We start from the raw sequence: 56672 nt of genomic DNA, 5'->3' as shown, positions 1-56672 counted from the left end.
CCGATGTGAAACCATTTCCGGTCGGGTGTTTTCGCATCGGCGGCAGCTGCCTCGGATATTGTCGACCGCGCATGCAGGGGCGGTTGGTGTTGCTCTGCTGCGCGCCGGATCTCCAGCTCCGGCCAGGCGGATCCGCTGCACAAAGGGAACTGTTCATCGAGGAAAGGATCGTATGTCTCGTACGCGTAGGACCGTGATGATCGGCGCACTGATCGCGCCGTTGGCATTGGGTTCCACAGGGGGAGAGGCCGTAGCGGCCCCGGCGGTGACCCCGTTGCCGATACCGGTGGTGACCGGCCCGGAAATCGGCCCCGGCGCCGTTCCGGGCGGAGTTCTGCAGACGATCTCGGTGGTGGGGACGACAGGCGAACAACCGGGGACGATCACCTTCTCGGTGCCGGTTCCGGCGCCCTACCACTATCAATACAACTACCGCTGGATCACCGTGCACTGGCAGAACCTGAACACCGGGGCCGCGGGCAGCGTCGATCTGCGGCACTGGAACAGCATCGACGTCCCCGGCGATCAGAAGTATGCCGCGGCGCTGCCCACCAGCGCGCCAGTGGTGACCGGGGCGGGCCCCGTGCTGGTTACCGCGACGCACAACCGCGAGCAGTACCAGGCGCCTCCGCAGTCCACCGCGGTGATCCCCGGCGCGGGAGTCGTGCTCGCGGCCTGAGCCGGTTCCGCGCGCGTGGGTGCGGTTGGGCCGGGACCTTCCGCGCCCCCGCGACGAGGCCCGGTGGAAGACCGTCCGGCAACCGCACCCACGCGCGCCTGCGCCCGATCGGCGTGCGCGTCTCCGCCCCCGCACGTGATGCGATCCGATACGAGCCGGGGCGCCCTGTAGCGCAACGGATACCGGCCGTCGAACGAAGAGCCCGCGCTCACGCGGCCGGTACGGCCGAATGTTCCTCCCGGGGCCGTCGCGGGTGCTCGGCGTCGATGACGAATGCGTGCGTGTGCTGGTAGGGGCGTTCGTCGACACGGACGGCGTCGGCCGACCGGACCGGAACAGCGGTGCCGACCTCGTGCAGGTGGATCAGCTCCGCCGGGTCGTTGCGCGGCCACATCCGCAGCGCCACCATGATTCCGGCGACGGCGAGCGCGGCCAGCACCGCCCAGGCCGTGGTGAACCCGGCGGTGGTGCTCAGCCATCCGGTGAGCGGGTAGGTGATCAGCCACGCCAGGTGCGACAGCGAGAACTGGGCGGCGAACAGCGCCGGTCGATCCGCGGCCTGCGACGAGCGCCGCAACACCTGACCGGTCGGCGTCAGCACCGCAGCCGTGCCCACTCCGACGACCGCCCACACCGCGATCGCAGCGCCCCAGCGCCACCCGTTCTCACTCACCGTCGACAGGGCCGTCGCCGACCCCAGCCCGGCGAGCAGGATGACTGCGCCGGTCAGCATCACCGGCCGAGCATCCAGGCGGTCGAGGACCCGCGGCAACACCAGTGCGACGAGCATGGTGCCGAACCCGTTCGCCGCCAACAGCACCGCCACCCCCGACTGCGTCCCGCCCAGGGTGTCACGGACGTAGTTGACGGTATTGACCATGATCACCGAGCCCGCTGCCGCGACCACCAGGTTCAACCCCAGCAGGCCCCGCAGCCGCGGTGTCGCGGCGAAGATCCGCATCCCCACCATGATCCGCTCCCCGAAGCTGCTCGCTGCCCGGCCGGTATCGGTTTCCGGGATGCGGGTGATGACCACCAGCGCGGCCGATAGCACGAACCCGATCGCGGTGCCCACGAACAGCCAGTGGAAGTTGATCACCGCCAGCGCCGCCGCGGCCACCATCGGACTCAGTAGCGTCTCCATCGTCGCGGCCAGCTGGGCGGCCGACAGCGCCTTGGTGTAATCCCGCTCGTCGGGCAGGATATCGGGGATTATCGCCTGGTAGGTGGGAGTGAATGCGGCCGCCGCGGTCTGCAGCACCGCGATCAGCGCGTAGATCTGCCAGATCTGATCGATGAACGGCAACGCCAGCACCACCGCGGCGCGGATCACGTTCAGCCCGACCAAGAACAGCCGGCGGGGGAACCGGTCGGCATAGGCGGCCACGATCGGGGCAACCGTCACATACACCAGCATCTTGATCGTCAACGCGGTACCGAGCACCGCGGCCGCGTCCGCGCCGGCGAGTTCGTAGGCCAGCAAGCCCAGCGCGACAGTGGTCAGGCCGGTGCCGAACAATGCCGACACCTGGGCGGTGAACAGCCGGAGGTAGTCGCGGTGGGAGAGCAATGAGGTGAACATCGATCCGGCCCTTCTATCTAACTTCCTACGTAGTTTAATATCTACGTATGAATGCAGGTAACGAGAAGGTTCGGGCGCCTATTCCCGAGGACGAACTGAACCTGGCGGTCGAAGTCTTCCGGATGCTCGCCGACGCCACCCGCGTCCAAGTGCTCTGGGCGCTGGCCGATGCCGAGTTATCGGTCAACGAACTCGCCGAATACGTCGGCAAACCCGCCGCCTCGGTCTCCCAGCACCTCGCGAAACTACGCATGGCCCATCTCGTCCGCACCCGCCGATCCGGCACCACCGTCTACTACAGCCTCGACAACGACCACGTGCGCCAACTGATCACCGACGCCGTCCACAACGTCGAGCACGCCGGCCCGGAGGTGCCCGCACATCACCGCCGCGACGCCGAAGTTCCCTCGACCAGCCACACCGCTGGGGAAAGCTCCCGCTGAAGTAGGCGTAGTAGCGATCGCGGTCGTCCGTCGGCGCCGGCGAGATCACCTGCAGTTCGCAGCCCGCTTCGGCAGCGCCGCACCATAACCGGTCGATCGGAAGAACATTCTACGAGGCGAGGTTCGGTGCGTGGTTTCGCGTCTCACCGGTCCTGATCACCCCGATACGCTGCCGCGGGGCTGTCGGAATGTGGTCAGCTGTAGAGGGCGCCGATGGCCGGGGCCGAGATGCTACCGGCAGCCGTCCGGTCGGCTTTGCTCGCCGGGACGGAGTACGGCGGCGCGCAGCCCGGCGCGTGCTGACACTGCTGGGGCCCTTCGGTCGGCGGTCGGAGCGTGGTTCCGCTGGAAAGTGTCCTCGAAGGCTGTGTCGTCGAGGTGCGGTTCCGGTCTGATGTGGGGTCGTGACACATAGGCATGAGTTCACCGAGCTCCAGTGGCGCACGGTCGAGCCGTTGATGCCGGTCCAGTATTCCCGTGTTCGGATGTGACCGCCCCGCGGCCGGGCATCTCAATCCCACCGACCCGGTCCGAGGCCGGTGAGCGCGGTGCTGGCCTGCCAGAGCCGAACGGCGGTATCGGGGTCGGTCATATGTGCGTGAGGAGATTCCGGATGCGGGTGCCCACGGAGACCGGCCACCCGCGGCCCCCACAGCTGTCCGCCGGAGACGTCGGAACCGAGGACAGCTCGAACGATCGTTCGTGCACCGGCATGTTTGCCGTGGAGCAGAGCTCGGGCGGGGAGTCCACACAAGCGCTGCGCGCGGGTCGGGACGAACAGCGGCGGCCGCGCCGGGCTCAGGGAATCCAGCGCACCACCCGGGTGGGCGAGGACACTGAGGATATCGGCACCCGCCGCGCGCAGGCGGCGGTCGAGTTCGAATCCGAACAGCATCTGGGCCAGTTTCGACCGCCCATAGGTGCGTTTGGACCGGTAATCCCGCTCGGATTGCAGATCCGGAAGATCCAGGCGCTCGGAGCGGGCCGCGAAGCTGCCGACGGTGACGACCCGGCTACCTGCCGTCGCCGACAACACCGGGGCCAGATGATGGACGAGCGCGAAGTGCCCGAGATGATTTGTCGCGAACATCAACTCGTGGCCCTGTGGGCTGAGATGGCGCCGCGGACCGGTCAGTAGTACTCCCGCGTTGAGCACGACGCCGTCGAGGCGATCGCCGGACAACTCGGCGGCAGCCGCCGGTAGTGATGACAGATCCGCGAGGTCGAGTGGCACCTGCCGGAGGGCGGCCCGGGGCACCCGGGAACGGATCGAAGTCATGGCGAGTTCGGCTCTGGCCCGGTCGCGGCAGCCGAGTACGACCGCGGCGCCGGCGCCCGCCAACTGTTCGGCGACGAAGTACCCGATGCCCGCGCTTGCGCCGGTGACCAGGATTGTTCTGTTCCCGGCCGACGCGAAGAGGTCCGATTCCATGTCACCGACTATCGCCACCGAGACTTGCATCGCTCTTGCACGGCGCTGGCGCCGGGATCCGAGGCATACCGTCGACAGCTTCCGCCACCAGACGAACAGCGATCTCGGCGCCCGGTGTCGCGGCGTCAGCGGATCCGGCGAAGGAACCGGCGGGTTCTGGGATTGCGCGGTTGTCGAAGAACTGATCCGGATCCGCGTCCTCGAAGATTCTTCGATCACTCATGAAGACGATTCGATCGGCTTCGGTCTCGGCGAAGCCCATTTCGGCGAGTCCTGTGATGTGGCGATCCTCCGCAGGAGTTACCGCTAGTTCTTGTGCAGCTCAGTCGATCCCGACGAGCCGGAGCGTCGACCGTGTCGCCCTCCTACCGAGGGCCCTGTGACGCGGACCGCCGAGTCGGCCGTCGAACAGGGCCGATTGCCCTGTTCCATGCCTCGGCTATCGCTGATTCGCCGATTGGGTCCCTCGCGTGGATGGTCACGACCTGCCACGCGGCTGCGCCGCGGCGGTCTCGAGGGCCGGGAAGGTGCTGTGCTCGTCGAGTACGAGTCGTAGAAGAGTCCTGGGTTTCGGGCGCATCCGCGAACACCGCGAGCCCGCGGCTCAGCCCGATGCCGGATTGTTGCCCGACCTCTCGGATTCGGTGTCCTCAGGTCGGCCGCGCCGCTAAACTGGCAAAGAATTCCATTGCGCTGTAATAGTTGTCACACCCTTTGGGGGTCTGCTATGCCAGTTGACATTGCCTTTCTCGACGTCGGTCAGGGCGACTGCACCGTGCTGCACTTCTGGGATCCCGCTCAGCCCGGTGCCGATGTGAGCGTGCTGATCGATTGCGGGTCCACCAAGGGCGGATCGGTCACCGGCTCGCTGGTCGAGAAGCGGGTGCGAGAGTACATTGCCGCGTCGGGCGGGCGGCTGAACCATTTGATCCTCACCCATCCGGATATCGATCACTACAATCTGCTTGCCCAGGTCCTCGGCGACGGCAGTGCGGACGCGAAACTCGATGTCCCCATCGACACCATCCTCTACACCGGGCAGCCCGCCAACTACGGCACCGACTCCGGTGCCGCGCCGAGCCGGTTCGTCTACCGGTTGCTGACCAACTCCCCGAAGATCTCCAAGACCGCGGGGCAGCCCCCGCTTGCCACGGCCCCGGTACGGGCGACGATGCCGGCCAAACTCGGCACCCCGCTGGTCGAGCACGGCGGGGCGAAGCTGTATCTCATCGCGGCTCATGCGGTATCGGGTGGGCCGTCGGATGCGAAACGGGCCAAGACGCTGGGGAAGCGGGCGGCCAAGCGACCCGCCGAGGACCCCAACGCCAACAGTGTCGTGCTGTATCTGGAGGGGAAATCGGCCGGCGGGAAGTGTCAGAAGGTCTTTCTGATGGGCGATGCCACCATCGATACCGAGAAGGCCATCGCCCTGGTCTTCCCACCGGGCGCGCAGGACCCGTTCGCCCGCACCGGCCGGACCTGGCTCAAACTCGGCCATCACGGTAGCGCCACCTCCTCCTCCGATACCTGGATCAAACGTCTGGCACCCGATGGGATCTTCATCAGCTCGGACTGTAAATCCTTCAGCGGCACCGGTACTCCGCGCGCACAGGTGATCCGCGATATCGGCACCTGGGCACCGGAGGTACTGAAGGATCGACTGCCCGAACACGGCTACGTCGCCTTCGAATCCACCAGCGGCGAGCCGAATTTCCGGAAGTTCTTCACAACCAGGACCAAGGCCACGATCTGTACCTCGCTCTACAGCTACAAATACGACTCCGCCAAGAAGCTGGAGAGCTCGGAAGGCTGGTACTGGTACCTGAACCTCGATGCCGACGGCGCCAATACCTTCACCATCGAATCGGCCTGATCGGAGCAGTCAATGACTCTCGATGTCACGGATCTGTGTGCCCTTTTTCCCGCGGAAGGCGGTCAATTCACCATCGCCGCAACCGAACTCGGTATCGATCCGGTGGCCGATCTGTTCACCGGCCATCTGGGCGAACCGCGGCTCGTCGTAGCCGATGCCAGTGCGGACTCCGACACCCTGATGGTGACCGGCTCGGTCGTCACCACCGCCTACGGTGAGCGGCCGGCCTGGATTCGTTTCGACACCGATGAGCGGCGCGAACTGGTTCTGGGCTTCGAACTCGCGATCTCCGTGCCCGGATTCGAGATCGACTCCGGAGCGCTCGAACTCTCGCTGGGGTTTCTGGAACAGGGCTACGGCCTGGCCGGAGTGCATCTGGTGCTGGCAGCGATACCGGAGAACGATGTCGACCCGGCGACTCCACCCGCGGTCGGCGCCGGCGTCGGCGTCGAGCTGGAAAAGTTCGGCTCCACAATCTATTTGAGCGGCCTGGCCCCGGCGCTCGGCGATACCTTCTCCGTCTCCGGGATTTTCGATCCGATCGGGCTGAGCGATCTGCAGGCCATCGCGGAATTCGCGCCCGGACTTCCCGGCTCGGAGTTCACCCTCCCGCAGGAATTCTCCGATCTCGCCGGTGATCCGCGCTTGAGCTGTCTGGCATTGGATTTCGATCCGTACCTGCCGAAGATCGTGGGCGGTTACGCCGAGGTACTGCTCGCCGGGACCTGGCAGCTGGCCCCCGAACTGTTCGAACTCTCCGATATCACCGTCGGTTTCGGCGTGGCCGGTCCCGCCGCGGCCGACGGCCTGGTCCGTGCCACCCTCGGCGCCACCCTGGCTCTCGCGGAGTCCAGCGTCGCTGTGTGGATCTCCCTTCCGGGCGGGGAGGTATCCGGCTCGCTGACCGAGCCGCTGCCGCTGGCCGTGGTGGCGGAGAAATATTTCGGTGCCACCGGCCTGCCCGCGGATCTGCTGATCACCGATCTGACCCTGTCCACCGATACCGCCGCTCCGGCCACGTCCTACGAACTACGACTCGGTCTGGCCGGGAGCTGGGAGCTGCCCGGGGGTATCGCCCTCACCGGCCTCGGTATCGCGCTGCGCGCGGAGGGTACCGCCAAGACCGCGGAGTTGTGGGCGGGCCTGGGGATCGGTGATACCGGTGAGGTGCTGCTGTCGGCGGTTCGAGACACCGGCGGCACCTGGATCTTCGGTGGCGCCGCGACCGCTCTGACCCTCGAGGACGTGCTGTCCACTTTCGGGGTGCCGGGCCTGCCGGATTCGGTGTCGGGGCTGGCCATGGCCGAGCTGACGGTTCAATACGACACCGGCACGAAGCGGTTCGATCTCACCGCGAGCCTCGAGCTGCCGCTCGGCGATGCCGCCGCCACCCTCGATCTGGGAATCGCGCTGACCCCGGCGCCCGCCCCCGGCACCGGCTACGACAAGAATCTGTCCGCGGCCCTGCGGCTGGAACTGCCCTCGGATACCGAGGTTCCGCGGCTCATGGAATTCGTGGTCACCTTGGACGAATCCAGCTGGCTGGTCGCGAGCTGGGAGGACAGCGACGGGCTGTCGGCCGCCGATATCGCCGAGGTGGTCGGCATCGATCTGTCGAGTCTGCCGGCGGCGCTGCTGCCGACGCTGTACGGCCTCACCCTGGTCTACAACTCGGTGGACAAGAGCCAGATGCTCGCCGCCCGCACCGAGCTGACCGGCTGGGCGCTGTACTCCCTGACCCGTGGCACCGGGCAACCCGCGCTCACCGCCGTCACCGCGCGCGGCTACATCGCGGTGAAGGCCAGTGGCCTGCCGATGGTCGGCGAGGCGATCCCGGCCGGTATGGATGTCGAATTCCGTGCAGTCCAGTTCGCACATGTGAAGCAGGAATGGCTGCCCGCCGACATCGCCAAGGCCGCCGCGCTGGCCCGCCGCGCGGACCCGGACAACTCGCTGGACCTGCCGGTCCTGCTCACCGCCGGGCACGGGACGGGTCTGACCGTCTGGGTGGACCTGGTCGTCGACGGTGCCGCCGTGGATCCGGTGGTGCTACCGGTCGGCGCCGGAAATTCCGGTGCCGCAGTGGCTTCGACGGTCGCTCCACAGGAGCCGCGCCGGGAACTGGACCTCGTCTTCGGCCCGGTTCGCTTCAACCGTCTCACCCTCGGCTATGCCGACGGTGGCGCGCTGATCGCCCTGGACGTCACCCTCACCGTCGGCCCGGCGGAACTGGTGCTGCGCGGCCTGGGCCTGATCATCACTCCCGATTTCACCGTCACCCCGCAACTGGCCGGTGCCGGGCTGCTGGTGCGGCGCCCGCCGCTGATGATCTCCGGATCGCTGGAGCGGCGGCTCGATCCGGCCTTCAGCACCCTGGTCGTCGGCATGGCCACCGCCGAATCGAGCTTCTTCGCCCTGCAAGCGGTCGGCGCCTACGCCCGCAGCACCGAGGGCTGGGCGTCGATCTTCGTCTTCGGTGAGGCCGCAGGACCGGCCGGGGTGGCACTGTTCGGTCCGCCCGCCTTCTCGGTGAGCGGGCTGTCGGCCGGATTCGGCGTCAACAGTTCGGTCCGGGTCCCGGAAATGTCGGAGCTGCCGCAATTTCCACTGCTGGGCCGGTTGAGCTCGGCCGAGCCGGCCCCGTCGCCCCAGGAGATGCTGGAGACCCTGATGGGTTCCGGTGGCTGGGTACGCGCCAGGTCCGGCCAGTACTGGGGTGCGGTCGGGGTGCGGTTCACCTCGTTCCGATTCATCGATGCGCAGGCGCTGGCGCTGGTGGAGTTCGGTCAGAGCCTGACGGTGATGCTGCTGGCCCGCACCGCGATCACGCTGCCGCGCAACGCCGCTCCGGGCGCGCGCATCCACGCCTATCTGGGCATCGACCTGCGGCTGGCCTACCGCAGTGCGCTGGGCCTGCTGTCGCTGGATGCGGCGATCGCACCGGGCTCGTTCATTTTCGATCCGGGTGTGCAGTTGCACGGCGGTCTGTCGATCTACCTGTGGACCGGCGGCCCACACCAGGGCGACTTCGTGTACTCGCTCGGCGGCTATCACCCGTCCTTCCGAGAGCCGCGACACTATCCGCATCCGGAGCGGGTCGGGTTCAGCTGGGCGCCCGACGATCGGCTCATGATCCGCGCCCAGGGCTACACCGCCACCACCCCCAGTGCGTTCATGGTGGGCGGGCGGCTCGACGCCACCTATGACGCGGGCCTGTTGTCGGCCTGGTTCAGTGCCTATCTGGACGCGCTGATCCAATGGAAACCGTTCTATGTGGACCTGCGCCTGGGCGTCCGGATCGGCGTCGCGGCCACCGTGAAGATCGCCTTCGTCAAGGTCCGGGTCTCCATCGAAGTCGGTATCGACCTGGCGATCTGGACCCCGCCGTTCGGCGGCCGGGTCGAGGTGAAGGTCTGGTTCATCTCCTTCGGATTCGATATCGGCTCGGGCAGGCAGTCGCCGCCGGGAATCCCGTGGACCGAATTCCGCGGCCAGCTGCCCGAACCACTGACCATCGCCCCGCTCGCCGGGCTCATGGTGGACGTGGACCCGGCCGAACTGGCCGCCCGGGCCGAGCGCGCGGCGCCGACGCTGGTTTCGGCGGACGGATTCGTCTTCGTCAGCGAGGCCGTGGTGCCCGCCACCCATCTGTTCGTCAACGATATCCAGACCGCGTCGACCACCGAGCCGGTGCACATCCGGCCCATGCGGCTCGAGGGGGTGATCAGCGAGCACCGGGTCACGATCCGCCGCAATCAGAGTGAGGACTACTACGATATCGAGGGCAACGGCTGGCAGCTGACCACGGTGCGGGCGGCGGCGGCAACGGCGCTGTGGGGTGCGCCCCTGCACAATCCCGACCAGGCGCTCGATGAGTCGATGCTGCCCGATCGGCTCGCCGGAGTGCGATTTTCGGTCGGCGCACCGGTGCTCGGCATCGGTACCGGCGGTGTCACCGGGGCAGCGTTGAGCGTGGAGCAGCTCGACGACGGAGTGCTGCCGGACGTTTCCGGGACCTCGGGCCCCGTCCCGGCGGCCGCGCCCGACAGTATCCCCACGATCACGAGCACTATCGCCGACCCCGACACCGCGACCCGCCGCGATGAGGTATACGCGGCGCTGTGTGCCCTGGGCCTGGCTCCCGGTGCCAACGGCTCACGCGAGCGTTATGCCGCGCGCGCCGCCGACCTGCTCACCGATCCGCCGATGACCGTCACCGCGTGACCCAGGAGCCGACCGTGTCCACAGATCTGATCATCGACTTCCACGACAATCTGCTGCCACGTGCCACCGCGGGCCGCTACGAGGTCGCCGCGCAGCAGGTGCTGCGCGACAGTGCGGGCGATGCCATAGACAGCGACGAACCGCTGCCCGTCGCGATCCACGAATTCGAGATCCGCGCTGTGCAATTCGTACTGTCGGAGGCGTCGGTGCATGCGCGCTACCCGGCGGCGGGCAGCGCGGGCGACTACCGGCGGGTGCTGCCGCACATCACCCTGGACCGCTCGATCCTGCCCTGGGAGCGGGAACCGAAGTTTTCCCGCGATGTGGCTTACCGGGCCCCGTGGCTGGCGCTGATGGTCTTCGCCGAGGCGGAACTGCCCGATGATCCGGCCGCCCTCGGAGCTACCGTCGCACGCCCGGTGCGCGAGGCCGTCGGCACTCCACATCCGGGCGTGTACGGGCCCGATATCGCGCTGGATCAGTTGCCGCCGGAAACCCCGGACAGCACCTGCCACACCATCGACGTACCGGTGTCGGTGTTCCGCGCGCTCGCGCCGACCGAGGACGAATTGCAGTACCTGGCACATGTGCGCGCGGTACGCCGACGAGGCGCGCTGTCCGACGGTGAGGAGCTCACCGAGGGGAACTTCGGGGTGCTGACCGCGAATCGGCTGCCCACGCTGCCGGGTTCGCACGCGGTGCATCTGGTATCGCTCGAGGGGCACGACGATCGGATCCACGGCGGCATCGAGCCCGATGCGACGGCGCTGCGGCTGGCGGTGCTGCATTCCTGGGTGTTCGTCAACGATCCCGCCGCGGGGTTCGACGCCGAGCACATCCTTGCCGGGCTGGTGGCCCCCGGAAATACCGAACCGGAGAACCTGACCCTGAAATTGGCGTGTCCGGCGGACGCCCCGGACGATCACATCACTGAACGGCTGGCCCTCGGCTATGCGCCGGTCCCGCATCGGGTCATGTCCGGGGAACTGGGATTCGCCTGGTACCGGGGCCCGTGCACGCCGGTGACCGCCCCGGTGGTGCCGCGCCCGCAGGGCCGGTTCACCACCGCCGATCACGCGCTGATATACGAGCCGAGGCGGGGCCTGTTCGACGTCTCCTATGCTGCCGCCTGGACGCTGGGACGTACCATCGCGCTCGCCGACCCCTCCTACACCGCCGACCTGAACCAGGCCCGTCGCGAATTGTCCCGCCACGCCAAGCAGCTCATGTCGATGGCGGCCGATCCGGCCCGCACCCGCGATACCGCGACCGGCCCGAACGCGGACTGGCTCGAGACCCTGGCGCAATCCTGGTCGGCAGTCGCGGCGGCGCTGGCCGGCCCCCGGGTCCGGCTCGACGCGGCAGAACGCGCCGCCATACGTTCCGCACCCGCCGCGCGGCCGGGTGACGTCGAATTACGCGCGGCCCTGGTCGAATCCGCCCGCGCCACCGCCCTGCGCGGTACCGCCGATGAGCGCACCGGCACCATGCCGGGCTGGCTGGATCAGCTGGAACTGCTGAAAGGGGTGCCGTTCGGCTATCTGGTGCCGGATGCGCGGATGCTGCCACCGGAATCGTTGCGGCTGTTCCGCACAGATCCGGCATGGACCGCCGCTCTGGTCGACGGTGCGTGCAGTCTCGGCATCAACACCTCGCTCGATCAGTGGCTGGACGAAACGCTGCGGGCCGCCACGGCGGCGCATCGCGGCGGTGTGGGTGCGCCCGCGGGCATGCTGATCCGGTCCACCCTGGTCTCGGCCTGGCCGGAGATGGAGATCATCGCCGCCGCGCAGGGTGCGCCGCTGGCGGAGCTGCGGCGCGATCTGCCCGCCCCCGACGTGCTGCTGGTGCTGTGGGACGGTGTGCCCGATCGGGTGGAACTGCGTGAACCCGCCCAAGGCATCCACTTCGGTATCGATCGCGGGGACCAGATCAATGTGCGGCAGTTGAAAGCCGGCCAGGAGATCCCGCTCGGGGCCTCGATCGAGGGCCGGTGGTTCCCCGCCGAGGGCACCGTCCTCGATTTCCTGCGCTCCGGCACCGAGGTTCCCGGGGTCCTACATCTGCTCGGTGACGGCGGCTTGATTCCCGCTCTCAACACCGAACTCGCCGATCAGCTGGATGGAAAGCCGCTGAGGATCGGGCAATTCGCGCTGCAGATGGTCAATGCCCCGCTGCTGCAACTCTTGCTGCCCACCACCGAAGGAGCCGATTGACGTGAGCGACGATCTCATTGTGCCCATCCGGCTGCACACCCTGGTGGTCAATCGACTGGTCCGTCTCAGTGAGCCGTTCCAGCTCTGGCAGCTCGACTTCAAGAAGATGATCGACCGCACCGGCCCGGTCGAGAATCCGACCGGACACCAGGTGACGCCGGGGGTGCAGGTGCAGTGGGAACTGCCCGAGGCCCTCGCCGCCGGGCATTACGATCCGCAGACGGGGGAGACGACGTTCCCGCTGGTGCCCAATCGCTGGCTCGTGGTGCGTTACTCCGGGAATTCCGGTACGCCGAGTGTGGCCGGCTGGGTGGTGCACAGCGACTATCTGGAACGGGCCGACGCCGGATACGGCCGGGGTACCAGCCGTTACCTCACCACACGCAGAGCAGACGGGGAAATCGGTGCTCCGGAACGTGATTCGATAGGCCGAAGATACGATCTACGCGACGGCCCGTGGGCCGAACCGCCTGCGCGGGACCTGTTCCTGACCGCCGTCGGCCCCGGCCTGCCGGCCTTCGCCGCCTACGCGAACTACCACAAGAACGTCTTCTGCTTCCACGATCTGCTCGAGGATCTGCCGCAGGGCCCGGACACCTCCGATCCCGAATACCCCGACGATCCACCGACCTGGGCGGCCGATACCGTGCTGAGTTATCAAGTGATCGGCTGGTACTCCGATCGCGGCACCGGGGAATCCGACATTCTGTACGCCGCGCAGCACATCCCCGGCCTGCTCCCGCCGGATACGAGCGGCACCGCGGCCGTCGCCGAAGCCCTGCACTGGGCCGTCCCCGGCGGTATGGAGCCCACCGGCACCGTGTATTCCGGTACCGCCCTGGGAATTGAATGGAAGTGGCAGGGTGCGGCCCCGATCTCGAAGCGGCCGGTCCCGTTACAGATGAAGGTCGGCATCGGGCAGAGCACAGCCGAGGCCGCCGCCGCGCTGGTCGCCGAACAGTCCCGGTCGGCGCGCACCGGGGATCTGGTGCGGGCCCTGTTCGAGGGCACCATCGATACCTACGGCACCCCGGACGGTGACGTGGATCTGGCCGAGGCCACCCGGGAGGCGTGGTTCGAGGGTGTCGACGGCGGCCACCATTGGGAGGTGGTGCCCGAGGGCACCCCCACCGAGCCGCCGCCCACCCCGTCGTGGCTGGCGGGACTGAATGCCGATCAGGCCGAGTACGAGCGGCTCGCAGCCGAACTCGCCCGCGCCCGGGCACATCTGTGGGATATCTGGTGGCTGCGGTACCGGCCGGTGGAATACGACGGGGTCGCGCATCCGGAAGGGTTCGACGAGGCGGCCGCGCTGGCACTGGATCCGGAGGAATCCGGACCGGCCCGGCAGGTCAGCGAATTGCTCACGTGCACGGCCGAGGTGCGGTCACGGATACCGTACGGCCGCACCCCCGAGGAACTCGAGCAGGCCGTCGCCGACTATGTGCGGACTCATCCGCTACCCGAGCACACCCGGTTGCGGCGTAGCGGCCGCCCGCCGTTCCGGCGGCCCGGTGAGCCGGTTGTCGTGGTGGCGGATGCGGGCACCTCGCATCCGCTGACCCGCGATGTCGACGATCCACTGCCCTGCCGGGTCACCGCCGATCTGCTCGCCGGAATCCGGCACAACGGTGACTGGCAGCGGCCACCGGCACGTAACGCCCCCGATCTCACCGGGCTTCCGCCTGCCTGCAAAGCGTTGCTGACCGAATTCGCGCTGCTCGATTGGGCGGTGCGCACTCCGGAGGGGACGGGCAGCGTGCTGTCGGAGGCATTGGCCGCCGAGGATCGCTTCGACGGTCCCGTCGCCGAATACACCGCACCCTGGCAGCAGGCGTGGGTACCCATGTACCTGCAGTGGGAACTGTGGCTGTGCCCGCTGCCCTACCAGTCCGGCGGGGCCCGGCACTGGGAACTGGACGATGCCGACCACCGATGGCTGGGCTCCGGCGCCCCGGCCGGCGGCGGATATCTGGATCTGCGCTGGATGCCTTTCTCCGCCAAAGCATTCCTCGCCCCGACCGCCCCGTATGTGCTGCGTGAGCAGGTCCGCCGCTTCGAGCGCACCTATCCGCGTGCCGATACCGCCGCGCTCGCGGACCTGAGGTCGCAGTACCAGGATATGGACCTGTTGTCGCAGACCCTGGACGGGTTCAACGACTGGTTGCTGGAACAGGCGGGCACCGCCCAGCTCATACCCGAGCTCACCGATCCGAAGCTGTACGGTGATCCGCTCACCGTCCCCGATCCCGGCGCGCCCGGCGGCACCTCCTCCGAGATCGACCGTTTCCAGACAGTGCGGGCCGGGCAGCTGTATTTCCGCGATCTGCGCATCATCGACCGGTTCGGGCGCTCGTGCGAGGTCACCAACGCCACCAACGACAACTATCTGTCCTTCGATCCGGCCCGCGCCACCAGTGTCGTTCCGACCCTCCCGATCGCAGACGGGGTGACCGAACCGGAACGGTTCCTCCAGCTCCCGCCCCGGCTGATGCATCCGGCCCGGGTCCGGTTGGAACCGGTGCCGGATGGTTCCGAGGACCCGGTGGTCGGCTGGCTGCTGCTCAACCATATCGACCGCACCCTGCTGGTCTACGCACCCGACGGAGCCGGGCTCGGGGAATTACGGGTGGTCGGCGGAGGTAGTACCCTCGCGTGGAATGCGCTGCCGCACGCACCTTTCGCCCGGCCGGACGACCGCGATTTCGCCGCACGGTTTCCACAGTTGTCCCGGCTGCTGGTCGCATTGCTCGAGCATTGCCTCGAGCACGGCCCCGCCGATTTCGAGGCGCTGCTCGACCTCGTGGATCAGACCCTGGACACCATCGGTGACGATACCGCTGTCGGTGACGGCCTGCCCCGGCTACTCGGCCGCCCACTGCTGCTGGTCTCGGCCGAACTCGAACTGCAGCTCAGTGGCCCGCCGCTGACCCGGCCCGGCTGGGACCACATTCTGGATCCGCCCGAGGAGGACTATCCGACATTCACCTGGCCGGTGCGATTGGGGGAGCGGGATCGCCTGTCCGACGGACTCATCGGCTACTACGCCGGGGCCGAACCCGGCGATGAGGTGTCCTACTCGGTTCTCAATACCGTGCTGCCACCGGCGGATTCGGGTTATCTGCGGGTGATCGGGAACGGCGACGAGCTGGCGTTACCCGCATGCCTACCGGCGGATCCGGTGCGACGCACGCTCACCCTGCTCGCCGATCCACAGGCGGCGGTCCATGCGATCACCGGCATCCTGCCGACGGTCGCGCTGCGGATGCCCGCCGACCGCATCGAGGCCGCGCTGTCCCGGATCCGCGCCGCCTTCCGGCTCGATCCGCTGTTGGCCCCGGTCCGGACCGAACCACAACGGATCACCTCCTCGTTCACCGTAGGTCCGGACGGCGCCCATCCGGCCTCGGGTGATCCGGAACTGGCCGTACTGTTGGACGGCTCCTTCGGCACCGCCTGGACCAGCGACCGGGCCGCGACCACCGCGGACTGGTTCGAGCTGGATCTGGGTGCCGAACGGCCGCTCCGGATGATCGAGCTGTACGGCGGCGATGTGAGCGGCGAACACCTCTTTCCAGCGGCACGATTGGAGATCTCCACCGATGGTGCGAGCTGGACCGGACTGGCGGTGGTCCCGGCCGGGGAGGAGCTGGTATTCGTCCCCGCCGAGCCGACCGTGGCGCGCCGCGTGCGCCTGATCCCGACGGCCGCATCCGCCGAGCCGGTGGCGTTGCGGCTGTTCCGGGCCGGGACCGGTGACAACGGCGGCGGCATCGTTCTACCCCGCCCTGCCGCCTGGTACGGCGAATGGACCTGGGCCGAACCGTTCGACAGCGCCGGGCCGGTGGCGTCGTGGGCGACCCATCCGATCCTGCCCGCCGACACCCTGGCCCACCCGGACGATCCGCTACCGACCGCCCGCGCCGGATATCTGCAACTGCGCTCCACTTCCGCGGAGGAGACGATATGACCGAGAATGTCGGCGTCGAGGTCACGGTGACCCCGAGCCTCGGCAGCAGACCACCCCATCTGCCCGAACATATGCTCGACGACGACCCGGACACCTACTTCCTCAGCGACGAACCGCTGGAGAAGATGTTCGACACAGTGACTTTCACCTTCGCCGAACCGGCGATCGTCTTCCTGCTACGGGTCGAATTCGGCGATCCCGCGGGCGGTCACCGGCCGCGGGGACGCTGTTTCGTGCGTGGGTATCTGCCGGCGGGCGGCTATCAGGTGCTGTACGACGGCGACACGCCGACGATCCTGGACCTGTCGCTCCAGTCGCCGGCGGCATTCACGCGGATCGAAATACTCTGGATCAATGTGAGCACCGACGATCTGCTCGCGATCCGATCCGCGCAGGTGACAGCACTGCCGCTGCGTGAACTGGAACTATCCGACTTCTCGGCGGATCGCACGGAGATCGGCGACCGGGAGACTGTCACGCTGAGCTGGCGCGGCAGCGATACCGCCTACCGCCTGTACTGGGCCGACACCTTCGAGGATCTGTCGCATATCGCACCGGATGACGACGGGCTGCGCCGCTGGACCAGCCCTGCGCTTCGGGAGCGGACCGCCTTCATGATCCAAGGTTTCGGTCTGGTCGACGGTTCACTCGAATCCCGCTGTCTGACGCTGGCTGTGGCCATCACCTCCGGTGTGGATACGGTCCTGCGCGTTACCGCCGAAACCGCGATGCAGGTGGCCGCCGGTACCAGCGTCACCACCGTCACCACCGAGCGTGCGGATTTCAGCGGCACCTTCACCGCCGCAACCGTCGCGGTCTCGCGGGAATTGATCGTGCACGGCGCGCTCGAGGCCACCGGGAGTACACCGGACAGTCTGACCGCAGGCCGGATCGTCGCGCAGAATCTGACGGTAACCGACCGGATGGAGGTCACCGACGATTCGCCGCTCTCGATCGTCGGGAATTGCGGCACCGTCCAGGGCACCTCGTTCACCGCACCCTGCGACGGATTCTTGCGAATCCAGACCGACGCGTCAGGCGAGGTTACCGTCTACGGTCTGCCCAAATGCGTTCTGGTGCCGAATTCGACCGGGGTGATACCGCTGACGCAGGGCACCGCCATCACTTTCGCCGGCAACGGCATCGAGGTCGGCTGGATCCCGTTCGGGCGACGGTCCTGATGGTGGCATTCCGGACAATCCAGTGTCCCAGCGCTCGTCCTTCGGCCAAGGAGTTCCGGTCATGACCGTTCACCTGCGTATCCCTGACAGCACCGTGACCGCAGCGGTCACGACCGTCCCGGCAGTGCTCACCGCCGACGCCCCCGAACCCGCCGATCTCGTTGTCACCCTCACCACCGCGGACGCGACGGCCGCGGTGCACGGTCTCGAGATCCGGTTCGCCACCGGACCCGGCGCCCTCACCGAGACCGCCGACCCGCCGCAGGCCACAGCCGGGCCGGGGAACTTCTCGATCGATCGGCGCACCGAAGGTGGTGTCGAATCCTTCGACTGCCGGGCCGATCCGGCGATCATCGTGGAACCCGGCGCACCGGTCACGGTGACCGTGCGCGGCATCCGCCTCAGCGGCCGTAGCGGGCATATTCCCGTCGAACTGATCACCGATCTCGGGGATCCGGCAGGTGGGCGGCACCTGCAGCTGACCACCGCCGCCATCGCGAAATTCCCCAAGGGATTCCATTTCGAGGATCTGGCACCCGATTCCATCCAGGTTCCCGACGGGTCGCCGGTCACGCTCAGCTGGATCGGCGCCCCGGCCGCCTACCGCATGTACTGGGACGACCGGTCGGCCGATCTCAGTACCGTCCCGGTCGATGCCGACGGACGGCGGCGCTGGACCTCACCACCGCTGACCGCGGTGACCGCCTTCATGCTGCAGGCCACCATCGCCGAACACGGCGATACGATCACGCATACGCTCAATGCCGTTGTCATCGTGGCCGAAACGGATCTGCACGCCGAGACCCTGGATATCGACGCCTCGGTGCGGGTCGGCAGTACCACGCTCACTCCTGGTCAGGCCGTCTCCGATGCCCAGTTGCGGGCGCAGGACCTCACCGTACGCGAGATGGACGCCGGATATCTCGGCCGGATCGATACGGTCGGGCTCGCCTCCACGACGACCCTGAGCACGGCCGTCCTCAGCGCACCGGGTGCGGCGATCTGGAACGGTACGAACAAGATTCGGATGATGGGCGCGCCCGTGAAGCAGTCGGCCGCCTCGGCCGGGTCCCGGACCTGCGATACCGACGGATTCCTGCTGGTCCTGACCCACTACTACTACGGGCCGGACATCACGATCGACGGCCGGGTCCACCCGGTCGGTACGCGCAGCGCCGCATGCCTGCCCTATCGGGCCGGGAGCGTCGTCTCCTGGACGGCGACCCAGGGGCATCTACTGTTCATCCCCTTCGGACGCTGAGCCGATGTCCGCAGCCGATTTCCTCGCACAGAGAGCCGAGCACATGGCCGAACCGGCATCCGCCGATCCGCTGCTGTCCTTCAGCACCGAGACCGTCCCCGAACCACTCACCGTGAGCTCGGGAAGCAATCCCCTGCTCGCGGCCCTGAGCTTCACCGTCGGCCGCGGCGCCGCCGACAGCTACTGCCAGAAGATCGTGATCCGCATCCCGATCGGCACCGGACCGGACGACCTGATCGCATCCGTCGATGCGGTCGCGAGTATTCGTACCAGTGTCCGGGGCGGCACCGACCCCGACCACGGCGACGGCTGGTCGGCGTCCAAAGCCGACGACGGCGAATACTGCATCGTCACCTTCGAACCGTATTACGAACCGGTTTTCGACAGTACCTGGACCGTCGGGCTCATCCTCTCGAACGTCCAGGTCAACAGTGCCACCGGCACCGTGCCGGTCGAGATCGTCGAATACACCGCACCGACCGCCTCGGGTTACACCGCCAAGACGACAACCGCCGAAATCGTCAAATTTCCTTCGGGTTTCACATTCCGCAATTTCCGTCCGCGCGAACTTTCGGTGGCCAACGGCGCCGGTACCACGCTGACCTGGGAGGGATCTGCGGCCACCTACGAAATGTTCTACGGCTCATCCGGCCAGGGCATCGATGTCAGTTCCGAACGCCGTTGGGAAACCCCGGACCTGACCGACACCACCAGTTTCACCCTGCGCGCCACCGTCTCGAACTCGTCCGGTGAGCTGCGCCTGAGCCGCACCACCATGGTCCTGGTCGGCGATCCGGGCCTGCGCTTCAAAGATCTCGTCGCCGAGGAACGGCTCACGGTCGGCGGCGCCGCACCCGCCCTCACCATCGACAGATCGGGCGCACAGTTCACCGTGCCGGTCACCGCGGGCAGGGTCGTCACCCCGAATGTCTCGCTGAGCGGAGGTGCGACCTATTCGGTCACCACGCTGCGTCTTCCGGACCCGGTCACCCTGCGCGGGACCCTGCGCCTGGCAGCGGGCGGGTCGATTGCCGCCCGATCCGTGCTGGACCTGCGCGAGGTCGATATCCGGGTCGTCGGTGCGGCCGAAACCGCGGCCACGACCGAGTTCACCGCCGAAACCGACGGGATGCTGATGGTCCACAACCGACACTACGAGACACACCTGGAGCTCGTCGGGACCTCGACATATCTGCTGATCCCGAAGGAAGCCACGCTCACCTACCCGCTGCAGCGCGACGCCGTGGTCCGTGTCCGGGGTGGCGACAACACCCTCACCTGGGTTCCGTTCGCTGCTGGGTGAATCGGCCGCGCGCCGGCCGCCGCGGATCTGCGACTCATAACCTCTGCAGGGCGCGGACTTTGCGAAAGCGGTTGAACCTATGCGCCTTTCTGGCTATTTCGGATGATTGCGGTGCTCGGAATCGGTGGGCGGCCTCAGATGAGGGAGCCGCCGGAGACCTCGATGCGCTCGGCGGTGATCCACCGCATATCGTCGGAGGCGAGCGCGGCGATGGCGTCGCCGATCTCGTCGGGTTCACCGACGCGCCCGAGCGCGGTGTGCGCCGCGAGAGTGCTGCGGAGTCCGGGGTCGTCGCGCATGGCACCGCCGTTGAAGTCCGTGGCGCTCGGGCCGGGAGCGACCGCGTTGATGCGGATTCCGCGCGCTCCGAGTTCGACTGCCAGGCTGCGGGTCAGGACTTCGAGAGCTGCCTTCGACGCCGAATAGACCGATGTTCCGGGGCTGGCATGACGCGTCAGCGAGGTCGACACATTGATGATCCGCCCGCCGGCGGGGATATGGGGGATCAGTGCCTGAATGAGGAAGAACGTCCCGCGGAAGTTGGTGTTCACCACGGCGTCGAAATCGGCCGCCGTCACTTCGGTGATCGGGTTGAACAGCCCGATTCCGGCATTGTTGACCAGGACGTCGAGCGTGTCGGTGTGCCATCGGTCGCGGAGCCGTTCGACCAGCTCGGTGCCGAAGGCGTCGAAGGTTTCGATATCGCCGATGTCGAGCGGTATCGACAGCGCGTCGCCGCCGGCTTCCTGGATCATGCGGACAGTGTCGGTGGCGCCCTGGGCGCCTTTCCGGTAGGTCACTACGACCTTGGTTCCGCGGTGCGCGAGCGCGAGGGCGGCGCTGCGTCCGAGTCCGCGGCTCGCGCCGGTGACCAGTGCGATCTTTTCCGATGTCATGCGGGTGTGCCTTCTGTGAATTCGACATGGATGGGCGGGCTTCCGTCCAGCCACTGTGGTAGCGGCTCGACCGGCTGGGGGATACCGGCGGGGTTCCAGGGTTGTTCGAGGTCGGCGATGATCGACCGGAACACCGCCTCTCGCCGGCGTGGATCGTGAACCGGGGTCCCGCGGACGGGTAGATCCGCGCGCACGCCGTGTTCGAGGTGGAACGTGAACGACGGGTTCGCGAGGATGTTGGCGTACCAGCTGCGTCGCGCGGGTTGGGTGGTCAGGTAGATCTGCCGGTCGACGCGGTAGAACCACACTTCGATCCGTCGGCGCGTCCGGTCCGCGCGCCGACGGTCGTGATGTCGATGGTGCGGTCCCGTGCCGGTGAGGCCGGGGTGATGGCGAGAGCGTTCTCGATTGCGGGGTCGATATGGCCTCCGATCGTTCCTTGAAGGTGAGTCGAGTAGCTCACCTCGCTGACGATAGATCGTCCACCTTGGTGAGTCAAGTGACTCGCCTCGCAATATGGGGCATACTTGGGCCATGACTACCGCGCCCTCGACGTATCACCAGCGCGTCGCCGCCGAGAAGCGGACCGCCATCATCGAGGCCGCGACTCGCCTATTTCTCGAATCGGGCTACGACGGCACCCCGCTGTCGCGTATCGCCGAAGCGGCGGCGGTTTCGAAAGCCACTCTGTTCAAACAGTTTCCGACGAAAGCGGCGTTGTTCGAGGCCATCGTCACAGAATCCTGGAACCTCGATATCGGCGAGGATGTGCCACCGCGGCCGGGCGATCTGCGGGCCGGTCTGACCGCTGCCGGACGCCGGTACGCCACCCTGCTGAGCAGGCCGGGTATGGCGTCGCTGTTCCGGATCGTCATTGCCGAACTGCCACGGTTTCCCGAACTCGGCCAGACCCTGTTCCAGACAGGCAAGATGCCCTACTTCGATTCCGTCCGCCGCTACTTGGAAGCCGAGCGCGCCGCCGAAACGGCCGACCTGCACGACAGCGTGACCGCCGCGACCCAGTTTCTCGGAATGATCTCCGACTACGTCTTCTGGCCCCGCATGCTGCTGGTGGACTGGAATCCCGGGCCTGCCGAGATCGAGAATGCCGTGGATCAGGCGGTGCTCACCATGGTGGCACGATACGGCGCAGTGAAGCATCGGGAGGGCGGCGAGTCATCGGAAGGCAGTAGCAGGAAACCGTAGGGGACCTACCCTGGGCATCTGCGGAAAGTCTCCGGTGTCGCGGACGGCGCGGTCGCTGCCGTTCGGCGGTGATCGGTGCGCAGCGCGGCCGCTGTCGGCGACGCATTCGGCGCGAGTGACGGTTGCGGGGGCGTCGTGGGCAGGGTGGGTGTGACTTCGCCGGCTCGTGCGGCCCGGCGTTCGGGGTGCTCGCGATATCGGGGCCTGGAGCGCCGGTCGCTGTCAGCGGGCCGCCTGTGGAGCCCGGGTCTGCACGGTTTGGATCACGTGAACGCACAGTCCCTGCTGTGGGGCGCCTGCATCGGGACGCCTATATCTTGTTCGAGCAGGACGATCCGGTAGCGGCCGCCGCCGCGGTCACCGGTCATATCGTACGGTGGTGCCGGAGCACCCCACTGGACGCGCAGGTCCTGCTCGCGGGTGTCCGCCTCTTCGCTCCCGAGAGCTGGCCCGCCGCCGCGGCCGAGGAGCGCGCCACCGAAACAGCCCGGTGGGCTGCCGCGATCCGGCGGCTGGTCCACTCGTTACGCGACGAAACCGGATTGTCCACGGCGACGATCGTTCTCACCGTCATCGACCTGCCTTACGCCGCGGTGCGGCGGTATCTCACGGCCGACCGGCCGATACCCACAGAACTGGATCTGCAGGTACCGGCCATGGTGCGCACGCTGTTGACCACCCGACCGGAGTCAGTGGACAGCGCTGCGCGGTGATCGGGCTCCGAGACAACCGCCACCCACGGGGCGCGGCGGCCGGCCGACACCCGAACTCAGCGCCGTATCAGGTCGCGCAACGCGGTGGCGATATCGGACGGGGCTTCCTCGGCCATGAAATGGCCCGCGGTGACGGTGCGGTGGTCCAGGTCGGGCGCCCAGCTCGACCACAATGCGGTGGCCTCATAGCCCAGCGCCGCGCCCCAGTCCTGCTGCAGAACCGATACGGGCATCGCCAGCCGGTGACCCGCGGCGCGGTCGGCGCGGTCGTGGTCGACATCGACGGTGGCCGAGGCCCGGTAGTCGGCGACGATCGACGGGACGGCGTTACGGCAGGCCGCCAGATAGGCCGCACGAATATCGGCCGGAATCGCGGCCGGATCGTTGGTCCACTGGTCGAGGAAATAGGAGAAGAACGCATCGGCGCTCGCCGAGATCATCTGCTCGGGCAGACCGGGTGGCTGCGCCATCAGATACAGGTGGAATCCGACGGCCGCGCTGGTGCCGTGCATGACCTCCCACATATCCAGTGTGGGCAGCACGTCCAGGCAGGCGAGGTGAGTGACCGTACCCGGGTGGTCGAGTCCGGCGCGGAACGCGACCAAGGCGCCGCGGTCGTGCCCGGCCAGCGCGAAGCGATCATGGCCCAGGGTCTCGGCCATCGCGACGATATCGGCTGCCATGGTGCGTTTGGAGTAGGTGCCGGCTTCCGCGGCGGGCTTATCGCTGTCGCCGTAACCGCGCAGGTCCGGGCACAGGACGGTGTGGTCGGCAGCCAGATCGGCAGCGACGTGGCGCCACATCAGATGGGTCTGTGGAAACCCGTGCAGCAGCACGATCGGGGTGCCCGATCCGGCGACCGCGACGTTGAGGGCGATATTTTCGGCGACCGGAACACGGTGGTAGTCGAATCCAGGCAAGGTGGGTTTCATCGTCTGTCGGGTTCCTTCTCTCGCGGGGTTCCGCCTGTCCGGCGGCTCGGGGACCAGACTGTGCCGGTGCAATGAGCATCCGATGAACGCCCACTACATTGGGCTGATGCGCTTTCAGGTGCTGGGGCCGGTGACCGTGTACGACGCCGACGGGGAACCGGTCGCGCTGCGCGGGCCGCGGTACCGGGCGGTGCTAGCGCGGCTGATCGTGGCCCGGCGCCGCATGGTCCCCGTCGCCCGGCTGGTGGACGATCTGTGGAACGAACCTCCCGCCGACGCCGTCGGCGCCCTTCGCACCTTCGTCGCCGGGCTGCGACGCGCACTCGAACCGGACCGCCCACCACGCGCCCCCGCTCAGCTGCTCGTCACCGAAGGTCCGGGATACGCCCTGCGGCCCGCACCCGATGCGGTCGACGCCTGGCGATTCGACGACACCGTCCGCGCGGCGGGGCACCTACCCGCGCCCGAGGCCTTCGCCGTGCTCACCGATGCGCTGACCTGGTGGCACGGACCCCCTTATGCCGACTTCGCCGAGGAGGTGTGGGCGCAAGCCGAACGGTCACGGCTCACCGAGCAGCGATTACTGGCAGTGGAACGGCGCGCCGAAGCGCAGCTGGCGCTCGGCGCGGCCGCGGCAGCGGTACCCGATCTCGATGCCCACGTCGCCGAACACCCGTGGCGTGAAGACGCATGGCGCCTTCTTGCCACGGCCTTGTACGGGGCGGGCCGCCAGGCCGATGCCCTCGCTGTCGTCGGCCGCGCCCGGCGGATGCTGGCCGAACACCTGGGCATCGACCCCGGACCGCAACTGCAACGGCTCGAACAAGACCTTCTTCTGCAAGCCGAACACCTGGACACGCAGCTGGCCGACCCCACCGTCCAGGTGTGGCAGCAGGCGCGAGCCGCCTACGACAGCACGGTCCCGGCCGGTGCCGGCGCCCGGCTGCGATCAGCGGCCGGACTCATGCGCGACCTCGCGGTCACCGGTGGCGGCGGACTCGAAGCCGCCCGCCGCAACCGCACCGCGGCCGTGGCCACCGCCGACCGGCTCGGCGACCCGGAGCTGACCGCGCGGGTGATCGGCATCTACGACGTGCCCGCCATCTGGACCCGCTCCGACGACCCGGCTCAGGCCGAACGGCTGGTAGCGACAGCGGAACGGACGCTGCTCCGACTCCCCGAACGCGACGATGCCAACCGTGCCCGGCTGCTGGCAACGATCGCTGTCGAATCACGTGGCACGCTACCGCGGGAACACCCGACAGAATCCGGGCTGCGGCCGCTGCGCGCGGCTCGCCGAGCCGAACAGATCGCCCGTGGGCTGCACGATCCGGCACTGCTGGGGTTCGCACTCAACGGTGTGTTCATGCAGAGCTTCCACCGGGCGGGCCTGGCCCGGCAACGCGATGTACTCGGCTCGGAAGTTCTCTCGATCGCCACTCGGAACAACCTGATCACCTACGAAGTGCTCGGCCATCTCATCCGGCTGCAAACCCGGTGCGCCCTGGCCGACCCGGCCGGTGCCGACCGGCACGCCGAGGCCGCCGACAGTCTCGCCCGCCGTCACGCCCTGCCCCTGGTGAACGTATTCACCACCTGGTACCGCGCCCTGCGCGCCGCGACAACCGACACTCTCGACGTCGCCGAACGCGCCTACGAATCGGCAGCCGCCACCCTGACCGGTGCCGGAATGCCGGGACTCGAGCGCGGACTGACACCGTTGGCGCGGCTATGCCTGTACCTACGCCACAACGACGTCGACAGGATCGCCGCCATGGACCCCGACATCGGGTGGGGTCCCTACGCGCCGTGGGTACGTCCGGCCCTGCTCGCGGCCCGCGGCGAAATCGAGCACGCGCGAACCGTATTGCGCCGAATCGAGTCCCCACCACGAGACCTGCTGTTCGAAGCCCTGTGGGTTGTCATCGCACAGGCCGCGATCGCCGTCGACGACGCAGAGGTCATGCGTCGAGCCCACGCACAGCTCGCGCCCGCCGCCACCGAGACCACCGCACAAAGCGGATTGCTCGACCTCGGACCCGTGCGAAACCATCTCGACGAACTCTCATCGCACCTGTCTCGCCGCCTCCGATGATCGTCACCCGACGTCGGTGGTATCGATGATCGATCCGGGGTTCGCGGCATACAAGATGCGCGAACTCGTTCTGGAAATGGGCCTTTCGCACAGCAAGGCCGCGTTTCCGACTCCGCTGGCACCGAACGACCAGGTGGTCCTCGGCGGCTGACGCCATTCGGTGGATGCGTCCGGATCCAACGCGTCCACCGTGTACCAGGGTGTGGCGATCGGCGCGCGGGTCATCGAAGCGCCAGTTGGTCCCGTCGCTGGCGCTCGGCCAGGTCAGTGGCAGTTCCGGCGCGCACGTCGACTGCCTGCGGGCCTTTCGGTCCGACGACGATTTCGAATGCGACGATTTCTTGCGCGCGGAGTACCTCGTCCCCGGCTGGTGCGCCACCTCGTTCCACCAAGAGATCAGGTCCACCGTCGGCGGCGGCGATCAAGCCGAAGCCCCGGTCTCTGTCGAACCATTTCACCGTGCCGTGTGCCATCGCGGTCTCCTTACTTCGACGCGGGAGAAATTCGTTCCGGCGCGGTGGTCGGATGGGCTCTTCGGCGGCAGAACGTCGAGGTTCGACCGGAGTGGGACCGCGGACGCTGCGATCGGTGAACCACAATGCCGATCAGCATGCGTAGACGCCGTTCATATCGGCGGGAATTCGACGTCGGCTCACGTGTCCGGCGGATCGGGCTGCACGTCGGCGCAGTCACCGCGATAGCCCGGTGAGCACGACGTCGATGGCACGATCCAGGGTGGCAGGCTGCACCGACATCGTGGCTGACGCTTGTGCAAGCCCGCGGATGAGCAGGTAAACCTCCTCGACCGTGACCGAAGGGCGCACCGCGCCGGTCTCCTGCGCCTGCAGGAGGACCACGCCGACCGCGACCTTCAGCCGGTTCGATGCGGTGGCGGCACTGCGCGGAAGCCTCCCGTGGTCGTCCAGTGTCGAGGCCAGTGTCAATTTCGTGGCGCCGGTTTCGATCATCGCCCGCACCAGGGTGCGCCATGCCACGGCCTGGTCTGCGTCGAGGGCGAGCGCGTTGGCGCGTTCGGTGAGCTGATCGAAATGTCGCAGCAGGGCAGCCTCTATCAATTCCTCCTTGGTGGGGAAGTGGCGGAAGACTGTAGCGATACCGACACCGGCCCGCCGGGCCACCTCCTCGGTCGATCCAGAGCCCCCGTGCGAACCGAATACCTCCTCGGCCGCGGTCAGGATCCGTTCCCGGTTCTCCCGCGCGTCCTGGCGCATTCAGGACCTCCTTCCACTCCCGGGCTCGCAGAACACTTTAACCGGAGTCTGGACTTCGGTACGCTTACCGAAGTCCAGACTCCGATCAAGTCAGGAAACACCATGCCACAACCGTCCACACCAGCCGATGTCGTCCGCGCTGTCGCCGCAGGGGTCAGCCGCTTGGTTTCCGGCAACCTCACCGAGCAGCAGAAACAGGCACAACTGGATCATCTCGCCGGCCTGTACGCGGAACAAACCGATGTCCGGCACCCCTTCGCCCCCCTCGGCGACACACCGTTGCGCTCCCGTGCCCGGATACGCAACCACTTCGCCGAGGGGCCGGCCCGAACGGCAGGAGTAGAACGGTTCGAGCCGACAGGGCAGGTCTACGAAACCGCCGACCCGGAGGTGGTCGTCTACGAATTCAGCTACGTCGGTTCGGCGAACGATCGCCCCTTCTCGATCCCGTGCATCTTCGTGGTGCGAGTACGCGATGGCCGCATCGTCGAATCCCGCGACTACAGCGACCACGTGGGCTTCGCTCGCGCCTTCGGTCGACTCGACGACCTGGCCACTGCGCTGGCGGCAGGCTCCCGATGAGGACACCGACCCTTGCACCGCAACCATTGTCGCGACGTCGAAATCCGCCGATACGAAGACGTGGAAGGACTTCTTCACCCCGGCGGGATATTCGATCCGTCTGGTTGTGAAAGCGGCCGGACACGCGCTTTCGAAGGACCGGTCGCCTTCCCCGTCGCGAGCGACTCCGGATTTTCCGGGTCTGCTCGGTGAGGTCCTGGATTGCCGGACTGTACAGGTATCAGGCGAAGAGGGAATTGCGGCGGTGGCCGAGCGTCGACGGCGAAGCGACCGCCGCTCGAGGCGGAGATGTACTCATGGTCGATTCGTCCGTAGCAGGTACCGGCGTTCGGCGTAGGCCATGTCATCGCGCCACAACCGTGCCGCCGCGCGGCCGATAACCGGGCGCACCAGCGGCAACAACCGGTGTACGTGTCGGAACCCCGGTCGTTCGGAACTGGCGATGGTCGCCTCCACGACCGCGGTGCGCGCGCGACCGGCGGAATCGACACCGATCGGGGTGGCATGTGTTTCGACGACACTGCCCGCCCCTTCACCGTCCACGATGCGCATCACGATCGTGCGGGGGTCCGGGCAACCGAACTCGGCGCGGACCGGCACACCGAGTCGGCGGGTCACCCGGAATGTCACGTCCACCAGGAACTGGTGATTCTCCTCGGTGATCCCGTCGCGCGGAGGAGTCCGGGCCACGTCCAGGCGAGCGAACGAATACGGATGGAACCAGGAACCGTGCCACGGGTCGAGCCGGTTGGCGATGATGTCGCGCGGTTCGCACGCACCCACGAGCCGAGTCACCGCATGAACTCTGGCGTCGGCGGGACGTGGACCGATGATCGGCGCATCGGTCGGCACTTCCGCCCCCAGCGCGTCCAGCCGCACCCAGACCAGCACACCGTCGTCGAAACTCGGGTAGGCGCGCCACCGCGTGCTGTTGCTTCTATCGCCCACTCGTAAACCGTGCCAGCGGCAGATCAGCGCATCGTCGTCGACCCGCGCGGTCGCCAGGGACGCGCCCAGATGCGGGCACGCGCCAGGGCCCGCGTGCAGGTTGCCCCCTCGGTCGCGCCAGACCACGACCTCCCGGCCCCCTACCCGCACACCGAACGGGTGGCCGCGGCGGATCGCTGTGCTCGCGGCGAGGACGTACCAGTTACCCGAAGGGCGCTGTTGCGACCAGCGCAGCGCGGCCTCGATCAAGCGGGGATCGGCGTCCGAGTACGTCGGTTGTTGCCGCGACCACCGCTGCGGCGAGAACCGCTGTAGCGGTGAGCTCTGCGGCCACTTCCCGATCGAACCAGGGCGCGGGTTCATCGCAGTCGCCTTTCACGCGTAGCGAGGGTGCGCAGGACTGCCGAGCGCCCCCGGACCGGAACCGTGTAGAGGTCGTGCCCGGCCGCGCCCCACTGGCGCAACACGGTGTTGGCCGCCATCCAGCCGGTCGTCGCGGCCCGTTCCATCAACGCCACCGGCAGATCGACCCGGATGCCGTCGCCGGCGAGTACCAGCCGTGGGTTCGGGGTGGCGATACCCGGGCGGGCGGCGAAATCTCCTGGAGAGAAGCGGGGACAGTCCTGGCGCCACAGCATGGTCTCCCCGATGATCTTCGCCTCCGCGGTCTCCGGATACATCGAGTGGAGCCGGGTGAGCAATCGGTTGCGCAGTTCTGCTCGCGCCCGGGGCGGTGGTGTCGTATCGGCCACCGCGTAGGCGTGCAGTTCGACAACACTGCCGGCGTTGTCCCGGGCCCAATTCGTGGCCTGCTGTTCGTAGCGATCGAGGACGCTGATGTTGTCGAGTGGCGGCGTACCGCCGGTGCCGAGGAAACACGCTCGCTCGGCGCGCACCGGGCGATCCAGCCAGAGTCGGTGCACCGCGAAGGCCGGGGCGAGGGCCAGTGCGGCCACTTGTGCGCGCCATCGGTCGTCCCCGAGCGTCGGTGATGCCGCGACGATATTGCGGAGACCGGCGATATCGGTGGCGAGCACCACCGCATCGGCTCGCGAGGTCGCTCCGGCGCTGTCGGCCAGCCGGAAACCTTCGCCTTCGGTGTCGATGCGGTCGACGGTCACGCCCATATGGAAATCTACGGTGCCCGGCCGCGTCGACGTGGTCGGCCCGCTCAGATATTCCGCGAGTGGCGCCCACAGGGCGATGTCGAAATTATCCCGCGCGACATCGAAGACGAGCCCCTCGCTGGACCCGAGGAAGTAGATGTGGAACATCATCGCCAACTCCGCAGCAGACATCCGCTGCGGATCGATGAAGAAGCTCCGGGAGAACACCTCGAACGCCAAATGCCGCGCAGCCACCGGAAAGTTGATACCGCGCAGAAAACTCTCGGCGTCGAGGTGATCGAGGCGCGCGTAGATATCCGGCACCGACACCGCGGCCAGCGGCGCGGCGGCACGGGCGTTCATCCGGGCGAGGTCACGTAGCCCGAAGGTGGGGCTGCGCAGCGCGAACGCGAGCGCGTTCCACGGCGGGGTATGCGGCAAGCCGCGGAACGAGTCGCGGCGACCGTGGGCGTCGACGAGCGGATAGTCCTCCAGTCGGCGCAGCCGACCCAGCGCGGGATCGCCGCGCAGCAACAACTTTCGAAGATTGTAGTACTGAGCGAAAAAGGCGTGGAAGCCGCGGTTCATGCCCACGACGGTGCCGTCGTCGAGTCGCTCGCTCCACGCGCCCACGCGCCCGCCCAAGTAACTCTTCTGTTCGACGACCTCCACCCGACAGCCTCGCTCGGCCAAACCTGTCGCGGCCGCCAGACCCGCGATTCCGCCGCCGACGACCACCACCCGGGGCGGTGCCCCGCAACGGCTCAAATCCCGATGGCCGGGTGATTCCGGGAAGTGCACGCGCCGCCGATCCGGCCGGGATCCGAGCCGTCCGATGGTCATGGCCGCGGGCCTGTCCGACGCTGTCGTGTGTGTTCCCACCCCAGCAGTACCGCGGTCACCAGGGCGAATCCGAACAGGAAATCCTCCACCGGAATATCCCACGGAAACCGGAGCCCGAGTACATGGTCCGGGTTGTACACCACGACCGGTGCGTCGAGCCTGGTGAGCCAGCCGTCCACCAGAATCTGGAAACCCAGGACGGTGAGCATGGTCAACCAGTAGGCCGGCCGCCGGAACAGTCCGGTGTGCAGCAACGCCGATTCGGCGACACATACGACGATCACAGCGGCAACAGCGGGCAGCGTGTATCCGACTCCGGTGAAGTTCATCGCCCGGTCGCGTTTTCGGTCCTGTCGAGCCGGTGACTCCGGAACGCGAGCAGCGTCTCGACCGCGTTGAAGGTGAGCAGACCACAGATCGGCACCACGAGAAAGAACAGGAACTCCTCCAGCGGTATCGCACCGGGTAAGAACACTCCGAGGATGTATCGGTCGTCGAAGTCCCACACACCTGCCGCGATCGCCACCAGATCCCACGCCAGGAACAGCGCGGCGGCCGGCCACAACGCACCCAGAAGCAACCGCGGACGCCGATAAACGCCGGCACCGAAAACCTCCAGCGGTGCCGTCGGTGCGAGACAGGCCGAGAGCGCGAGCAGGTAGTGCCAGTGATCCATGCGGGCTCCTCAGTGGTGTGCACGCGGTTCGTCGGCAGTGGCAGGTGCCGGTGTGTCGGATGCAGGCGGGCGGCTCCGTACTCGCCGTGCTCATCAGAGCTTCCCGCTCGGCGACGAGCCGATATCGGACCGGGACCCATCGGCGCCGAGATCGGCGAGGATATCGCAGATGATGTCGAACGGCGACAACGCGGCGATCTCGCGCGCCAAACATGCTGCCGCCGAACGGTATCGGCTGTTGGCCAGTACCTGGTCGACTGCCGCCGCTATCGACTCGGACTGTGGTCGTGCAGTGCCCAGGTCGATTCCGGCCCCGGTATAGGCGACCCGTGCCGCGATTTCCGGTTTATCGGCGCTGTCACCGGCGACGATCAGAGGAACACCGTGGCGGAGAGCCTCTTGTACGCCGCCGTATCCGCCGTTGGTGATCATCAAATCGACGCGCGGGAGCAGGTCGGAGTAGGACACGAAATCGGTGACCCACGTGTTCGCCGGGATCGGCGCGAGCGGAGCCCGTGAGCCCCCGGTGGATGCCACCACCACCGTGTCGGTTCGCTCGCCCAACGCTGTGACAGTCGGTCGGAGCAGCTGATCGAGGTCACCGTTGTCCCACGTTCCCTGGGTCACGTGCACCACGGTTTTCGTCGCACCCCGCTCGCCATCGCACCCTGTCGGCGGCATCGGTCGAGAAATGTTGATCGGTATCGGTCCGGTGAACACCACCGATCGCGGCAGGTCGCTACGGGGATACTCGAAACCGGGCACCGTGAATTGCAGGAGCCGGTCTGCGAGAACCGGCCAATCGAGTAAGAATTCCGGCGCCGGGCCGAGGGCGAATTCGCGCAGTATCGCATCGAGTCGCCGTTGGCCGGCACCGAACAATACGTGGTGAACGAACCAGTTCATTGCGGTGTAGTCACGGCCCGGCTGCGGTTGCCATCCCATACCGAACGGCGGTGTGTCCGTGCTCGACAGCATCAGCGGAACGACCCCGCAGGCGAGCACGGGCGGGCGGGCGGCATCGGACAGCAGCAACGGTAGGGCGCCGGTGAACATCACATCGACGAACACGGCATCGAACTGCACGCGCTCCAGTTCGTCGGCCAGCGCACGATACTGCCCGGGGATCGGATCGAGGTAGCCCGCGCGCAATTCCGAGCGTCCGGTGCGCCAACGCCCGAGCAGACCGGGCGCCCGACCCCCGCGCCGGACCGGTACAGCCGGTGCCTCGATCACCTGATCGGCGCAGGAAATGCCCTGCGCCGTCACGGTCTCGCGGAACAACGAGCCGGTAAGGAAGCGCACCTGGTGTCCACGGTGCTGTAACTCCACAGCCAGTGCAAGCATGGGTCCGATGTGTCCAGGTATCGGAGTCGCTGCCAACAGATATCGCGCCATGCCGAAGTTCCTTCGCTGGTCATCCTCCATGCCACAGAGAAACCGAGATCACCCGCACCGACTCGCTGGTCGGTCGCGAGGTCCGCCACGACCGCCACTCGAAAGGGGACGAGCTCACGAGACAGCTTCGAACGGCCCACCCACGACATGAGCTCGGGTTCGACATCCCGGCCACCGTCAGCCGAAGCCGCCGGGTGAAACCGCTCATGACCCATCAGCGGTCACCCGAGCTGTTCGGTCGGCAATTATTTCAGAACTCGACGGTTCGACCGGTTCGACGCGCCGCCGCGGCCGGCTCGGGGCAGTGCAACGGATCGAGCCGACATCAGGTCGGTAGCCGGATGAAGCCATCATGCCTGCTGTGAGACGGCTGGCCGCATCGCGACCGGTGCACTGGAAGAGTTCGCACTCGGACGGGTTGTGCAGACCCCAGCGCGACACCGGTGTCGAAATTCGCGACCAGACCCCGACGCAGAATCCATGCGACCGATGTCCGAATTCGCGATCGACCGACTCCCGTATTCCACGACCGAAGCCGGGGCTGTCGCCGCAGTCGGGCCCGGTATGGAAAGTCGACCGTGCCTTGGACCTGTCGACCCTGAGTCACCAGAGCCCGTGATGACCGACCCGAGCCGAGTGTTGTCCGGCAATTTGCTGCGACGTCGGGTCGTCTGCCTGCTGTCGCCGTGGGAGCGGGTAAGAGTGATCCGATGGGGTACTTGCGTGGCGTGTCCGGTGGGAGGTGATCAGTCCCCGTACTCCGACGGTGAGGCGGCGGGGCAACGGCACCCGGGCGCGCTGGGCGAACACAGCGAAGTCGCTGTCTTCGATCCGGTCGAGTATTTCCGAATACAGTGTCAGCGCGGTGGCGACGCAGGCCCGGGAGCGGGGATGGAGCAGGGCGATTCCGTGCTGGGCGTATCGGTATCGGGCACGGGTCAGCGCGTGCTGGTGGGCCAGGGCACGCCGCAACCGCGGGTCTGTGCGGCGGTGGTCGTGACACCAGTGCAGCAGGTCGCGGTCCACGCCGTAGGCGGCGAGTTCGTCGGCGGGAAGATAGACGCGGCCGCGGGCGAGGTCTTCGTCGATATCGCGCAGGAAGTTGGTGAGCTGAAAGGCGTAGCCCAGCGCGGCAGCGAAGGGGGCGGCTTCTTCGTGCGGGGCGACGGTGCCGAGTACCGGCAGTACTTGCAGGCCGATGACTTCGGCTGATCCGTGCACGTAGCGGTCCAAGGCGCCGCGGTCGGGGTAGTCGGTGATCGACAGGTCCATGCGCATGGAGTCGAAGAACGCTTCGAACAGGTGCGGCGGCAGTCGGTAGGTGTCGGCGGTGTGCGCTACCGCAGCCAGGGTGGGGTCAGCGGCGGTGTCGTGGTGGCGGAAGCGGTGGATGAGGGTGTCGAGGTGTGCGGCGCGGACGGTGACATCGGTCGCGGAGTCGCCGGTATCGAGGATGTCGTCGGCGCGGCGGGCGAAGCCGTAGAGGGCGTGGATGGCGGGGCGCTGGTCGGGAGCCAACAGGCGGGTGGCGAGGAAGAATGTCTTACCGTGCTGGGCATTGAGAGCTCGGCAGGTGGTGTAGGAGCGGCGCAGCGCCGGGTCGTGGATGTGGGCGGCATCCAGTTCGGTGCGGTTCAAGGGGTCGGCCTCCGTTGTCTGCGTGCGGTGCGCGCGCGAGTGGGACGGTCGCGGGGCGAGAGCGTGCCGGTGATGCGGTCGGCTGCCAGGCGCCCGGAGATCAGTACCGGGGGGATTCCGACTCCGGGCACCGTGGAGCCGCCGGCGAGGACGACGTTGTCCAGGCCGCGGATCATATTGGCCGGGCGCAGCGGCCCGGTTTGGGACAGGGTGTGTGCCAGGGCGAACGGGCTGCCGGCGAGCATGCCCTGGCGAGCCCAGTCCGCCGGGGTGATCGTGTGCAGGATCTGCACACCGGAGAGCGGGGTGGCCAGCCGCCGGTTCACGGTGGCGAGTATTTCGTCGATGTAGGCGGGTCCGTCTGTGTCCCAGTCGATCGCCGCGCGTGCGAGGTTGGGCGCGGGCGCGAGGATCGATACGAGATCGCGCCCGGCCGGGGCGAGGGTGGGATCGGTGGCGGTGGGGCGGGTGAGCAGTAGGGACGGGTCTTTCATCGTCCGGCCCTGGTCGAGGATCTCGGCGAATGTCTGTTCCCATGCCGCGCCGAACAGCAGGCTGTGGTGCGCCAGATGCGGGTTCGGGTCACAACTGAGGTGTGCGACGACGGCCGAGGGCGCGGCGATCGGCTTTTGCGGGCGGCGGGACCGGTGGCCGAGCAGTGCGTAGGTGTGATGCAGTTCGGTGGTGCACACCAGGACGTCGCAGGCGATGCGGCGGCCGTCGGTAGTGGTGACGGCGTGGATGTGGGAGCCCGACCGCTCGGCGGAGCTGACGGTGGTGTCGTACTCGAACCGGACGCCGGCCGCGGTGGCGGCTGCGGCCATCGCGTCGGGCAGTGCGCGCATGCCGCCGAGGGGGAAGAACACTCCGCGGATGGTGTCCATGTAGGCGATGACCGCATAAGCGGCCAGTGCGCGCTGGGGTGCGACGCCGGCGTAGAGGGATTGGAAGGTGAACAGTTTGCGTACGTCGGGATCGCGCAGGTGGCCGGCGATCACTCGGTCCCAGCGGCGCAGTGCGCCCGCCGCTACAAGGCGGGCTGTGCCGGGAGTGAGAAGCGCGGCCGGTGAGTCGAAGTTGGTTGCGATGAACCGGTCGAATTCGGTGTCGAAGAGGCCGGTCAGCCATTGCCGTAAGCGCAGGTAACCGGCTGCTTCTCGGCTGCCGGCGAAGTCGGTGATCGCGGCGGCCATGGGTTCGGCGCCGGTGTGGACCTCGAGGGTGCGGCCGTCGGCGAATCGTGCGTGATACGCGGGGTCCACGGGGACCAGACAGATGTGGTCGTCGGTGTCTTCGCCGACAGCGGCGAACACGTCGTCGACGAGGTCGGGCATGGTCAGGACCGTCGGTCCGAGGTCGAGTCGGTGACCGTCGATATCGGCGCGGGCGGCGCGGCCGCCGGGCACCGCGTCGCGCTCCACGACGGTGACAGTTCTGCCGCGGCCGGCCAGGTGCAGCGCGGTCGACAACCCGGCCAGGCCTGCGCCGATCACCACGACGTGCTCGGTGCGGCCGATGACGTGACGCATGAGTGTGCTGCCTTCTTTCAGGATTGCCGGGCGGTGCATTCGACGGCGAGTTCTTCCAGTAGCGCATGCTCGCCGGCAGGTAGCGATGCAGCGGCCAGCGCGTGTCGGGCGCCGGTGAGACGGTCGCTGATCATCGCCTCGATGCGCGCGGGCGCGCCGGTGGCGGTGATCAGTGTCCGGACCTGCTCGACGGCTGCCTGGTCCAGTTCGGGTGCGGCCAGCAGCGTGCACAGGTCGCGGCGCAGCCGGGGGGCGGCCATTTCGATCGCAGCTACGAGCACTGTGGAGGCTTTGTGCCCGGTGATGTCGTTGTCCCCGGGTTTGCCGGTGAGCTCGGGGGATCCGTAGACGCCGAGAATGTCGTCACGTAGTTGGAAGGCTTCGCCGATGAGGTGGCCGTACTCGGCGAGCGCAGCACGGGTCGCGTTGTCGCTGCCCGCCATGGTCGCACCCATGACGAGTGGCCATTTCACCGTGTAGTCACCGGATTTCGCGCGGGCGATCGCCAGCACCGACTCCAAGGACGGGGTCGCGCGGATATCGTTGCCCAGATCCGCGAACTGGCCTGCCGCCAACTCGATCCGCATTCGATCGTACAGCGGCCACACTCTGCTCAGCGCCGCAGCGGGTACGCCGCTGTCGCGCATCATCTGCTCCCCCCACACCAGGCACATATCGCCGAGCAGCGTCGCGGCCGATTCGCCGAATCGCCGGGAGCAGCCCGCCATCGCCCGCAGGCGATGTTGTTCGGCGAACTGCACATGCGCGGCTGGGCGACCACGTCGCCGGGCGGCTTCGTCCATCACATCGTCTTGCAGCAACGCGAACCCGTGCAGCAGTTCCAGCGCTGCACTGGCTCGCAGCGCGGCCCGGCTCTCGCCGGCTCCGCACAGCCAGCCCAGATACATGAAGGTCGACCGAACGCACTTGCCCCGGCCGACGTACTGCCACAGCACGTGCGACATGTCGATACCGGCCGAGGTATCGAGACGGCCGGCACAGAACTGCGCCAATTCGGCCAGCATCAGCACTCGTATGCGCTCCTGCCGACGCCCGCCGCTCTCGGTATCTGCGCCGGACAGCACCGTGATGCGCGAGGCGTATTCGCCGTGACCGTGGTGGCCGTTCTCTGCGTTCATCAGCGCTCCAGCGTGTGCGTGGTTCGGTAGCTGTCGAATCAACCCTACTCGTATTCGATGCATAAACGATGCGTATTCTCAGAGGATATGCACCGCACGCATGATCTCGTCGACACCTTCCTCGAGGGTGCCGACATGTGTCGCTACCGGGATGCGACCCACCAGGGCGGTGGTCCATCCGGGCCCGGCCAGCAGCAACCGCGAGGGGACACGACCGCCGGCGGTTATCGGTGCGGGCGAGGCAGTGCGCCGGGTCTGCGACCACAGCACCACCACCGGCCGCCGCGGCTGGCGGGCGATGGCAGCGGCCAGCGCACCGGCGGGCAGCGAAGCGCCGAGCAGCACGGACGGGACCGAGGCCTCGGCCAGCGCGGCGCGCAGCACCTCCAACGGCAGGACATGGTCTTCGTCGACGGTGCAGGCCAACAGCACCGGCGCGAGTCCCGCAGCGGGGTGCAGCGGCGGCACCGTGCGGTGCAGGGCGGTGGTGATCGCCCAGGACAGGACATGTTCGACCTCGATCAGCCCCAGCTCGTGGGCTTGCCGGTCCACGATCTCGGCGAACACCGGACGGCACAACAGGTTCCACGTCCGCACCACACCGTAATGGGCGATATGACGGGAGAACCGAGCCAGCAGATCGGCCGAATCGAGCCGCTCGGCGGCCGCCAGCACCGGATCCCTGTCGCCGAGTATCGGTTTCGGGTCTGCCGCCGCGCGCGCTGCCTTTGCGGCCGTCACCGGGCTGGCCCCGGCTCGAACGAGATCGACCATCCTGCCCAGGACCGCGACATCGCCGGTGGTGTAATAGCGGTGCTTGCCCGGAGTGTGATGCGAGGGCCCCAGGCCGTAGCGCTGAGTCCAGCTGCGCAGGGTCGCCACCGGGACACCCAGCGTGCGGGCGACCGTACTCACCGTGAAACCGACCTCCGGATCATCTCCGGAGCCCCTGTCGCCCTCGGAACCGCTGTCATCCTCGGTCACCGGCACCCTCTTTCCCGATCGTGAACGCACTCCGACCGGCGGGGAGGCGGCCCGGATCGCCTCCCCGCGGCGTGACCCACCCGGGTCGACGTGTGCCGGACGAACCCGCCGGCACGTAATGCCTCACCGTGTCGACAGGCACCCCTGCAAAGTCTGGAAGTCTCCGGCGAATGCCGGGCCACCGGTGCAGGTGGGAGTGGAGGTCCCGGTGACCGTGACAGTCGCTCCCGGTCCGGCGATACCGATCGACAGTCCCGGCCGCACCCCGCTGGTACTCACCTGCGACCCGGGGCCCACCGCGATCGCTGCCGGACCCGACAAGTATTGCGAGGCCGAACTGGCCCGGCCGCCGTCGGCGGCGATCGCCAGCGACAAGCTCGTCGCCGCCGCATCGGCGTCCGCGTTGCCGTCGACTCCGTAGGCCGCGGCTGCGCCCCCGGCAGTGCTGATCGCCGAGCACGAGGCGCCGGCGTCGGCGGCTTGCACCACCGCCGCATCGGGTGCGGGACAGGCGGCCGGGGGCGCGGCGCCGGCTGTCGGCGCCCCGGCGAGCGCGCACAGCGCTCCGGCGCCGGTACCCATCAATACTCCGAATGCGCGGGCTTTCGTGAAGTGGAACATGACGGTCTCCCTCGTTGTCGAACCTGATGCCGACCACTCCCGTGTCCGGGGGTGACCGGACGAGCTGAACTTTTCCGTCTGTGAGGCTTCACACTACTCGCCAAGTGATGCAAAATCGACGCACCAGAGATATTCGGTCAGCGGGGTGCACGACGTAACGAAGCCACGGGCTCGACCGCACCACTGCAATACACGATCGTGAGCCACCGGCCGGCCACGGCGCCCCGCCCTTTCCCCGGAAGGGCACGACATGAGAATCCGCAAACCCGCCGCGGCGCTGATCGCGGTGTCATCCGCCGCCGTGACGGCCGGCGCGGCCTGTAGTCGCGATACCTCGACCTCGGAGACCACTGCCGGCGCCGAGGAGGCGTCGACCACAATGCCTTCCTCGCAGGACACCGCGGCCGCCGCGGCGGCGCCGATCGGTCCCGGATGCGCCGGGTACACCCAGGAGGTGCCCTCCGGGCCGGGCTCGGTCGGACAGCCGGCGACCGAACCGTTGACGGTGGCAGCGGCGAACAACCCCCTGCTGACCACCTTCACCGCCGCGGTCTCCGGCCGGCTGAACCCGCAGGTGAACCTGACCGAGACCGTGGACGGGGGTGAGTTCACCGTCTTCGCGCCCGTCGACGACGCTTTCGCCGCCCTCGACCCCGCCACGGTCGAGACACTGAAAACGGATTCGGCGCTGCTGACCACGATCTTGACCTACCATGTCGTGCCGGGCCGGATCGGTACCGACGATATCGCCGGTACCTTCGGCACTGTCGAAGGGTCGGAGGTCACCGCTACTCGTGACGGCGATCGGATCACGGTCAACGACAGCTCGGTCGTCTGCGGCGGCATGGGAACCGCAAACGCCACCGTGTACCTCGTCGACAAGGTCCTCATCCCGGCGACTGTCAACGGTTCGTAACCGCCGGCGACCATGCGGGTGGCCGCACATCCCGGGGGTTCCGACGGTGTTTTCCGACGCGATTCCGCCGAGTTTCGGCGTGCGCGTCGAGGTTGCCGGCAGACGATCGTCCACCGGCAACCTCGTTCTCGGATCGTATCCGTGTCCCGGATCGCGCCGTCGGTTCTGCCGCGGTGATGCCGGCGGCGGCGTGGGTCAACGGTTGGTGGTGATGCGGGTAGGTGCGCAGGAGCGCTGGAACGGATCACGGGCGCGAGGGTGGCGCGGATCGGGTGATCGCGGAACCGCGGGACCGGTGGTCATGGCCGATGCCATGATCGACTCCCACCAGGGGCGTAGTGGGCTGGGGTCCGGCCAGCGCACCACGGGGGTGCCGGTGTGTTCGGGGGCGGTCGCGTGGTGGCCGTCGATATCGGGGATTGTCGTACTCATGGGCGGTTTCCGGGGTGTCGGGCTGCACGAGCGGAGTATCGCCGGCCGGATCGTAGGCCGTCGCCGCTGTGGGCGATCCGGCCGGCGATAGGACGGGGACAAGGGATGACACGGGTGGCTTCGGGGCCACGGGAGGTGGCGGTCACGGTGTAGACGACCGGTTGCCCGGCGGTGAGGGTTCTGTAGCCGGGAGTGTCGACTACGGAGAAGTCGACGAACACTGCGGGCCCGGAGGTCGGGGTGAGGAACCCGAATCCTTTCGTGGTGTCGAACCAGGCAACTCGGGCGTGATGCCAGCGTGGCGGGCGATCGTGGTGATGGCCGGTGCCGGGGTGGGCGGGGTCAGTAGGCGAGGCAGTAGTAGTCATCGTCGTCATTGCAGGGGGCGGGGATGATCCGATTCCGGTCGAGGCGGTCGCTGATGTCGGCGGTGTCGAAGGCCGGCCGGGCGCGTTCGGGTGCGGGGTGCCTTGCGGCGGTGTCCAGGCCGAGGGCGCGGCCGCGTTCGTCGACGGGGGCATGCTGCTCGGCGCGGTCGAGTTCGCTGCCGACCGGAACGAGGGTGGTGGCCATCGCGGTCTCTCTTTCTCGCACAGGGTTTCGCACTGCCGAAGGTGTTCCACCACCTGTGCTGGGTGCAGGGGCCGGGTGGGCCCGCAAGCCTGGTGTGCTGAACGGGCCCACCCGTCGAGTGGAAGAGAATTCGAATGTGACGATTGCCGTTACGGCTCGCGTGGGATGGAGTATCGCGGCACCTGCTGTTGCCATACACGGTGGCCGGGCACCGCTGCCGGCGCACTTGTGCCGGCGATGTGGTGCGCTGGTGCAGGCTCCCGGGAGTCGATACCTCGCGCCCGCGCGAGAACCTCTGGTGCGCAATGCAGGAAGGGCATCACCTCACTTTCACGAGCCGATGGCTACCGGGTGGACGTGCGCCGGGTGGGGCGGTCCACGCCGGCACGTCGGAACGGGCCGGTCTGCGCCACGCCGGGCGCCGACCGGTCGTCGTGCGTGTGCGCGGGACGCGTGGTTCGTGCCGTCGCCGCGGCGGCCGCCCGCGGCGACGGGCGGCGTCGGCGAGGAGGGCCTCCCTGTAAGGGGGCCTCCGGGGCGGGTCAGACGTTGATGGCCGGACGGTCGGTGGTATCGGCGCGGTTGATCTCGATCCGGCGTGGTTTGGCCTTCTCCGCGACCGGGATGCTCAAACGCAGCACGCCGTCGCGGTAATCGGCGCGAATGGCGTCGGTGTCGAGGTTCTCACCCAGGAACAACTGGCGGGAGAACACTCCGCGGCTGCGTTCGGCAGCGAGCATCGGCCGGGCTTGATCCAGTTGCGGGCGTGCGGCTTTCACGGTCACCACATTGCGTTCGACGTCGAGGTCCAGGGAGTCCGGGTCGATGCCCGGAAGGTCGAATTCGACGAAGAACTCATCGCCCTCGCGCCAGGCGTCCATCGGCATCGGCGCCGGACGCGCCGGGGTACCGAACACCTGCTGGGTCAGGCGATCCAGGTCACGGAAGGGATCGGTACGCATCAGCATGGTCGCCACCTCCAACTCACTCCATTCTCGATCGAAGGAAACTCAGATAACCTCTGTCATCTGACAGAGATAATATTTAGCACTCGCCTTCATCGAGTGCAAGTGGAACCGAGAGGTAATCTTTGGGGAGTTGGTTATGAGCAGAGAACGGGAGACTGGGCGGATGCCAGGACAGGAACAGGGTCATCTACCCGGGGCCGGGCAGGCGGTGTACGCGATCTCGGTGGCCGCCGAGCTCGCCGGCGTCGGAGTGCAGACCCTGCGCCTCTACGAACAGCACGGACTGATCGCCCCGGTCCGCAGCGACGGCGGCACCCGCCGCTACAGCGGCGACGACCTGGCCCGCCTGGCTCGTATCACCGCCCTGGCCGGAAAAGGGGTCAATCTGGCCGGGATCGCCCGCATCCTCGACCTCGAAGACGCCAATGCCGCGTTGCGCGAGAGCAACGATGCCCTCACCGCCGAGCGGTCACGCCGCCCGCCTCCGGGGACGCGTCCGGCTTGACAAGGGCATCGATCGCAGCGCATGAACCGTCCGGGGCCGGCCCGCGCCACCCGGGCCCACGACGATTCCCCGGCCGCCGGGTTCCGGGTCAGCGCTGCGCGCGCCCGTCGAGGGTCCGCTGCACAGTGGTGTCGAGGGCTACCCACGAAGGCCTCGCCGCAGCCCGGGTCCGCGGGCAACGGCTCGGTCGGCCACCGGCCATGAGCGAGGAACAGATCCGGCGGACCCGCCCTTCGCTCACGCGACGCGACAGGTCCGTGTCCTCGATCGCGCGGCTACGCAGGCTCTCCCGAACCGCGCTGTACAAGATGTGCCCGAACTGGGGCACGCTTCACCGGTCCGGTGACAGGCGGGGGCGGCAGTGCCCGGGAGTTGATCGCGCGCCTGTGTGATGATCTGCGGGGGCTGCTTCGCCTTCGGTCCGAAGGTCACAGTGACTGGATGCACCGTCGAGCCGATGGCGTCCGAGAAGCCGACCGTGTACCGAGCGCGCCGCCGCGGAGGGTAACGCTGGAGTCGCGGCTGCCCAGCATGCGGATGAACTCACCGCCGGCCCACCTCGCACACCTGTCCGGGCTGCGCGCACACCGCTCACCGACCTGTCGCATATGCCGCCGCTGGGGGATCTCTACGACCGAGCCCACCGCGGTGAACTCGACGACTACGACCTGACCGATATGCTGCGCGGGCTGCAACGCCGATACGGCCCTTACCAGGTCGAAGATCTCAATGCGTGGTACGCGCCCCCGCGGGTCCGGGAGGACGGCAGCTTCCCGACCAGTGTGCGGACCTGCGCGCCGAGCTCATCGCGCAGAGTCGGTTACTCCACTCGTCTGTTCACCCGCCGATATTCCGGTCAGCGGGACGACTTGTTATCAAGGGGTGACGAGCGTCGGGTCCGTCGTGAGCCGGACACCGTCGGCGACCAGATAACGGTCGCAGTGGTCCGACCAGTCGAGGTTGCCGCGCATCCACGATCGCATCCCGGAAACGTAATCGTCGAGGGCGGCGATCTCGGCCGCTTCGAGGCCGAGCCAGGTCGACGCGAGCTGCTCCAATTCGTCGCCGACCCGGAAGAACTCGATCATCTGCTCGGCGACCCGGCTGTACACCGCGTCGACCGCGTCCTGCAAGTTGTCGAGGCCACGTTCTTTGGCGAGCACCAGCACACCGTTGGTGGTTTCGCCCGCGGCGAGCTCTTTGGACAGCGACACCACATCGTTGACCCAGACGACCACATCCGCGGACCGGTTGAACATTGTGTGCAGCTGCTCGGTTTCGTGCAGCAGCGGCGAGACCTCGCGGTCCACCGCGACCTCCAGCAGATCCAATGAGGGCGTGATGCCCCCGGAAACGCGACGGAGCTGCGTGTAGCCGAGCAGACTCGGCGTGTGCTTGCGCGCCCGGTTGATGCCCTCGTACTTGAACGCTGTGACGAAATGGATCATGTGCTGGGTGAAGCGCATTCGCCAAAACGGGCTGCGGTCGGCCGCCGGCGCCGACCACACCTGGGCCAGGAGAGCATCGAGACGGGAGGCCGGTGCGGGTGCGGCGCTGCCGTCCGGGGTCAGTGTCCGCACCATTCCGGCGACCGCCGCGTCGTAGCCGCCGACCGGGTTGTCGTAGCAGTCATCGATCACGAACGCCCAGGTGAACCACCCCGCGACTGCGTGGATGCGGGCCGGGTCGATGCGTGGATAGGACCGGGCGACGAGTTCGCCGAGGTGGGTGCGGGCGAGCCGCTCCCGGGACCGGGCGTTGTCGAGGAGGCGGAATTCTTCTGCCCAGTCGAGGATCGCCTGCTCGATTGGCCGGTCACTCGAATCGACGTGCGCAGCGATCCGGATCATCGCCGTGACCGAGCTGACCAGGATCGGACTCAGCGGTGGGGCCCGAGGTGGATTCGGGGTGCCACAGGTATGCGTTTCATGGCCGGCCGCGGATGGCGGACTGCGCTGTTACTGCGGCATGGTGACCAGAGCCAGATCGCCGGTAGCCGTCGGCGGCGGTCCGGGTGGTCGGTCGCCGATCGGTGTGGTGTCGGGTTGCCGCGGGATCGGGGACCGGCGGCGCGGTGGAATTCCTGTACCTCTATCGCGCATTCTCGAGGTTGTCGGTGATGCGGGACGTCCACCGTGGGTCGTGCATAGTGCTGCTGGACTGGGGGTTTCGCGGGATCGCATGTTTACTCGATCATGGCCACGTGAGTGAGGATGTCGGATATGTTGGACTCGGTCGACGAGCGTGACGGCACCGTTCATGGATGGCTGCTCGCAGGGTTGCCCGCGTGTAATCGGATGCTGGCGGTGCGGATACGTTCAGCATTGCGGTGTCGGCATTGCCCTGGGAAGCCCGGTACGTTCTCGAGAAAAGGTAGGGCGAATTTCGATGGATCTCTATAAGCCGGTTCGTGGCAACGAACGAGTACAGCTACGGTTTCCCTGGCTACCGCTTCGCATGTGGAAGGGGACCATCCCGCGGTCGGTGAGAAACCATGACTGGGCGACCCGCAGGTACATGCTCGACTTCGCTGGTTGGGGTCGCGTACATGCCATTGAGATCGGCGAGTGGGAGTCTTCGGTAGGTAAGGGGATCGGCCTATGGCAGAGTGTCGCAGGCTCCGTGTTGTCCCCTGATACGGGAGAGGCGCTGCGCGTAGCAGGAGACAGACGCGACATCCGCGTACAAACACATGGGTGGCGGCTGCGTCTTTGACGACGGGTTCGGCTCGTCTCCGGTAACGGTCGATCGGGCCGCGAGTGGGTAGTCCGTTCAAGCAGAGGCGCTGGTGTTCTCGTACGAGGTGGTATGTCCGGTATCAGTAGCTGTCCCAGTCGGTGAGCAGGCCCGCGATGACAGCGAGCGTCGACGCTACTGAAAGCGTTGCGAACTGGTTCGGTGGCATCGCACCGTACGGAACCGTCGCGGCGGCCTCTCCGGTCCGATTGCCCTGCCCATTCCGATTGCCCTGCCCATGGGGATAGTGGTCACCCGTGCCTCGTTGTTTCCGAGCCGCAGGTGCTCGGTTCGGGCGGTTGGCATCCACTGTTGCGATCGGCGTGGTGCAGATCGCGGCATCAGCGTGCGAGGCGTCCTGGTCTGCGTTCTCGATCGTCACGTAGGCCTCTGGTCTTGATAGCGTCGGCGAATGCTTTGGTGGAGGCAAGTTTTGGATGGGATTCGTAGGCTGCATTCGAGCCGGGCGAGAATTCCGGCGCCTGCCAGTGCCAGTTCTTCCGAAGATATCAGGCCGGTGTAGGAGCCGGTGTAGGATTCGGCGAGCAACACACACGTGCGATGTGAGGCTACGCGGATCACTGCAGCCGGAAAAGTGCGTTGCACCGCGCTCTTCAGTTCGCGGCCTGTCGGCCACTGATCGGATGAACCGGGCGTGGGGGTGTCGAGTCTGTTGCCGCGCAGTTCGAGGCAGGCGATTCCGATTGTGGCTACCTCGTCGTCGCCGGCGACATCGAGGAGAAGATTGCGGCATTCGATCCAGGCGTCCAGGGGCGGTATGGGCACGCGCATCACAAGTTCGGGCAGGTTGTTGTCGGTGATGCGGGCGGCCGCAATCGCTTTGTCGCCGACTTCGAGCGCGAGGGATTTCATGTAAGCGCCGTAAGAGCTGCGAGGAGTTCTTGCCGGCGAGTGCCCGGATACTGGGTCGTGCGGAGATCGTCTCGGTACGGGGTCTCGGGCAGTTGTCGGTTGTATTCGGAGATTGCTTCCATTGCGGGCGGCTCTGCACCTCTCCAAAATAGTTACGTCTCGTAACGTATCGTAGGAGTGTGATCTCCGGGCCGTCAACCGAGCGCCGCTCGAGATTCTCTGGCTTCGCGGAGAGCGGTGACCACGACCCGCCAACGGCGAGGCGCACTGCCGGTCCTCCCATAGCGTCCATCGTCCGGTGACGTCGATGTCGAACACCGCGCCAGACCTATCCGACTGCGAGGTCGTAGCCGGCGAAGGGCAGTCGCCGTTTTTCCGGAATTGGTCATAACAGCCGCATGAGGTCGCCGATTCGGTAACCGGCGGACAACGATATTGCGCACTGTGACCAGGTGGGTGTCGGAATGGACAAAATTTTCCGAGGGCGGATATGTGCGGGTAATGGGAGAGTAGAACATTAGAAGTGCGACCATCCGAGATCGGCACGCGTAGCATCCTTCGAGGGTGATCGCAGATGCCGGCGCCGTTGATTCACCGGGCCGCTGTCGAGGCATTGCTCGCCGATGACGGCGGTTGGCGGCTGCGACACAGCCGGCTCGCGGCAATGGAGTGGGGCAGCAGCGAATTCCTGGGTGAAGTCGAGATCATCGCCGAGCATGTACTGGTCGTATCGGATGGACTGCTCTACGCCGCGGAACTGAGTGAACCCGTGCGGAAGCGATCCGCCCGCCGGGTACCGCCGGAGATCCGGCTGTACTACCTGGCAACGCCGCCCCGATTGTTCGACACCATCGTCGATCGGGTTGCCGCCTCGACCTTGGTTGCTGCGGTTGCAGCGGTGGACAGTCGGCTCGGCCCGGATCTGGTGTTCCCGCCACCGCTCGACACTGCGCTGCGCCGAATGCTGGATGCAGAGCCGGTAATGCGTCTGGATCCCACGGGAAGGAGATGAACGATGAGTGACAAAACGGCGCGTGAGGAAGCGATCGAAAAGGAAGAGGAACATCGCGAAGAGGAGCGTCAGCGGCTCGAAGAAGAGGAGAAGCGCCGTCTCCAGTAGCGCGAGACGGGGCGATACATGCACCTGGTGCTGACCGCTCGGTGCGCCCGATACGAAGTCCTGTCCGAGATCCCGGCGGCTATCGAGATGTTGTGGGGGCCTGGATCGGTGGGCTTTCGGGAAAAGTGACCGGTAGTGCGACCAGAGAACGGTGGAACGGGCCCGGACGCCACCGCAGGTCCGCTTCCGGCACCGCCAATTCCATTTCTGGAAGGGCATCCAGCAGCTGATCGATGGCATCCTGGACGATCAGCATCGCCATCGGTTGCGCGGGGCAGGCATGCGGTCCGGCGCCGAAGGCCAGATGCGACCGATTGTCGGTGACGTTTCCGGATCGGACGGCCGGATCGTTGTTGCAGGCGGCCATACTGATCAGCACCGGTTGATGCGCGGGCAGCCAGACCTCGTCGACCAGAATCGGCTGACGCGGATACCGGATGCAGTAGTTCGCCATCGGTGGGTTGTTGAACAGCACTTCGTCGAGAGCATCACGGGTCGACAGGCTACCGTCGAGCATATTGCCCCCGAACCGTTCATCGGTCAGCATGAGCAACAGGGTGTTGACGATCAGGTTCTGCGGAGGTTCGATACCGGCCGCGTACAGCAGCGCCAGATGACACACCATCTCTTCGTCGTTCAGGCGCGCCGGATGCGTGACCAGTCGGCTGGTCACGTCGTCCCCCGGCTCGCTGCGTTTGATCCGAGTCAGTTCTTCCAGGGCGTCGAGGATCATCCGGTTGCCGTTCGCGGCATCGACGGTATCGAAGACCGCCGCCATCCCGGCCGCGGCACGGTGGCCGATATCGGCAGGGCAGCCGAGGACCGCGTTCAGTGTGGCGAAGACGATGGGCAGCGCGTACTGGCCGACTATGTCGCAGTGGCCGTCCGCGCAGAAGGTGTTGATCAGCGGCGCTGCGAGCCGCTCGACGGTGGCGTGCAACCGATGCAGATCGACCTGGCCGAGGGCGGCCGCGGTAGCGGACCGGAAGCGCGTGTGTTCGCTACCCCCGCTGTGTAGCGGATTGGGATACCACTCCATCATCGGGCGGATCGGACAGTCGGCGGGAATGCTCTGCTCCCAGGTCCGCGGGTCGGAGGAGAAGCGATCCGGATCGTTGAGGATCGGTAGTGCGGTGTGATACCCGATGACCAGTGTCGCGGGAACTCCGGGCGCCAGCTCCACGGGGACCAGCGAACCGAACCGGCGGCGCATTTCGCGATGTGTCCGATGCGGGTCCGTCGCGTACTCCTCGGTGTACAGCGAGATTCGGCGGCCGGCGAAGTCCGGCGGCATACCAGCTGATCGTGAAGTGCTTTCGATTCTCAATGCCCACCATTCTCGTATTGCTGTACGCAGACCGTCTGCCACCTGGGAGTGAGGGGGCACAGTATCGGGAATGCGGTGGTTCGCGCAGGGTGAAGCATTGCCACCTCCGGTGAACCGCCATCGCCGATCGGGCTCGCCCGGACAGGTGCGCCGAAACGTGGTCGGCCGTCGCCGGGGCCGGACCATTACCACCGCGCCGGGACAGCCGGTAGCAATTCTCTGGCGAATCGATTCGGTCGGCAGCGGACCGCGGGCCACGCGGGCGGGTAATGGCCCGCTCCTGCCCGGCATCGCACCGGTCTTCGCCGCTATGGGGAGCCAAGCGGGACTCCGACGGGGTGTGTCCGAACCCTGGGTCGGCGCGTCGAGCGGTTGTACCCTCGCTTCTGGACGCGGGCGAGCTGGCCCGCCTCGGTGAGATCGACTCACCGCGGGCTCGGGCGGCCGCGCTCGACGAGGGGCTGGACGTCCTCACCGGCTTGTGGTCAGGCGATCCAGTGGAACATCACGGTGCGCGCTACACCGTCGACGGCCTGCGGTTTCTGCCACGACCGCGACAGCGTCCCCGTATTCCGATCTGGGTGGCCGCCCAGTCGATTCGAGAAGCACCGCTGCGCCGCGCGGCGCGTTACGACGGGCTGTGCCCGGAGGCCGGTCCGGAAGATTTGCAGGAGATGTTGAAGGTGATCCGGCGCTACCGCTGTGACTCGGCCGGGTTCGAGGTCGCTGTCGCGGGCCCGACCGGAGCTGATCCGGGTGAGTATCGCCGTGCCGGTGCGACCTGGTGGCTGACCGCACTTCCCGAGATCACCACCCGCGCGCAAGCGCACGCCACCGTCGAGCAGGGGCCCCCGCGGCACTGAGTGGTGGATGACTCCCTCACCGTGCCGACCTTTTCGCCCCGCGTCGGATGAGCCGGATGTCTTCTCGCCCGGTCGATGCCACCTGCAGTGCCCCGCTGGAAGGCGAACAGGCGCTGCGCGGCTCAGCCGCACGCGGCCCGGCGGCTGCGCCAGTAGCCGGTGAACGGGACAGCGGATTTGCCGAAACCCCGGTCGCGCACCAGATAACGGCGTATTCCGGCGGCGAGTTGCTGCTCGCCCGCGAAGGAAGCGTAGATATTCCGGCCGGGGAGCTGGGCGCCGCACACCGCTTCGGTGGCCGACGCGCCGATTCTGCGGGTGGAGGTGTTGCAGGTCGAGGTCCGCTCCGCCGACACCGTGCCCGCCGATACGATCAATCCGGTCGCGGTCGAGTCGATGCGTGCGGCCGGGATCGATATCACCGCGGCGACCCCGCGTCCGCCTCCACTTCTCGATCGCGGGCAGACCGGCATCGGTCGGTTCACCGGCCGCGATCACCAGCGCGTCCAACGCCGGCTCACGGGTAGTGTCGCCGCTCGTGACTTCGACTCTGCATACCCAGCGTCTTGTCCTCGAGCGCTACGTCCCGGAGGATGAGGAAGGCTTCGTCGCTTTGTTTCAGGACACGAGGGTGTCTCGCTGGATGGGTGACGGCCCGTCTTCCGAAGCGGCCGACCGGGCCCTGTTCGGCCGGGTCTTCACCAAGGTTTATGCGGACGATCTGTTCGACGTCTGGGCCGTTCGTCGGGACGGACGCCTGGTCGGGCATGCCGAGATCAAGCCGACCGACGCGGTCGAGGGCTACGAGATCATCTACGCGCTGACCCCACAGGTGTGGGGATGCGGTTCGGGCGTCGAGTTGGCAGAAGCGCTCGTCGCCTACGGTTTCCACACCCTGGGACTGACCGAGGTGCACGCCACCGTGGCCGCGTCGAACAAGGCTTCGCTGCATGTTCTGAGCAAAGTCGGTTTCGAGCGTATCCGGGACATCACAGAAAACGATGGCAGTACCACTCTGCTGACGACCCGGTCGATCAATGACAGCTCACCCAGCGATCGATAGCAAGAACGCATCAGCCAAACCCGCCACGTCGCCTGATTTCGCCGAATACTACGACGACCGAAAACGGTGTCACCGTCGCGCACGAACCGGTGGCCGCCGCCGGCATCGAGCAGGTTGCCCGGCAACGTGGAAACCCGGGAACTCGCGACGCCCGGAGTTCCGCGGCGGGTCCGCAGCCGGATGTAAAGGCGGTGCCGGAGTAGGTGCGTCGGAACGAGAGCGGTCACGTGCCGGCCTTCGATTCCGCCATCGGTTTCCGAACGGGTCACTCTCGGCGAGGGCGCAGCCTTCCATACCTTTCAGCCTCGGTGGAGGACGCCCGCGATCTCGCGCGCGGTGACCTTCGCGAGTTCGACGAAGAACGGCACCCGCTCGTCGATCATCAGCTCGACCGGCCCGCGTAGCCCGAGGGCGAACTGGACCTTTCCCGGCTCATCACCTATCGGTACGCCGATGGTCCGGAATCCGGGCACGAGCTCTTCGTCGTTGAACGCGTAACCGCGTTCCCGCGTGTGAACGAGCACCTTGCCGAGCTCGATCGGCCCGGAAACCGAACGTGCGGTGCCACTGTCGTAGGGCAACTCGGTCAAGTCGTCCTCGCCGGCCCGCGCCCAGGCCAAGAGCACCTTGCCGAGTGCGCTGGCATGGAGGGGGAGTCGGAGGCCTTGCAGTTCGTGGCCGTCCGCTTCGCGCCAGCTGCTGGTTCCCAGCAGTACGGCATCGTTACCGTGCCGCGCGGCGATGGAAGCTTTCGCGCCCGTGAGCGACGCCAGCTCCTCGAGATGCGGTTCGGCGAGGTGGATTCGGTGCTGCCGATAGGCGATTTGACCGTACTCGGCCAGCGCGGTCCCCAATCGGTATCGGCTGGGTGAGTCCACTCTGTCCAGAAAGCCTGCCTCGACAAGGGCGGAGAGCAGGCGATGGGTCGTGCTCACCGGCAGGTCCAGCCGCCGGCCGATCTCGGAGACGCCGAGGTCTTCGCCGTTGCGGAAGCAGGCGAGGACGGACAGAGCGCGGGTGACGGACTGGAGTTGGCCAGTGGCTGAGGAAGTGGACTCCACGTGCTGACGCTAGCACGAGACGGGAGCGGTCCGGGCGCAATCCTTTCCATAATATGGAAAGGGTCGATCCATTCGATTCGATCTCGCTGGCCCTGCCGATGCCCAGTATCCAGGTTGTATATCTGCTGCGGCGAACGAGCATACATTCCGTCGTCGAGTCAAGCTTTCCTTTCAGTGGAATGGTAAGGGTGGGCACCTCCACTGCGGCCGCATAGCTTCCTCGTGTACCCCGCCATCTCTCGACCAGGAGCCGACACGATGCGTTCCCACCGCCGACTACCTCGAGTGCGCGCCGCTCTCGCGATCCTCCCCGTCGTTGCGTTGGTTGCCACCGCGTGTGGCTCCGGCGGAGCGGGTTCGGACGCGGCGGGATCGGGTGGCGAACCCACCTTCATCCTCAAGGTCACCGACGAGGGCAATTCCGGTCCGCTCGCAGTTGCCAAGCGCGACGGTACTTTCGACGAAGCGCTCGCCCCGTTGGGCGCGAAGATCGAGTGGGTCAAGGCTCCGCCGTCGTTCAGCGCGAACCTCAAGCTGTTCAACGCAGGCGAGCTCGATGTTTCCGGTGGCGCCTACAGCCCGGTCGTCGGAGCGCTCTCGAAGGATGTCGGCGTGCGAATCATCGCGGTGGCCGACCCGGTGGATCAGGATCAGGCCGGCATCATCGCCTCGCCGGACTCGGGTATCCGGAAGGTCGAGGACCTGGTCGGCAAGCGAATCGCGGTCAATCCGGCAGGGAAGGGCGAGTACATCACGCTGAAGGCGCTGGAGCAGGCGGGGATTCCCGCGGACCGGGTCCAGCGGGTTCCGCTGCAGATATCGGATGCCGCCTCTGCCTTCTCCACCGGTCAGGTCGACGCGTGGGCGTCGTTCAATGATCCGTACGCGGAAGCCAAGGCCCGGGGGGCCGTCGAGATCGCGACCGAGGCCACCGTCGGATCGACGGACAATACGATCGTCGCTTTCCGCACCGAGGTGCTCGAAACGCGGCCCGACGTCGCCGCGAAGTACCTCGAGACGCTGCAGCAACTGGTCGAGCGTCAGCGGTCCGACCCGGCGGATTTCGAGAACGTGTTCGAGGAAGCTGGCCCGCGAGCGCTGTCCGGTGAACGACTCGAGCGGGCCATCGACCTCGGGCGCCGGGCGACGGTGCCGCACTACCCGACTGCCGAGGACGCGGCCGACCTGCAAGGGGTGGCGGATCTGTTCTACAGCAACGGTGTGATCACCCGGGCCGTCACCGCGGCGGATGTCTTCTATCCGCTCGAGGAGAAGCTCGCCGCCGCCGGGAGCCGGCCCGCACCGACCACCGGGAAATGAGATGGCTGTCGTGACGACACCGCGCGTGAAGGGTGGACCCGGTCGGAGCATCGGGAATCCCGACCTGGAGGTGCCGCGATACCGGGCCGGCCGTCGCCGGCCCCGGTGGGCGTCGATCCCGCTGCGCTTTCTCGTACCCGCCCTGCTCGTCGCGGTGTGGTGGATCGGCTCGGCGACCGGTGCGATCCCCGAGGAGATCCTCGCCGGGCCGCCGAAGGTGTGGACGGCTTTCTCGGAGTTGTACCGGACCGGCCAGCTCGTCGATTTCTCGATCGCCTCGTTCGAACGCGCCGCCCTCGGAGTGTTGTTCGGGGTCGTGACCGGATTGATCCTGGGTGTCCTGTCCGGGTTGTCCAGCCTCGGTGAGGAACTCGTGGACTCCACGATGCAGATCAACCGGGCGGTTCCGTTCCTCGCGTTGGTTCCCCTCTTCATCGCCTGGTTCGGTATCGACGAGACATTCAAGGTACTGCTGATCGCGTTCGCCACGGTCGGGCCGATGTACGCCTATACCTATCTCGGCGTCCGCAACGTAGATCGCAAGGTGGTCGAAGCGGCGCGGAGCTTCGGATCGACGGGCCCGCGCCTGGTGTTCGAGGTGATCCTCCCCTCGGCACTGCCCGGGGTGCTGATGGCACTGCGGATATGCCTTTCCATCGCGATCACCGGCCTGATCGCGGCAGAGCAGGTGGGAACCCGGGAAGGGATCGGCTACCTGGTGACCCTCGCGCAGGAATACAACCGCACCGACTACATGGTGCTCTGTGTGGTGCTGTACGCGGTGCTGGGCCTGATCTTCGACGGAGTGGTCCGGATCATCGAACGCTTCGCGATGCCGTGGCGCGGACAGGTGGCTGCCCGATGAGTCCCGAAGCGCCCTTACCTCCGTTGTCGACCCGCAGCCGGAGCGCCGCGTCGGCAACCGCCCGCAGAGAAGGCGAACCGGTGGCGGTGTCGATCACCGGGCTGCACAAGAAGTTCGGTGACAAGACAGTTCTCGACGGAATCGACCTGGAGATCCGCCGTGGCGAGTTCGTCGTGCTCCTCGGCCCGTCCGGAACCGGGAAGACCACCCTGCTGCGGTTGCTGACCGGGCTCGAGAAGTCGGACGGAGGACAGATTCTCGTACCGTCCCGCCGGACTACCGTCTACCAGGAGCCGCGACTGATCCCGTCGAAGCGGGTTCTCGGCAATGTCACCATCGGGCAGCGCCGCACCGCCGAGACGAAGGAGCGCGCCGGTCGCGCGCTGGCCGAGGTCAACCTCGAGAGCAAGGCGCGCCGGTGGCCGGCGACGCTGTCCGGTGGCGAGGCACAGCGGGTGGCGCTGGCCCGGGCACTGGTTCGTGAACCGGAACTGCTGCTGCTCGACGAGCCGTTCGCGGCTCTCGACGCGCTGACCCGGCTCCAGATGCAGGATCTGGTCGGTGATCTCGTCGCGCGGCACCGGCCGGCGGTGCTGCTGGTGACCCACGATGTCGACGAAGCGGTCCGGCTGGCCGATCGGGTGCTGATCCTCAACGAGGGCCGGTTCGCCGTCGATACCGATATCGACCTCGCCCGCCCCCGGGACCGCACCGATCCCGAGTCGTTGCGGTATCGCGCGGCTTTCCTGGCCGAGCTGGGCGTCGGCCGCACACCCGCCCCCACGACCACCTGAAGGAGCATGCGATGACCGCTGCCGCTGATACTGTCCTCGACACTCTCTGGTACACGCGTTGCCCCGTGCCCACCGCGAGCGGTTTGGCCCACAGCCTCGGCTGGCTGGGCGAGACCGCCGCCGCGGCGGGGGTCGGTCTGGGCGTACTGCAGGATGCCGGTCCCGAACTGGCGCCGCGACATTTCGACCACCGGCTGCTGGGCCTGATCCGCGAGGGCGGCAATGTGCCCGCACTCGCTGCGCGGGCCGAGGGTTCACCCACCAGGCTGATCGGCTTGACCTGGATCGACGAAGCGCAAGCGATCCTGGTGGCACCCGATTCGTCCGCTTCCGGGCCGAGTGACCTGGCTGGGCTGCGGATCGCGGTTCCCGCATGGGCGCAGGACCGGGCACGCAGCTTCCCCCGGGCGATGGCTCTGCACGGGTTCGCCGGTGCACTCGCGCTCGGCGGGCTCACCCTGGCCGATGTCCGGCCCGTCGAGGTCGCCGTCGAGCGTGATCCGCAGGTACGGGGCGAGACCGCTTCGGGCCGTAGAGTCACCACCTGGGGTGTCGAGGCGCTGCTCGCCGGTGATGTCGATGCGATCTATGTCAAGGGTGCGCGCGCTCAGGAGGTCGCCCGCGAACACGGTCTGCGTGTCGCAGTGGACCTGGACGCCATCGGGGCCAAGCGCTCGCGTGTCAACAATGGGACCCCGCGCCCGATCACAGTGCACGCGGACCTGCTGGAATCGCGACCCGATCTGGTCGTCGGGTTCCTCACCCAGACGTTGCGCGCCGCGAACTGGTCCGCGGACAACCTCGACGAAGTCCGCACCGTACTGGCACGGGAAACCTTCTCCGGCGCCGAGGGAGTCCAGGCCGCGTACGGCGACACCTTCCACCGCGGCCTGCACCCGACGCTGTCCGACGAGCGGATCGAACTGCTCGATGTGCAGAAGCGGTTCCTCTACACCCACGGCTTCCTCGCCACCGACTTCGATCTCGCGTCGTGGGTCGCCCCGGAGCCGCTGCAGCAGGCGAGCGCCCTGCTCGCCGCCGAACGAGAGGTGTCGTCGTGACCGAGTTCCGCTGGGAGCTTCCGGTCCGCGGGGACGGGCGCCATGTCGACTCCGTTTCGGTGCACCGCGGCGGATTCGATTTCCTCGATCAGGTCGTTCTCGCCGCCGAACTTTCCGGACTCGACGGCGTCGTCGCCCCGTACGATCCGGAGGGAGAGGAGTCGTGGGTGGTCGCCGGCTCGGCCCTGCGGCAGACCCGGCATCTGCGGGTCGGTGTCGAATTCCATCCCGCGTTCGGGACACCGGTGTACGCGGCCAAATTGTCGGCAACCTTGCAACGACTCTCGAACGGCCGGCTCGACTGGCGATTGCGCATCGAAACCGACGCCACCGATTCCGCGGCTCGCGGTGATCGGGTCACCGGCGCCGATCGCTACCGGCGGGCAGCCGAATTCCTCACTGTCGCACGTGGCGTGTGGAACGAGAAGCAGGTGTTGCCCGGACGCTTCGGCGGTACCGGTTTCGAGTTCGCCGGCGAATACTACGACGTCGTCGACGGCGGATTCCGGGGAATACTGTCGGGTCTGCCATTCCCCTCGGTTCACCTCTCTGGCAATTCGTCCGAGGCGACAGCACTTTCGGCCGAGCACGGTGATGTGCACATATTCGACGAGACCACCGACGGCGTCGATGATGCGGTGGCGTCCCTGCGGGTTGCGGCGGACAGGTCCGGGCGCACCGTACGTGCCGGACTCGCCCTGCCGGTCATCGCCCGGGAGACCGAGGACGAGGCGTGGGCGCGCGTATTGCGCCAGTGGCGTGAGGTCCATCCGGAGGCCGACGACGCCGAGGTTCGGACGCTCGCACTCGACGGCTCCCGCTGGTCGGGCTTCGACCGGATCGGCTACACCCGTGCGATCGGTCTGGTCGGTAGTTACGAACAAGTGGCGCAGGCACTTGCGGACTATCGGACGCGCGGAATCGAGCTGTTCGAACTGACCGGGCACCCGCATATCGAGGAACTGCACCGAGCCGGAGAGCACCTGCTGCATCTCGTCGACCCGGCCGGTCGCACCCTCGTAGGACAGGAGAACCAGGCGTGAGCACGGACTTCTACTGGCGCATCGGGATGGAGGGTGACCATGCGTCGTTGCGCACCCCACGTCGCTACAACCGTGGGCATGCGGGTGGCCACGGGCCGGGCAATATCGCGCCCGCGATCCGCGGCGGCAGGTTGGACGGATACAGCTATATCGACCATATGGCCGCGGTGGTGAAGGCATCGGAATCCGCGGGATTCGTCGGCGGGCTGCTGCCCTCCTTCCCGATCACCGAGGACCCGTGGGCCACCGCCGCCGCGCTCGCCCGGGAAAGCGATACCTACCGCTTCATGGTGGCGTTCCAGCCCGGTTTCCTGCACCCGCTACAGGCTGCCCGGATGTCCGCGAGCCTCCAGCGTGCGACCGGGGGACGCCTGGTCTACAACATCATCAGTGGCGGCGGTGGAGCACCGCAGCTGTGGTGGGGCGACAAGGTGGCGCACGACGACCGCT

Annotated in this window: 52 protein-coding genes (1 of these 52 running past the window's edge); 25 read left to right on the top strand and 27 right to left on the bottom strand. The window is 67.3% G+C overall.

The window, feature by feature from the left end; translation table 11 throughout:
- Positions 1–172 precede the first annotated feature (172 nt).
- The gene (locus ACWCPQ_RS06515; protein ID WP_449895493.1) at positions 173–679 is read left to right on the top strand and encodes a hypothetical protein; all 507 of its coding nucleotides are present in this window, start codon (positions 173–175) and stop codon (positions 677–679) included.
- 208 nt (positions 680–887) lie between these two features.
- Here the strand turns inward: ACWCPQ_RS06515 and ACWCPQ_RS06510 are convergent, their stop codons facing one another.
- A complete protein-coding gene (locus ACWCPQ_RS06510; protein WP_449895491.1) occupies positions 888–2261 on the bottom strand; it encodes an MFS transporter in 1374 nt (457 codons plus the stop codon).
- A gap of 47 nt (positions 2262–2308) precedes the next feature.
- Here ACWCPQ_RS06510 and ACWCPQ_RS06505 point away from each other — a divergent pair, with 47 nt between their 5' ends.
- A complete protein-coding gene (locus ACWCPQ_RS06505) occupies positions 2309–2704 on the top strand; it encodes an ArsR/SmtB family transcription factor (protein WP_449895489.1) in 396 nt (131 codons plus the stop codon).
- A gap of 511 nt (positions 2705–3215) precedes the next feature.
- Here the strand turns inward: ACWCPQ_RS06505 and ACWCPQ_RS06500 are convergent.
- Positions 3216–4136 carry an SDR family NAD(P)-dependent oxidoreductase gene (locus tag ACWCPQ_RS06500; RefSeq protein WP_449895488.1) on the bottom strand — a complete coding sequence of 307 codons (921 nt, stop codon included), beginning with the start codon at positions 4134–4136 and terminating at the stop codon, positions 3216–3218.
- Between the two features lie 727 nt (positions 4137–4863).
- On the opposite strand from ACWCPQ_RS06500, the gene ACWCPQ_RS06495 reads away from it, so the two are divergent.
- The 7 genes from ACWCPQ_RS06495 (at position 4864) to ACWCPQ_RS06465 (ending at position 20164) form a co-directional block, all read left to right on the top strand.
- Positions 4864–6009 (top strand): ComEC/Rec2 family competence protein, encoded by a 1146-nt coding sequence (locus tag ACWCPQ_RS06495; protein WP_449895486.1) that lies wholly within the window; start codon positions 4864–4866, stop codon positions 6007–6009.
- Positions 6010–6021: 12 nt separating this feature from the next.
- The gene (locus tag ACWCPQ_RS06490; protein WP_449895484.1) at positions 6022–10233 is read left to right on the top strand and encodes a DUF6603 domain-containing protein; all 4212 of its coding nucleotides are present in this window, start codon (positions 6022–6024) and stop codon (positions 10231–10233) included.
- A 14-nt stretch (positions 10234–10247) separates the two neighbouring features.
- Positions 10248–12449 (top strand): hypothetical protein, encoded by a 2202-nt coding sequence (locus ACWCPQ_RS06485; protein WP_449895482.1) that lies wholly within the window; start codon positions 10248–10250, stop codon positions 12447–12449.
- 1 nt (position 12450) lies between these two features.
- The gene (locus ACWCPQ_RS06480; protein WP_449895480.1) at positions 12451–16419 is read left to right on the top strand and encodes a discoidin domain-containing protein; all 3969 of its coding nucleotides are present in this window, start codon (positions 12451–12453) and stop codon (positions 16417–16419) included.
- On the top strand, positions 16416–17600 hold the full coding sequence (locus ACWCPQ_RS06475; protein ID WP_449895479.1) for a hypothetical protein: 1185 nt from the start codon (positions 16416–16418) through the stop codon (positions 17598–17600). The genes ACWCPQ_RS06480 and ACWCPQ_RS06475 overlap by 4 nt, the downstream gene beginning before the upstream one ends.
- Positions 17601–17661: 61 nt before the next feature.
- A complete protein-coding gene (locus ACWCPQ_RS06470) occupies positions 17662–18861 on the top strand; it encodes a hypothetical protein (protein ID WP_449895477.1) in 1200 nt (399 codons plus the stop codon).
- Positions 18862–18865: 4 nt separating this feature from the next.
- Positions 18866–20164: a hypothetical protein gene (locus tag ACWCPQ_RS06465; protein WP_449895475.1), complete on the top strand. Its 1299-nt coding sequence runs from the start codon at positions 18866–18868 to the stop codon at positions 20162–20164.
- Between the two features lie 134 nt (positions 20165–20298).
- Here the strand turns inward: ACWCPQ_RS06465 and ACWCPQ_RS06460 are convergent, their stop codons facing one another.
- Positions 20299–21060 carry an SDR family NAD(P)-dependent oxidoreductase gene (locus ACWCPQ_RS06460; protein WP_449895473.1) on the bottom strand — a complete coding sequence of 254 codons (762 nt, stop codon included), beginning with the start codon at positions 21058–21060 and terminating at the stop codon, positions 20299–20301.
- The gene (locus tag ACWCPQ_RS06455; RefSeq protein WP_449895471.1) at positions 21057–21368 is read right to left on the bottom strand and encodes a hypothetical protein; all 312 of its coding nucleotides are present in this window, start codon (positions 21366–21368) and stop codon (positions 21057–21059) included. Before ACWCPQ_RS06455 ends, ACWCPQ_RS06460 begins: the two co-directional genes overlap by 4 nt.
- A 226-nt stretch (positions 21369–21594) precedes the next feature.
- On the opposite strand from ACWCPQ_RS06455, the gene ACWCPQ_RS06450 reads away from it, so the two are divergent.
- Together ACWCPQ_RS06450 and ACWCPQ_RS06445 are read left to right on the top strand one after the other, a co-directional pair.
- A complete protein-coding gene (locus tag ACWCPQ_RS06450) occupies positions 21595–22266 on the top strand; it encodes a TetR/AcrR family transcriptional regulator (RefSeq protein WP_449895469.1) in 672 nt (223 codons plus the stop codon).
- A 287-nt stretch (positions 22267–22553) separates the two neighbouring features.
- Positions 22554–22979, top strand: a complete 426-nt coding sequence (locus ACWCPQ_RS06445) for a hypothetical protein (RefSeq protein ID WP_449895467.1) — start codon at positions 22554–22556, stop codon at positions 22977–22979.
- 56 nt (positions 22980–23035) lie between these two features.
- Here the strand turns inward: ACWCPQ_RS06445 and ACWCPQ_RS06440 are convergent, their stop codons facing one another.
- Entirely contained in the window at positions 23036–23911 is an 876-nt protein-coding gene (locus tag ACWCPQ_RS06440) for an alpha/beta fold hydrolase (RefSeq protein WP_449895465.1), read from the bottom strand.
- Positions 23912–24017: 106 nt separating this feature from the next.
- Between ACWCPQ_RS06440 and ACWCPQ_RS06435 the strand changes: the two genes are divergently transcribed.
- Together ACWCPQ_RS06435 and ACWCPQ_RS06430 are read left to right on the top strand one after the other, a co-directional pair.
- Positions 24018–26006: an AfsR/SARP family transcriptional regulator gene (locus ACWCPQ_RS06435; RefSeq protein WP_449895463.1), complete on the top strand. Its 1989-nt coding sequence runs from the start codon at positions 24018–24020 to the stop codon at positions 26004–26006.
- A 25-nt stretch (positions 26007–26031) separates the two neighbouring features.
- Positions 26032–26157: a hypothetical protein gene (locus ACWCPQ_RS06430; RefSeq protein ID WP_449895461.1), complete on the top strand. Its 126-nt coding sequence runs from the start codon at positions 26032–26034 to the stop codon at positions 26155–26157.
- Positions 26158–26227: 70 nt separating this feature from the next.
- Here ACWCPQ_RS06430 and ACWCPQ_RS06425 read toward each other — a convergent pair whose 3' ends face one another.
- A complete protein-coding gene (locus ACWCPQ_RS06425; protein WP_449895459.1) occupies positions 26228–26479 on the bottom strand; it encodes a cold-shock protein in 252 nt (83 codons plus the stop codon).
- A gap of 216 nt (positions 26480–26695) precedes the next feature.
- Entirely contained in the window at positions 26696–27238 is a 543-nt protein-coding gene (locus tag ACWCPQ_RS06420; protein ID WP_449895457.1) for a TetR/AcrR family transcriptional regulator, read from the bottom strand.
- Positions 27239–27340: 102 nt separating this feature from the next.
- Here ACWCPQ_RS06420 and ACWCPQ_RS06415 point away from each other — a divergent pair, with 102 nt between their 5' ends.
- A complete protein-coding gene (locus ACWCPQ_RS06415; protein WP_449895455.1) occupies positions 27341–27820 on the top strand; it encodes a nuclear transport factor 2 family protein in 480 nt (159 codons plus the stop codon).
- A gap of 294 nt (positions 27821–28114) precedes the next feature.
- Here the strand turns inward: ACWCPQ_RS06415 and ACWCPQ_RS06410 are convergent, their stop codons facing one another.
- From ACWCPQ_RS06410 to ACWCPQ_RS06365, 10 genes are all read right to left on the bottom strand, one after another.
- A complete protein-coding gene (locus tag ACWCPQ_RS06410; RefSeq protein ID WP_449895453.1) occupies positions 28115–29131 on the bottom strand; it encodes a DUF5914 domain-containing protein in 1017 nt (338 codons plus the stop codon).
- Complete coding sequence (locus ACWCPQ_RS06405) at positions 29128–30717, bottom strand: FAD-dependent oxidoreductase (RefSeq protein ID WP_449895451.1); 1590 nt, start codon at positions 30715–30717, stop codon at positions 29128–29130. The genes ACWCPQ_RS06410 and ACWCPQ_RS06405 overlap by 4 nt, the downstream gene beginning before the upstream one ends.
- Positions 30714–31046, bottom strand: a complete 333-nt coding sequence (locus ACWCPQ_RS06400; RefSeq protein ID WP_449895449.1) for a lycopene cyclase domain-containing protein — start codon at positions 31044–31046, stop codon at positions 30714–30716. The genes ACWCPQ_RS06405 and ACWCPQ_RS06400 overlap by 4 nt, the downstream gene beginning before the upstream one ends.
- Positions 31043–31393, bottom strand: coding sequence for a lycopene cyclase domain-containing protein (locus tag ACWCPQ_RS06395; protein WP_449895448.1), 351 nt, complete (start codon positions 31391–31393; stop codon positions 31043–31045). The genes ACWCPQ_RS06400 and ACWCPQ_RS06395 overlap by 4 nt, the downstream gene beginning before the upstream one ends.
- Positions 31394–31486: 93 nt before the next feature.
- Positions 31487–32740, bottom strand: coding sequence for a glycosyltransferase (locus tag ACWCPQ_RS06390; RefSeq protein WP_449895446.1), 1254 nt, complete (start codon positions 32738–32740; stop codon positions 31487–31489).
- A 654-nt stretch (positions 32741–33394) separates the two neighbouring features.
- Positions 33395–34429, bottom strand: coding sequence for a phytoene/squalene synthase family protein (locus ACWCPQ_RS06385; protein WP_449895444.1), 1035 nt, complete (start codon positions 34427–34429; stop codon positions 33395–33397).
- Positions 34426–35958 (bottom strand): phytoene desaturase family protein, encoded by a 1533-nt coding sequence (gene crtI, locus ACWCPQ_RS06380; protein ID WP_449895442.1) that lies wholly within the window; start codon positions 35956–35958, stop codon positions 34426–34428. Before crtI ends, ACWCPQ_RS06385 begins: the two co-directional genes overlap by 4 nt.
- 17 nt (positions 35959–35975) lie before the next feature.
- On the bottom strand, positions 35976–37097 hold the full coding sequence (locus tag ACWCPQ_RS06375) for a polyprenyl synthetase family protein (protein WP_449895440.1): 1122 nt from the start codon (positions 37095–37097) through the stop codon (positions 35976–35978).
- A 78-nt stretch (positions 37098–37175) separates the two neighbouring features.
- Entirely contained in the window at positions 37176–38081 is a 906-nt protein-coding gene (locus ACWCPQ_RS06370; RefSeq protein WP_449895439.1) for a MerR family transcriptional regulator, read from the bottom strand.
- A 123-nt stretch (positions 38082–38204) separates the two neighbouring features.
- A complete protein-coding gene (locus tag ACWCPQ_RS06365; protein WP_449895437.1) occupies positions 38205–38702 on the bottom strand; it encodes a DUF6764 family protein in 498 nt (165 codons plus the stop codon).
- 250 nt (positions 38703–38952) lie between these two features.
- On the opposite strand from ACWCPQ_RS06365, the gene ACWCPQ_RS06360 reads away from it, so the two are divergent.
- Complete coding sequence (locus tag ACWCPQ_RS06360; protein WP_449895435.1) at positions 38953–39618, top strand: fasciclin domain-containing protein; 666 nt, start codon at positions 38953–38955, stop codon at positions 39616–39618.
- A 195-nt stretch (positions 39619–39813) separates the two neighbouring features.
- On the opposite strand, the gene ACWCPQ_RS06355 is transcribed toward ACWCPQ_RS06360, so the two are convergent.
- The 4 genes from ACWCPQ_RS06355 to ACWCPQ_RS06340 form a co-directional block, all read right to left on the bottom strand.
- Positions 39814–40050: a hypothetical protein gene (locus tag ACWCPQ_RS06355; protein ID WP_449895433.1), complete on the bottom strand. Its 237-nt coding sequence runs from the start codon at positions 40048–40050 to the stop codon at positions 39814–39816.
- Positions 40047–40418, bottom strand: a complete 372-nt coding sequence (locus ACWCPQ_RS06350) for a cold-shock protein (protein ID WP_449895432.1) — start codon at positions 40416–40418, stop codon at positions 40047–40049. The genes ACWCPQ_RS06355 and ACWCPQ_RS06350 overlap by 4 nt, the downstream gene beginning before the upstream one ends.
- Positions 40393–40623, bottom strand: coding sequence for a hypothetical protein (locus ACWCPQ_RS06345; protein WP_449895430.1), 231 nt, complete (start codon positions 40621–40623; stop codon positions 40393–40395). The genes ACWCPQ_RS06350 and ACWCPQ_RS06345 overlap by 26 nt, the downstream gene beginning before the upstream one ends.
- A gap of 542 nt (positions 40624–41165) precedes the next feature.
- Positions 41166–41606, bottom strand: coding sequence for an Hsp20/alpha crystallin family protein (locus ACWCPQ_RS06340; protein WP_449895428.1), 441 nt, complete (start codon positions 41604–41606; stop codon positions 41166–41168).
- Between the two features lie 148 nt (positions 41607–41754).
- Here ACWCPQ_RS06340 and ACWCPQ_RS06335 point away from each other — a divergent pair, with 148 nt between their 5' ends.
- The gene (locus tag ACWCPQ_RS06335; protein ID WP_449895426.1) at positions 41755–42096 is read left to right on the top strand and encodes a MerR family transcriptional regulator; all 342 of its coding nucleotides are present in this window, start codon (positions 41755–41757) and stop codon (positions 42094–42096) included.
- 875 nt (positions 42097–42971) lie between these two features.
- Here ACWCPQ_RS06335 and ACWCPQ_RS06330 read toward each other — a convergent pair.
- The 3 genes from ACWCPQ_RS06330 to ACWCPQ_RS06320 all read right to left on the bottom strand — a co-directional run bounded on the left by ACWCPQ_RS06330 (position 42972) and on the right by ACWCPQ_RS06320 (position 45705).
- Positions 42972–43946 carry a terpene synthase family protein gene (locus tag ACWCPQ_RS06330; RefSeq protein ID WP_449895424.1) on the bottom strand — a complete coding sequence of 325 codons (975 nt, stop codon included), beginning with the start codon at positions 43944–43946 and terminating at the stop codon, positions 42972–42974.
- Between the two features lie 968 nt (positions 43947–44914).
- Positions 44915–45214 carry a hypothetical protein gene (locus ACWCPQ_RS06325; protein WP_449895422.1) on the bottom strand — a complete coding sequence of 100 codons (300 nt, stop codon included), beginning with the start codon at positions 45212–45214 and terminating at the stop codon, positions 44915–44917.
- Positions 45211–45705 (bottom strand): hypothetical protein, encoded by a 495-nt coding sequence (locus ACWCPQ_RS06320; RefSeq protein WP_449895420.1) that lies wholly within the window; start codon positions 45703–45705, stop codon positions 45211–45213. The genes ACWCPQ_RS06325 and ACWCPQ_RS06320 overlap by 4 nt, the downstream gene beginning before the upstream one ends.
- Before the next feature lie 574 nt (positions 45706–46279).
- Here ACWCPQ_RS06320 and ACWCPQ_RS06315 point away from each other — a divergent pair.
- Positions 46280–46717, top strand: coding sequence for a glucose-6-phosphate dehydrogenase (locus ACWCPQ_RS06315; protein ID WP_449895418.1), 438 nt, complete (start codon positions 46280–46282; stop codon positions 46715–46717).
- A 187-nt stretch (positions 46718–46904) separates the two neighbouring features.
- Here the strand turns inward: ACWCPQ_RS06315 and ACWCPQ_RS06310 are convergent, their stop codons facing one another.
- Positions 46905–48119: a cytochrome P450 gene (locus ACWCPQ_RS06310; protein ID WP_449895416.1), complete on the bottom strand. Its 1215-nt coding sequence runs from the start codon at positions 48117–48119 to the stop codon at positions 46905–46907.
- Between the two features lie 302 nt (positions 48120–48421).
- Here ACWCPQ_RS06310 and ACWCPQ_RS06305 point away from each other — a divergent pair, with 302 nt between their 5' ends.
- Complete coding sequence (locus ACWCPQ_RS06305; RefSeq protein ID WP_449895415.1) at positions 48422–49015, top strand: LLM class flavin-dependent oxidoreductase; 594 nt, start codon at positions 48422–48424, stop codon at positions 49013–49015.
- A 122-nt stretch (positions 49016–49137) separates the two neighbouring features.
- On the opposite strand, the gene ACWCPQ_RS06300 is transcribed toward ACWCPQ_RS06305, so the two are convergent.
- Positions 49138–49437, bottom strand: a complete 300-nt coding sequence (locus ACWCPQ_RS06300) for an SIP domain-containing protein (RefSeq protein ID WP_449895413.1) — start codon at positions 49435–49437, stop codon at positions 49138–49140.
- Positions 49438–49553: 116 nt separating this feature from the next.
- Here ACWCPQ_RS06300 and ACWCPQ_RS06295 point away from each other — a divergent pair, with 116 nt between their 5' ends.
- The gene (locus ACWCPQ_RS06295) at positions 49554–50078 is read left to right on the top strand and encodes a GNAT family N-acetyltransferase (RefSeq protein WP_449895411.1); all 525 of its coding nucleotides are present in this window, start codon (positions 49554–49556) and stop codon (positions 50076–50078) included.
- 299 nt (positions 50079–50377) lie between these two features.
- On the opposite strand, the gene ACWCPQ_RS06290 is transcribed toward ACWCPQ_RS06295, so the two are convergent.
- The gene (locus tag ACWCPQ_RS06290) at positions 50378–51139 is read right to left on the bottom strand and encodes an IclR family transcriptional regulator (protein ID WP_449895409.1); all 762 of its coding nucleotides are present in this window, start codon (positions 51137–51139) and stop codon (positions 50378–50380) included.
- Positions 51140–51397: 258 nt separating this feature from the next.
- Here ACWCPQ_RS06290 and ACWCPQ_RS06285 point away from each other — a divergent pair, with 258 nt between their 5' ends.
- The 6 genes in view from ACWCPQ_RS06285 to ACWCPQ_RS06260 are tightly spaced (at most 11 nt apart) and all read left to right on the top strand, a layout consistent with a single transcriptional unit that may run on beyond the window.
- Entirely contained in the window at positions 51398–52459 is a 1062-nt protein-coding gene (locus tag ACWCPQ_RS06285; RefSeq protein ID WP_449895407.1) for an NrtA/SsuA/CpmA family ABC transporter substrate-binding protein, read from the top strand.
- 1 nt (position 52460) lies between these two features.
- Positions 52461–53324, top strand: a complete 864-nt coding sequence (locus ACWCPQ_RS06280) for an ABC transporter permease (RefSeq protein ID WP_449895405.1) — start codon at positions 52461–52463, stop codon at positions 53322–53324.
- The gene (locus ACWCPQ_RS06275) at positions 53321–54118 is read left to right on the top strand and encodes an ABC transporter ATP-binding protein (RefSeq protein WP_449895403.1); all 798 of its coding nucleotides are present in this window, start codon (positions 53321–53323) and stop codon (positions 54116–54118) included. Before ACWCPQ_RS06280 ends, ACWCPQ_RS06275 begins: the two co-directional genes overlap by 4 nt.
- A gap of 11 nt (positions 54119–54129) precedes the next feature.
- Positions 54130–55179 carry an ABC transporter substrate-binding protein gene (locus ACWCPQ_RS06270; protein ID WP_449895401.1) on the top strand — a complete coding sequence of 350 codons (1050 nt, stop codon included), beginning with the start codon at positions 54130–54132 and terminating at the stop codon, positions 55177–55179.
- Positions 55176–56222, top strand: coding sequence for an LLM class flavin-dependent oxidoreductase (locus ACWCPQ_RS06265; protein ID WP_449895399.1), 1047 nt, complete (start codon positions 55176–55178; stop codon positions 56220–56222). Before ACWCPQ_RS06270 ends, ACWCPQ_RS06265 begins: the two co-directional genes overlap by 4 nt.
- A protein-coding gene (locus tag ACWCPQ_RS06260; protein ID WP_449895397.1) for an LLM class flavin-dependent oxidoreductase crosses the window boundary here: on the top strand, positions 56219–56672 show its start. 704 nt of this gene lie beyond the right edge of the window; only the first 454 of its 1158 coding nucleotides appear in the window; it begins with the start codon at positions 56219–56221; its stop codon lies beyond the right edge, outside the window. The genes ACWCPQ_RS06265 and ACWCPQ_RS06260 overlap by 4 nt, the downstream gene beginning before the upstream one ends.

The sequence above is a fragment of the Nocardia sp. NPDC001965 genome (genome assembly GCF_053594175.1).
The sequence above is the reverse complement of the archived record's forward strand: the minus strand, read 5'-3'. Positions and strand labels throughout refer to the sequence as shown.

What these genes read in the sequence shown, in the direction of transcription:
- ACWCPQ_RS06515 (WP_449895493.1), top strand. Translation starts at nt 173, where the DNA reads ATGTCTCGTACGCGTAGGACCGTGATGATCGGCGCACTGATCGCGCCG.
- ACWCPQ_RS06510 (WP_449895491.1), bottom strand. Translation starts at nt 2,261, where the DNA reads ATGTTCACCTCATTGCTCTCCCACCGCGACTACCTCCGGCTGTTCACC.
- ACWCPQ_RS06505 (WP_449895489.1), top strand. Translation starts at nt 2,309, where the DNA reads ATGAATGCAGGTAACGAGAAGGTTCGGGCGCCTATTCCCGAGGACGAA.
- ACWCPQ_RS06500 (WP_449895488.1), bottom strand. Translation starts at nt 4,136, where the DNA reads ATGGAATCGGACCTCTTCGCGTCGGCCGGGAACAGAACAATCCTGGTC.
- ACWCPQ_RS06495 (WP_449895486.1), top strand. Translation starts at nt 4,864, where the DNA reads ATGCCAGTTGACATTGCCTTTCTCGACGTCGGTCAGGGCGACTGCACC.
- ACWCPQ_RS06490 (WP_449895484.1), top strand. Translation starts at nt 6,022, where the DNA reads ATGACTCTCGATGTCACGGATCTGTGTGCCCTTTTTCCCGCGGAAGGC.
- ACWCPQ_RS06475 (WP_449895479.1), top strand. Translation starts at nt 16,416, where the DNA reads ATGACCGAGAATGTCGGCGTCGAGGTCACGGTGACCCCGAGCCTCGGC.
- ACWCPQ_RS06470 (WP_449895477.1), top strand. Translation starts at nt 17,662, where the DNA reads ATGACCGTTCACCTGCGTATCCCTGACAGCACCGTGACCGCAGCGGTC.
- ACWCPQ_RS06465 (WP_449895475.1), top strand. Translation starts at nt 18,866, where the DNA reads ATGTCCGCAGCCGATTTCCTCGCACAGAGAGCCGAGCACATGGCCGAA.
- ACWCPQ_RS06460 (WP_449895473.1), bottom strand. Translation starts at nt 21,060, where the DNA reads ATGACATCGGAAAAGATCGCACTGGTCACCGGCGCGAGCCGCGGACTC.
- ACWCPQ_RS06450 (WP_449895469.1), top strand. Translation starts at nt 21,595, where the DNA reads ATGACTACCGCGCCCTCGACGTATCACCAGCGCGTCGCCGCCGAGAAG.
- ACWCPQ_RS06440 (WP_449895465.1), bottom strand. Translation starts at nt 23,911, where the DNA reads ATGAAACCCACCTTGCCTGGATTCGACTACCACCGTGTTCCGGTCGCC.
- ACWCPQ_RS06435 (WP_449895463.1), top strand. Translation starts at nt 24,018, where the DNA reads ATGCGCTTTCAGGTGCTGGGGCCGGTGACCGTGTACGACGCCGACGGG.
- ACWCPQ_RS06430 (WP_449895461.1), top strand. Translation starts at nt 26,032, where the DNA reads ATGATCGATCCGGGGTTCGCGGCATACAAGATGCGCGAACTCGTTCTG.
- ACWCPQ_RS06425 (WP_449895459.1), bottom strand. Translation starts at nt 26,479, where the DNA reads ATGGCACACGGCACGGTGAAATGGTTCGACAGAGACCGGGGCTTCGGC.
- ACWCPQ_RS06420 (WP_449895457.1), bottom strand. Translation starts at nt 27,238, where the DNA reads ATGCGCCAGGACGCGCGGGAGAACCGGGAACGGATCCTGACCGCGGCC.
- ACWCPQ_RS06415 (WP_449895455.1), top strand. Translation starts at nt 27,341, where the DNA reads ATGCCACAACCGTCCACACCAGCCGATGTCGTCCGCGCTGTCGCCGCA.
- ACWCPQ_RS06410 (WP_449895453.1), bottom strand. Translation starts at nt 29,131, where the DNA reads ATGAACCCGCGCCCTGGTTCGATCGGGAAGTGGCCGCAGAGCTCACCG.
- ACWCPQ_RS06405 (WP_449895451.1), bottom strand. Translation starts at nt 30,717, where the DNA reads ATGACCATCGGACGGCTCGGATCCCGGCCGGATCGGCGGCGCGTGCAC.
- ACWCPQ_RS06400 (WP_449895449.1), bottom strand. Translation starts at nt 31,046, where the DNA reads ATGAACTTCACCGGAGTCGGATACACGCTGCCCGCTGTTGCCGCTGTG.
- ACWCPQ_RS06395 (WP_449895448.1), bottom strand. Translation starts at nt 31,393, where the DNA reads ATGGATCACTGGCACTACCTGCTCGCGCTCTCGGCCTGTCTCGCACCG.
- ACWCPQ_RS06390 (WP_449895446.1), bottom strand. Translation starts at nt 32,740, where the DNA reads ATGCTTGCACTGGCTGTGGAGTTACAGCACCGTGGACACCAGGTGCGC.
- crtI (WP_449895442.1), bottom strand. Translation starts at nt 35,958, where the DNA reads ATGCGTCACGTCATCGGCCGCACCGAGCACGTCGTGGTGATCGGCGCA.
- ACWCPQ_RS06375 (WP_449895440.1), bottom strand. Translation starts at nt 37,097, where the DNA reads ATGAACGCAGAGAACGGCCACCACGGTCACGGCGAATACGCCTCGCGC.
- ACWCPQ_RS06365 (WP_449895437.1), bottom strand. Translation starts at nt 38,702, where the DNA reads ATGTTCCACTTCACGAAAGCCCGCGCATTCGGAGTATTGATGGGTACC.
- ACWCPQ_RS06360 (WP_449895435.1), top strand. Translation starts at nt 38,953, where the DNA reads ATGAGAATCCGCAAACCCGCCGCGGCGCTGATCGCGGTGTCATCCGCC.
- ACWCPQ_RS06355 (WP_449895433.1), bottom strand. Translation starts at nt 40,050, where the DNA reads ATGAGTACGACAATCCCCGATATCGACGGCCACCACGCGACCGCCCCC.
- ACWCPQ_RS06350 (WP_449895432.1), bottom strand. Translation starts at nt 40,418, where the DNA reads ATGACTACTACTGCCTCGCCTACTGACCCCGCCCACCCCGGCACCGGC.
- ACWCPQ_RS06345 (WP_449895430.1), bottom strand. Translation starts at nt 40,623, where the DNA reads ATGGCCACCACCCTCGTTCCGGTCGGCAGCGAACTCGACCGCGCCGAG.
- ACWCPQ_RS06335 (WP_449895426.1), top strand. Translation starts at nt 41,755, where the DNA reads ATGCCAGGACAGGAACAGGGTCATCTACCCGGGGCCGGGCAGGCGGTG.
- ACWCPQ_RS06330 (WP_449895424.1), bottom strand. Translation starts at nt 43,946, where the DNA reads ATGATCCGGATCGCTGCGCACGTCGATTCGAGTGACCGGCCAATCGAG.
- ACWCPQ_RS06320 (WP_449895420.1), bottom strand. Translation starts at nt 45,705, where the DNA reads ATGAAATCCCTCGCGCTCGAAGTCGGCGACAAAGCGATTGCGGCCGCC.
- ACWCPQ_RS06315 (WP_449895418.1), top strand. Translation starts at nt 46,280, where the DNA reads ATGCCGGCGCCGTTGATTCACCGGGCCGCTGTCGAGGCATTGCTCGCC.
- ACWCPQ_RS06310 (WP_449895416.1), bottom strand. Translation starts at nt 48,119, where the DNA reads ATGCCGCCGGACTTCGCCGGCCGCCGAATCTCGCTGTACACCGAGGAG.
- ACWCPQ_RS06305 (WP_449895415.1), top strand. Translation starts at nt 48,422, where the DNA reads ATGGCCCGCTCCTGCCCGGCATCGCACCGGTCTTCGCCGCTATGGGGA.
- ACWCPQ_RS06285 (WP_449895407.1), top strand. Translation starts at nt 51,398, where the DNA reads ATGCGTTCCCACCGCCGACTACCTCGAGTGCGCGCCGCTCTCGCGATC.
- ACWCPQ_RS06280 (WP_449895405.1), top strand. Translation starts at nt 52,461, where the DNA reads ATGGCTGTCGTGACGACACCGCGCGTGAAGGGTGGACCCGGTCGGAGC.
- ACWCPQ_RS06275 (WP_449895403.1), top strand. Translation starts at nt 53,321, where the DNA reads ATGAGTCCCGAAGCGCCCTTACCTCCGTTGTCGACCCGCAGCCGGAGC.
- ACWCPQ_RS06270 (WP_449895401.1), top strand. Translation starts at nt 54,130, where the DNA reads ATGACCGCTGCCGCTGATACTGTCCTCGACACTCTCTGGTACACGCGT.